The sequence below is a fragment of the Acidobacteriota bacterium genome (assembly GCA_009861545.1).
GTDB lineage: Bacteria > Acidobacteriota > Vicinamibacteria > Vicinamibacterales > UBA8438 > WTFV01.
On the sequence record VXME01000132.1, the window covers coordinates 1 to 57,671 of the forward strand.

The following is a 57,671-nucleotide window of genomic DNA, read 5'->3' on the forward strand; positions in this document are numbered from 1 at the left end:
GGTCCCGGTAACCTATTGAATCTATTGGAGTAATTCCTGGGACACTACTGGGTCGTACCGTCACGCCGTAAAGAACCTCAAGGACGCCCTGCGCCTCCACGGACCGGATTTCGCCGATGCTTTGCACAATAACCAGCGCTGGCTTGCCGACCGCATCGAAGGACCGAACATAGCGAACGTATTCAAGCGCACGTTCTACCAGATGATGCTCAAGTTCCAACTCGGGCTGCACCCGCGATCCGTCGGCACAGCGCTGGCGATTCCGCAGGCCGTCTGGGACAGTTGGCAACCTCACCTCGGCCGGCCTCGTCTCGTTCCGCAAGCGAACGGGACACACGCGTTGCCAGGTCCGGCGACGAGAGACAGGGACGTAAATGCCTGGATCTACATCTTCGATATAGACGCGGCTTCTGACGTGCAACCGAACCCCATCATCGTGAGGCGAGAGATCGCAACCAGCGCAGCATCCATTGCATACCACGCGCTGCAGGAAGTTCCGGCGCACGCGTTCTCGGAAGCCGGAGCCGCCGGCACGATCGTGAACGCGATCCACCGCCGACTGGCCGCGTGGTGGCCGGAGCTGGAATCGCCTCGCGAAGCTCCGTAGCCCAACGGTCGTTGCGCGAGACGACGAAATTGTCGAAGGAGAGACCATGCCGGGACCGCTTCCGATTGATGATGTCATCAGCAAGACACTCCGTGGAATCGCCAGGGCCCAAAAGGACTACGAATACTGGACGGACGGCTATTGGCTTCAAGAGGCGCCGGAATACATGACGACAGTGTACGTAGCCCGGGAAATCTGCAAGACAAGAGATCGTGGATACTACTTGACACTGGAGTCCAACGCCAGACAGACTCTGCGCGATGCGGGTGGAATCGGCAAGGGCAGAGTATCCCCGGAGTCACGCCTTGGCGGCAAGTTCGATATCGTGTTGTATTGGGCCGATGGTTATCCGAGAATCGTTATCGAGCTGAAGAAGCAGGTCACCAACTTCAAACAACTGAAACAAGACTCCTACAGAATATGCAACGCACTGAGGAATCCCTCGAATAGAGTCCAGCGCGGGCTGATAGCCTTCTATACGTCGTGTAAGGACAGGAGAGATGCCGGCCCGCGGAACCGCATAGTCGAGATACTGGACGGTGTAGAGCGTGACGTCGAGGAATATCTCAAGAACAGACGACCGGCCGTGAAGGTGAAGGCCTCCATGCATCGCAGAATTCGGGAAGCTGGAAACAGCGCCTGGGTGGCCGCGGTATTGGAGATGGAACGCGCGTGATGAGTCGACGTCGTGGCGCCGCGGGCGCGGACGAGCTGCGACAGTAAACAACTCATCGGCGTCGCGGGTCAGGACCGTTTCGGCCGGCGCCACCAGGACCGCATCCGTCTGGCCGCCTCCGGACCGGCCATCGCGGCGCCGCCCCAGAAAATGACTTCCGCGACGACGATCATGGCGGTCGCCACCGTGCCGCGCGCCGCGACACCAAGCGGCAGGAACGGCACGCCGAGCAAGAGGACCCAGAGGACGAGCGACGCGCTCATCAGCACCACGCCGACTACCGCCCATGGGCTCGCTCGCAGTGGAGCACGAACCGGAGCGCGCCCGGACGTGTCTGACGGCGACGCGGAGAGTGTCACGTAGCAGTGGATCCGTTCTCGTCTGCCGGCCGGCCGTCGCGGGCCGCAACCGCTACTGCCCAGTCGACTGCGCGCCGTTGCGGCCGACGGAGAAGCGACCGGTCGAGTGCCCCCGGAACGTCCCGTGCTCGAGCCACTCTTGTGACGCCGCGTGCATGAATCGGTACTGCGTCGTCTCCCAGACCGCGAAGTGCGTCGCGCAGGCCATCGTCACCAGCACCTTCGCGTCCGTCCCCGCGAGATCCTCGTAGAGCTGCTCGTCGGGTGCGAGCAGGCGGTCCTGCTCGCCGACCAGGATGAGCGTCGGCGCCTGCACCTTGCCCGCGTACTCGCGGTTCCAGCCCCACGAGCCCGCCGAGGTACGGACCCGCATCACGCCGTGCGGCGGGCCCCAGACCGCGCCGCGCTGGTCGTAGGCCATGACCGTCTGCCAGATGACCCGCTGAATGCCCGGGTCGATCTGGCCGTCGCAGGCGACGGTGGAACGCCAACGCCCGTTCTCCAGCGTGTCCCGCGTCTGGAGCCGCATCGGCACGTCGCCGGCCGGGATGGCCGCCGGGGGCTCCGACGGCCCCTCCCGCCGGTAGCCCGGGGCGAACAGGACGAGCTTGTCGATCTTGTCGGGATGGCGCGCGGCAAAGCCGCCGGTACGCGGACCGCCGGCGGACCAGCCGACCAGGCTGACCTTGTCGACGCCCCGCAGCTCGCGGATGTAGTCGACGACGCGGCCGATCTCGTCCCAGTCGGACTGGCTCGTGGCCAGCCCGTGCCGGTAGCTCGGCTCGCAGTCCCCGGCCAGCGGATTGGGCGTGACGATGGCGCGGTTCTCGGCCGCCATGTTGCACGGGTCGTCCATCATCGGACGCGGCGACAGGCCGTAGCCGGTCTGGTCCATCGAGAAGGTGTCGAACCCGGCCACCGCGAGATGCTCCATCCAGGAGTAGTCCTTGTAGGGCAGGTCGTAGTCCGGCACGGAGGGGATCGACCCGCCGTGGACGAAGAGCACGACCCGGCCGTCCGGCCGCTCGCCCGCCGCGATCCGGTCCGCGAGGTCGCGGCTCAGCTTCTCGTGCAGGAAGAGGCCGACCCGCTCGCCCTCGTTGGCCGGAACCGTCGAGGTGTGCGGCACGAAGCGGTCGACGGTGACGAACGCGTCGTCCGCCGCGTCGAGCCCCGTGACCGCCAACGCGAGCGCACCGAGAATCGCCGCCGCCGCACCGCCCACCCGCCGTGTCGATGTCATGGTTCCGAACATGGCTCACCCCTGTTGCTGACGCCGACGACTTCGGGTCGCAGGCGCCCGTCGGCCGGTCGACGCCGGGTCCGCCCGACCCCCGTTGCCGTGAAGGTCACCGCGCGCGACGCATCACCGCGCCGGCTGAATCGGTCCCGCCGCCGGGCGAGCCGTCTCGTCGACCTCGTAGCCTCTCGCCTTCCAGTCGTTCAGTGCGCAGAACTCGCCGGCGTCGTAACCGTTGGATCTGAAGAGCTCCGCAGCCCGGGAGCTCCGCCCACCGGCGTTTCAAAAGAAGACGAGCCGGATGTCCTTAGGAATATCCGGCATGCGGGCTTCGAGCTCACCCACCGGAATGTGGATCGAGCCGGGAATCGAGCCGCTCTCGACCTCGTAGTCCTCGCGGACGTCGATCAGCAGCACGTCGGCGCCGGCGTCGAGCTGGGCCTTCAGCTCGTCGACCTCGAGCCGCTCGGTCTGCGCGGCTGCCGGCGCGGCCAGCAGCAGGCCAAGCAGCGGAAGCCATGCGGCAACCAGTGCCCGTTTCACGAATCGCTCCGTTCTCATCGGTGGCACCTCGCTGTTGGAGATCGATAGTCGCTTGCCAGAATTCCGTCTGCTGTCGGCTCAATGATGCCTCATGCGGCGCATTCGCACCAGTCCGGCATGATCCTGCGCCTGCGAACCGACCATCGCCGACAACGAACCGACTCCGCCGGGCGCACATGCCACAGTATCCTCCCGTCTTGCCGCTACAGAAACTTGACGAGCCGGTAGCCCGTCGATCATGCTCGCGCGGCAGCATGCCTCTCGACACGACACTTGCCGACATCACGGTCCGGCTGCGCCAGAACGAGTTTCCGAACGAGCAGGCGATCTCTCAGGGAATCGTCCTCCGGATGCTCCAGGAGCTCGGCTGGAACACGTGGGACACGAGTGTGGTCTGGCCCGAATACAAGACCGGCGGCGGACGAGCCGACTTCGCGCTGTGCAGCCCGCCCTCGAAGCCCGCCATCTTTATCGAGGTCAAGCATGTGGGCAAGGCCGAGGGCGCCGTACGACAGGCGCTTCAGTACGCCTTCGAGTGCGGCGTGCCGTTCGTCGTCCTGACCGACGGCAGGACATGGAGTTTTTACCTCCCGGCCGAGCAGGGAGACTACGAAGATCGGCGCGTCTACAAGATCGACCTGTACGAACGATCTTCGAGCGAAGCCGCCGAGGCTTTCCGCCGCTATCTCTCCCGCTCGACCGTGGAATCCGGCAAGTCTCTCGAGGACGCGCGTACCGAGTACCGGAACCTCAACCGCCGTTCGCAGGCAAGGGCCGCCATCCCGGTTGCCTGGCAAGAACTGGTGGACAAGAGAGACGCCGGCCTCATCGAGATTCTGGTCGATACGGTGGAATCGAAGGTTGGGTTTCAACCCGACCCGAGCGACGTCGCGGGGTTCCTCGGCAACCTGCAAGCGTCCGCCCCGTCCCGCGTCCGGCTCGGGGACGCGCAGACTCGCGCTCGCTCTTCCGGATTGGCGCCATCAGGTCCAGCCAGCCTGGGCGCATCCACTTCACCGAGGCCTCCTGCAAGCACGGGCAAGGCTCCCTTACCCGCGCCCAATCCACCGGTATCTCCGGGACCCCAGAGGCTCTCTGTTCGCGGCAAGGAGCACGACTTCAGGAACGCGAAGGACGCGATGGTTATCGTCCTTCGCGAGTTGGCCAGGACGGACCCTTCTCTTCTCGAACGCTGCGCCGGGCATGCTGACGGTCAGGGCCGCAAGCGCCGGTACATTGCCCGGACACCGGAAGATCTCTATCCGGACCGCCCGGATCTCCAGGACCGCTACGAGAAATTGCCCGGCGGCTGGCTGGTCATGACGAACATGAGCAACGAGTACAAGCGGAAGGTGGTCGAACTCGCCGTCAAGCTCGCCGGGTTGCAGGTGGGCACGGACGTCGTGGTCCCGTTCTGAGTTCCACGAGGCCGAACTGCCCCTCCGAAGACTGGTAGAATGGCAGCCGGCCGCGTGACAGCCCGTCTGACCCGCCGCATCGGCGTCGCACTCATCGTCGCGTCCATCGCGATGACTCCCGCGGTTTCGGCTCAGGAACCGCGGACCCTCGCCGTAGCCCCGTTCACCAACATCAGCGCCGAGCCGTCCCGGAACTGGATCGGTGTGGGAATCGCCGAGACGGTCGGCACGGATCTGCGCGACGCCGACGGGATCGACGTGCTCAGCCGCGCGGTCGTCGACGGGGCGGTCGCCAGCCTGGGCCGCGCGGGTTCCGGCGCTTCGGCCGAGCGCGTCCTGCTGGAGGTGGTGCGCGAGCTCGGAGCCGACTACGTGCTGGCGGGAGCGTTCCAGCAGCTCGGCGATCGACTGCGGCTCACCGCGCGGCTGATCGACGTCCAGAGCGAGACGGCGGTCGAGGCGTTCAAGGTCGACGGACGACTGGGCGACCTCTTCGAATTGCAGGATCGACTGACCCGCGAGGTTCGCGGTGCGGTGAGACGGATGCTCGGCCGGGGAGCCGGAACCCGGATCGCCTCCGACGGCGCGGCTCGGGAGAGCAACGGCAGCGGCAACGGCAACGGCGAGGGCGAAGTCCCGCTGCAGGCGGGCAACGGCAACGGCGCCGGGCGCTACGCTCGATACGACGAAGACGGCCCGAACGGCGGACTCAACGCCTCGACGTCAGCCGGACCGCGGGGCCTCTCACCAGGGACGGTTTCTGCGGACGGCAGCGGCGGCGCCGGCGGTGAGCTGCTGCTGGGTGACGCGTATGCGGCACGATCCGGGTCGGTGCCCGCGCCAGCGGCGCAGGCCGGACCGGCAGCCGGCTTCGCGATTGGCGGCGGCCGGCGCAGCGTGCAGGCGCAACGGGCCACCGAGCCGCCCATCATCGACGGCCGGCTGGACGACGCAGCCTGGCGCGACGCGGTGCTCGTCACCGACTTCACCCAGACCAACCCGGTCGAGGGCGCGGCGCCGACCGAGCAGACCGAGGTGCGGATCGCCTACGACGCCGACCACCTCTACTTCGCCTTCTACGCACACTACACCGACCCGACCCAGATACGGGCGAACCGTGCCGACCGGGACCAGCTCCGGCGCGACGACTGGATCGCGGTGATGTTCGATCCGTTTCTCGACCAGCAGCGCGCGTATCGCTTCTCCGTCAACGCCTACGGGATCCAGGGGGACGCCATCCTCCGGGGCGGCCGGAGCATGCGCGGGCCGCCGGGGGGCGGCGGCGATTCGTCCTGGGACGCGCTGTTCGAGACCGGCGGCGCCATCGTCCACGACGGATGGACGGCCGAGATGGCGATCCCCTTCAAGAGCCTGCGCTATCCGTCCCGCGGCGCCGGCGAGCACCGCTGGGGCTTCCAGATCACCCGCACCCTGCAGACCAAGGACGAGACCCTGGTCTGGGCGCCGATGACGCGGGCCGTCGCGGGCGTCCTCACGCAGATGGGCACGCTGGGCGGCTTGCGCGGCCTGTCGGTGAGCAGGAACCTGGAGATTCTCCCGACCGCGACCGCCATTCAGCTCGGCCGCCTGACCGACACCGGCTACGTGGAGGACGACACCCAACCCGACCTCGGGTTCAACATGAAGTACGGCGTCACGTCGAACCTCACCGCCGACTTCACGCTCAATCCCGACTTCTCGCAGATCGAGGCGGACCGCCCGCAGATCGAGACGAACCAGCGGTACGCGCTGTTCTTCCCCGAGCTGCGGCCGTTCTTTCTCGAAGGGCAGGAGATCTTCCGCACGCCGGGCCGTTCGAATCTGGTCCACACCAAGACCATCGTCGACCCGCAGATCGGCGCCAAGCTCACCGGCAAGACCGGCAACACGACGCTCGGGGTGCTCGTCGCGAACGACGCGGCGCCCGGCAAGCTCGACGACGCAAGCGATTACGGCTTCGGCGAGACGGCGAACTTCGTCATCGGGCGCGCCCGCTACGATCTCTACTCGCAGTCGTACATCGGCGCGATCATGACCGACCGCGAGTTCCTCGACTCGTACAGCCGGGTGGCGGGGGTCGACGGGCGGTTCCGGCTGGGCCAGACCCACCGCGCGCAGTTCCTGGCGGTCACCTCGTCGCACCGCGACCTCGACGGCATCGCGGGGAGCGGACCGATGTTCAACGCCGAGATCCGGCGCGACAGCCGCCACCTGAGCTACAGCCTCGACTTCAACAGCATCGACCCGGACTTCCGCACCGACGCCGGCTTCGTCCGCCGCGTCGACATGCAGCAGCTCGACGCCGACGTCGAGTACCTGTGGTGGCCCGAGAGCTGGCTGATCAGCTGGGGACCGGAATTCCGCTACCGGCGGAACGTCGACCATGCCGGGACCCTGCAGGACGAGGACTTCCGCGCCGACATGAGCCTGCGGTTCGCGCGCAACATCTTCTTTCGCGCCGACGCGCAACGGGAAATGGAGCGCTTCCAGGGCATCGACTTCCACAAGACCCGCTTCTCGATGCGGAACGGCATCAACACGAGCCGGCGCTTCTCGCTGTTCTACGGCATGGACTGGGGCGAGCAGATCCGCTTCGTCGAGAACCCGTTCCTCGGCCGCATGTTCGACTACAACGTCAGCCTGACGCTGCTGCCCACCTCCCGTCTCAATTCGCAGTTCCGTCTCGACACGGCCCGCTTCGCCGACATGCACACCGGCGAGCTGGTCTTCGACGTGAAGATCCTGCGCACGTTCACGACCTACCAGTTCACCGACCGCCTCCTCGTGAGGAACATCCTGGAGCACAACACGGGCAACGGGAAGGTGGGGATCAACCTCCTGTTCACCTATCGCGTCAACGCAGGCACGGCCTTCTACATCGGCTACGACGACCGGTTGCAGGAGGGCATCTACCTGGACAGGGAGCGGTTCTACAACCACGACCTGCAGCGGCAGCAGCGCGCGTTCTTCACGAAGCTGCAGTACCTGTTCCGCTATTGACGGCCGACCGCGGCACCACCCCGCTCGCCCTCTTCGCGCATCCCCCTCGCTTGCCGGCCACGCGCTGCCACGCCCCGACGGTGCATCGCCGGGCGTGTTGTACGATGGCGGACGCATGGTCGATACCGCCCAGCGCTCGTCACTCGACCACGTGCTGCAGGCCGGGCTGGAAGACCGCGACCGGCGCGCCATCCGCCGCCGGCTGCACCCCCTCGACGGCGGCATCGGTCCGCGCGTGACCATCGACGGGCGTTCCGTCATCCAGCTCTGCTCGAACGACTACCTGGGGCTCGCGGCACACCCGGCGGTGAGACGCGCGGCGGCCGACGCGGCGCTGGAGCACGGTGCGGGAGCCGGGTCGGCGCGGCTGATAGTCGGGACATCGACCGCGCATGCCGCCCTCGAGCGCGACATCGCGGCGTTGAAGCAGACCGAGGCGGCCGTCGTGCTCTCCTCCGGGTATCACGCCAACACCGGCGTGCTGCCGATACTGGCCGGACCGGAAGACGTCATCTTCAGCGACGAGCTGAACCACGCCAGTCTCATCGACGGCTGCCGGCTCTCGCGCGCCGCCGTACGCATCTACAGGCACGCCGACGCCGGCCATCTCGAGCGGCTGCTGCGCGAGGCGGAGAGCTTCCGGCGGCGCCTAATGGTCAGCGAGACGGTCTTCGGCATGGACGGCGATCTGGCGCCGCTGGCCGATCTGGTCGCGATCGCGCAGCGCCACGACGCCTGGATCGTGGTGGACGAGGCGCATGCGACCGGCGTCTTCGGACGCAGCGGGGGCGGGCTCGTCTCCCAGCTCGGCCTGACGGACGCGGTCGACGTCCAGATCGGCACGCTGAGCAAGGCGCTCGGCTCGCTGGGGGGCTACGTGGCGGGTTCGGCGGCCCTCGTCGACTGGGTGATCAACGCCGCCCGCACGTTCATCTACACGACCGCCCTGCCCCCGGCTGCCGTGGCCGCGGCGCGGGCCGCCATCGCGGTGCTGGCCGCCGAGCCGGAACGCAGGGACCGCGTCTGGTCGCACGCTACGTGGCTGCGCGAGCGCCTGACGGAGATCGGTTTCCGGCTCGGGCCCAGCCGGTCGCCGATCCTGCCGGTCCTCGTCGGCCACGCGGACCGAGCGGTGCGGCTCAGCGAGGCGTTGCTGGCGCGCGGCGTGCTCGTGCCTGCCATCCGCCCGCCCACGGTACCCGACGGCACGGCCCGCCTGCGGGTCGCGCCGATGGCGACGCACACGGAGAACGACCTGGCCGCGGCGGTCGACGCCTTCGCGGCGGCAGGGCGCGAGACGGGCCACCTCCGATGAGCGACGCCGGCGCACCCGAATCGTCCCATGAGGCGCTGCGGCACCTGGATCACGCCTTCCTCTGGCACCCGTTCACGCCCATGCAGGCGTGGTTCGACGACGACCCGGTGGTTATCGTGCGCGGCGACGGCAACGAGCTGATCGACGACGGCGGGCGGCGCTATCTGGACGGGGTCTCGTCGCTCTGGTGCAACGTCCACGGCCACAACCACCCGGCGCTGAACGCCGCCATCACCGCGCAACTCGAACAGGTGGCGCACACGACGCTGCTCGGCCTCACCAACGTGCCGGCGGTGCGCCTCGCCGCGCGCCTGGTGGAGCTGGCCCCGCCCGGCCTGACACGGGTCTTCTACTCCGACAACGGGGCGACGGCCGAGGAGGCCGCCATGAAGATGGCGCTCCAGTACTGGCACCTGGAGGGGGCGCCCGGGAAGAACCGCTTCGCCTCGCTCGTGCAGGCGTACCACGGCGATACGCTGGGGGCGGTCGGGGTCGGCTACTCCGAGACCTTCCACCGGTTCTTCAAGCCGGTGCTGGCCGACGCGCTGCGCCTGACGCCGCCGCATGTGCGGCGCTGGCGCGACCGTCTCTCGCACGCCGACGCGCTGCGGCTGGCGATCGCCGAGGTCCGCGACGCCATCGCCCGCGAGGCTGACGCCCTGGCCGCCGTCGTCGTAGAGCCACTCATGCAGGGCGCGGCCGGCATGTGGCCGCATCCGCCGGACTACCTGCGCGCGCTCCGGGAGGCGACCACCGAGGCCGGCGTGCTCCTCATCTGTGACGAGGTGGCCACCGGCTTCGGACGCACGGGCACGATGTTCGCGTGCGAGCAGGCCGGCGTCGCCCCCGACCTGCTCTGCGCGGCCAAGGGCATCACCGGGGGCTACCTGCCCCTGGCTGCGACGCTGGCGACCGAACGCATCCACGACGCGTTCCTGGGACCGCCCGCCGCGGGCCGCACGTTCTACCACGGCCACACCTACACCGGGAACCCGCTCGGATGCGCGGCCGCCCTCGCCAACCTCGACCTCTTCGCCCGCGACCGGACGCTGGACCGGCTCGGTCCGAAGATCGCCCGCCTCGAACGACTTCTCGCGGACGAGGTGGCGCCGCTGCCGCCGGTGGCCGACGTCCGGCAGTGCGGGGTCATGGTCGGCATCGAGCTTGCGGCGGACCCCGCCGAACGCCGCCCCTACCCCCCCGCCGACCGGATGGGCGCCCGCGTGACGGTGGAGGCGCGCCGGCGCGGGGTCATCGTGCGCCCGCTCGGCGACGTCGTCGTGCTGATGCCGCCGCTGTCGATCACCGGCGCCGAGATCGACCGGCTCGTGACCGTCGTCCGGGACGCCATAGCCGCGGTCACCGGCACGTGATGGCCGGCCTCTTCATCACCGGCACCGATACCGGGGTCGGCAAGACGTTCGTCGCGCGCGGCATCGCCGCGGCGCTGCGTGCGCGGGGCCGGCGCGTCGGCGTGCTGAAGCCGATCGAGACGGGCTGCGGCGGCGCCATCGACCGGCAGCCGGCCGACGCCCTCGCGCTGCGGGCGGCGGCCGGCAGCAACCTCCCCCTCGAACGCATCTGCCCCTATCGGCTCGACGCCCCGCTCGCCCCCGACGCGGCGGCGCGCCTGGAGGACGTGCGCATCGATCCCGCCGTGATCGCCGCGGCGTTCGGCGTTCTGGAGCAGGACCACGACGTCACCCTCGTCGAGGGCGCCGGCGGCCTGCTCGTCCCCATCCTGGACCGTTACACGATGGCCGATCTGGCCCGCGACCTCGACCTGCCGCTGCTCGTCGTCGTCGACTCGAAGCTCGGCGCCATCAACCACACCCTGCTGACGCTGGAAGCGGCGGCAGCCCGCAAGCTAACGGTGCGAGGCTACGTGCTCAACCATGCCTCGGCAGCGGACGAGGCGGCGGCCACCAATGCCTCCGTGCTGGCTCGCTGCACGGACGTGGCCTGCCTGGGCTCGATCAACTGGGCACCCTCCGCCGAACGGGACCCGGGCACGGTCGTCGCGCCGGCCATCGACTGGAACCTGCTCTTCACCGGCAAAGACGAGCATCGCCGGCCGACTGGAGCGTAACCGGGAGGCGCGCCAGCCCTGGCGGCAGGCGGCCCATGCCGGGCGGCGCTACGCACGCGCCGCGGCGGGCGTTTCTCCGTGCAGGCCGAGGCGCTCCAGAAAGGCGGCGTCCGCGTCCGGCTGGGGGTTGGGAGTGGTCAGGAGACGGTCGCCGAGGAAGATGGAGTTCGCTCCGGCCAGGAGGCAGAAAGCCTGGGTGACCTCCGCCATCTGCAAGCGTCCTGCACTGAGTCGCACCTTCGAGCCCGGCATCAGGATCCGAGCTGTGGCGATCATCCGCACGACGTCGTCCCAGGGAACCGGAGGACGGTCGGCGAGCGGCGTACCGTCCACGGCTACGAGCGTGTTGATCGGCACGCTCTCCGGCTGCGGGCGCTGCCGGGCGAGCTCGAACAGGAGATCGATGCGGTCGTCGTGACTCTCGCCCATCCCGAGAATGCCGCCGCAGCAGACCTTGATGCCGGCGTCCCGGACGTGGCGCAGCGTCTCGAGGCGGTCGTCGTAGTTCCGCGTGGTGACGATCGACTCGTAGAAGTCGCGCCCGCTGTCGAGATTGTGGTTGTAGTAGTCGAGCCCGGCTTCCCGCAGACGCTCGGCCTGCCCGCGATCGAGCATCCCGAGGGTGGCGCAACTCTCCAGACCTTGCGCCTTGATCGCGCCGACCATGGCGATGACCCGGTCGAACGCCGGGCCGTCGGTCGCCTGCCGCCACGCCGCGCCGATACAGAAGCGGTCCGCGCCGCCCGCCCGCGCCCGCGCCGCGGCGGTCGCGACCTCCGACACGCTCATCAGTCGGGTCGCTTCGACACCCGCGTCGTAGTGGGCCGACTGCGGGCAGTACGCGCAGTCCTCCGGGCAACCGCCGGTCTTCACGCTCAGCAGTGACGCGCACTGCACGGCCGCCGGATCATGGTGGCGCCGGTGCACGCCGGCCGCCTCATGGACGAGGTCGAGCAACCCGCGGCCATAGAGGGAGGCGACGTGGTCCCGGGTCAACGAGTCGTTTTCCATGGCTGCCGCGACGAGGGATCGGGCGTTCGACCGCATCCGGCCGACCGACTGCGAATTATAGTCGCCTTCACGCCGAAGATCCGTCGCGTCTGCCCCGCCCGCCGGTCGCCCTATAATTGAAGGTCATGTTCGACGGTCTGAGTCACGAAGCCCTGGCGGCGCGCGAGCGCGCGCTGTCCGCGGAGTTCGAGTCGCTGAAGCGCGCCGGTCTCGCGTTCGATCTGACGCGCGGCAAGCCGAGCCGCGAGCAGGTGGCGCTCTCGGACGGCCTGGAGGACGTTCTCCGGGGAGACTACCGCCTCGCCGACGGAACGGACGCCCGCAACTACGGCGGCCTGCTCGGCATCCCGGAGGCCAGGCGCCTCGGCGCCGAGCTGCTCGGCGTGCGGCCGGAGGAGACCATAGCCGGGGGGAACGCCAGCCTCACGTTCATGCACCAGTACCTGCTGCACGCCTGGCTGAACGGGCCGCTCGGCCCCGAGACGGCCTGGCGGCGCGAGCCCGGCCCGCTGAAGTTCCTCTGCGTCGTGCCGGGCTACGACCGGCATTTCACGATCACCGAGAGCCTCGGCTTCGAGCTGGTCAACGTGCCGATCACCGGCAGCGGGCCCGACATGGACCGTGTCGAAGCGCTCGTCGCGGACGACCCGCGCATCAAGGGCATCTGGTGCGTGCCGAAGTACTCGAATCCGACCGGAGACGTCTACTCGGACGAGGTGGTCGAGCGTTTTGCGCACCTGGCGCGGCGGGCCGGCCCGAACTTCCGCATCCTGTGGGACAACGCGTACGCCGTGCACGATTTCGACGACGATCCCCCCGTGCTGGCGAACCTGATGGAACGCTGCCGCGCGGCGGGCACCGCGGACAGCGTGGTCCTGTTCGCGTCCACCTCGAAGATCACCCGCGCGGGAGCGGGCATCGCGTTCATGGCGGCCTCGGCCGCCAACCTCGCGTCGTTCAGCAGATTCCTCGGGGTGCAGACGATCGGCCCCGACAAGATCAACCAGCTCCGCCACGTCCGCTTCCTGCGGGACGGCGAAGGCATCCGCGCGCACATGCGGCGGCAGGCGGCCATCGTCCGGCCGAAGTTCGAGCGGGTGCTCCACCACCTGCAGGCAGGGCTCGCGGCCGACGGCCTGGCATCGTGGAGCCGGCCGCGCGGCGGGTACTTCCTCTCCGTCGACGCGCCGGAGGGACTGGCCGCCGAGATCGTCAGGCTGGCCGGCGAGGCGGGGGTGAAGCTGACCCCGGCCGGGGCGACCTTCCCGCACGGGCGGGACCCGCGCGACTCCAACATCCGACTCGCGCCGACCTACCCGTCGCTCGACGAGATCGACCAGGCCATGCCGGTGTTCGTCACCGCGGTGGCGCTGGCCGCGGCGCGGCGGCAACTCCAGCAGGGCGCGGTCCACGCCTGACGGCCGGATCGCGCAGAGCAGCCAATGAACGTCATGCGAAGCCGGGTTCCTGCGCGACTGTCCACGCTCGCCGTTCTCATCGGCGGGGCCGTCCCGGCGCTCGCGGCCGGCCAGGCCGCAGTGACCTATGACGACGTGGCGCCGCTGCTGAGCGAGAACTGCGTCCGCTGCCACCGTCCGGGCGGCCTGGGCCCGTTCAGCCTGGCCACCTACGACGAGGCGCGGGCGCGCGCCGAGCGGATCGCGGAGATGGTCGTCGCGCGTCGGATGCCCCCCTGGCAGCCGGCGCAGGCCTATGCGGCGAGCGCCTTCGAGGGCGAACCGCAACTCACCGGCGCCGACGGCGACCTTCTCCGGCGCTGGGCCGCAGCCGGCGCCCCGGCCGGCAGCGGGCGCGGCGCGGCGCCGCCCGCGCCCGGCGTCGAGTGGCCGCTCGGAGAGCCGGACCTCGTCGTTTCGATGCCCGCTGCCTACACCGTGGCGGCTGGCAACGGCGTCGAGTACCGCAACTTCGCCCTGCCGGTGGAGATCGCCGCGCCCCGCTGGGTGCGCGCCGTGGATGTCCGAACGGACCCGGCGGCGCAGGCCGTCCTGCAGCGCGCCCAGGTGACGCTGGACGACACCGCAACCGGGAGCCGGCTTCAGGAGGAGCAGGAGGCTCCGGGCTATCCCGGCCTCGCCCCCGACCACGGGCGTTTCCCGCCCGGCGACTTCCTGGTCTGGGCCGGCGGGCGCCGGACCGCTCCGGCCGCGGCAAACTTGGCGTGGCAGCTCGATCCGGGCACCGACCTCCTGCTGCAGCTCGGCCTCCGGTCGCGCGGACAGCCGGTCGACGTACGGGCCTCCATCGGACTGTACTTCGCGGACGATCCGCCGGCGCGGCGAGCCCTCGGCGTGATACTCGACGCGCCGGCGCTCGACATCCCGGCCGGCGAGCCTGCGCACGTCGTCGAGGACCGCTACATCCTGCCTGTCGCGGTCGACGTGACCGGCGTCTACGCCTACATGCACCGTCTGGGCAGGGCGGTCGAAGTCATGGCCGAGGCTCCCGGAGAACCCGCTCGGGGCCTGCTGCGCATCGACGACTGGCGCTTCGACTGGCAGGACGGCTACCGCTACGCGGAGCCGATCCGCCTGCCCGCGGGGACCCTGTTGCGAGCCCAGTTCAGCTTCGACAATTCGGGCGCGCATCCGCACGCCCCGGCGATCCCGCCGGTCCGCGTGCGGTACACCCCGGACGACAACTCCGTGCGAGCCGAGGCCTTCCTGCAGGCCGTGCCCGTCAGTCCCGACGACGAAGCGGAGCTGGTCCGGACGCTGAGCCTGAAGCAGGCCCGCAACGACCTGCTCGGCCTGCAGGCGATGCTGCGGGTGGATCCGGACGACTACCGGAGCCATACCGACCTGGCGGCCCGTTACCTGACCCTGGGCCAGAGAGATCTGGCCCGGCAGCACCTGGACCGGGCGCTGGCCCTGGCCCCGGAGCACGCGACGGCGCACTACAACCTGGGCTCGCTGCTGGTAGTGGAAGGCGATACGGCAGGCGCCATCGACGCGTTCCGCGAGGCGGTGGCCCAACGGCCGCGGTACGCCGCCGCGCACAACAACCTGGGCGCCCTGCTCGCCGCCACCGGCTCGTTGGACGACGCGATCGTCTACTACCGCCTCGCGCTGCAGTTCGGAACGCGCGATGCCAGCGCCCACTACAACCTGGCGAACGCGCTGCTCTCGACGGGGGAGACCGAGGAGGCGATAACCCATTTCCGCGAGGCGCTCACCCTCACGCCCGACGACGCGGACGTGCACACCAATCTCGCGCGCGCCCTCGTCGCCACCGACGATCTCGCCGGCGGGGTCACCCACTACCGGCGTGCCCTCGACCTGAACCCGCGGATTCCCCTGGCGCTGGTCGGTCTGTCCTGGCTGCGGGCGGCGGCGCCCGACGCGGCGATCCGCTCGTCGTCCGAGGCTCTCTCGCTGGCCCAGCAGGCGGTCGCGCTGATCGGCGGCGACCACCCGGAGGTCCTCGACACGCTGGCCGTGGCCTACGCCGCGGTGGGCCGCTTCGACGACGCGCTGTCGACGGCGCGCCGCGCCGCCGAAGCGGCCCGCGGCACCGCCTTCGCCCGGCTCGTACCGGCCATCGAGGGGCGCATCCGCCTCTTCCTCACCTTCCGGCCCTACCGCATGCCGGTCCCGGAACCCTGATCGCCCCTGGCCGACCGACACGCCGCCCGGACGAAGGCCTCGACCGCCGGGAACCCGGACTCCACGGGCACCGCATCCGGCAGCCCGGGCACGTCACCGCGGTTTGCCAGCCACGCGATGCACGGGCGTCCGTAACGGACCGCCAGACGAGCCTCGCTCGCCGTGCCCACCGAGCCGGGCAGGACGATGACGACGTCCGACGTGAGCACGTTCAGGTGGTTCCGCGAGGCCGCGCCGGCGCCGTGCGCGCCGACCTCGGGCAGATGCGTGCGAACGGCGATCTCCACCCACGGATTCGGATACCCCGGCCGCGCGGCGCCGGCGCTGTCGCCCCCCGCGGCAGGCAGAATGCCGATGGCGAGGCCGCGGCGCTCCTCCACGCCGACGAATGCCTCGGTGACCGCGGCCATCACGCCCGCTCCGCCGCCCGTCAGCAGGTGATACCCGGCCCGCGCGATCCACTCGCCGACGCGGCGGGCGCGCTGCACGTGCGGCTCGCGGCCGGACCCCATCACCCCGACGACCGGCCGCCGCTGCAGGAGCTCCATCGGCGCCCACTATAATGTCCTCATGCGGAGCCAGCGGCCGCGCGAGGCGCCAACCCCGTTCCCGCTCGTCCTGCTCGCGACCTGTCTGACCGCCGCGTGCGGCGCCGGAGGCGCGTCCTCCGATGCAGCATCGGGGATGGAGACCGTGCAGCTCGTCGTCGAGCACCGGTCCGAGTGGCGGCAGCTCTGGATCGAGGGTACGACCGACCTGCCCGACGGGGCGTTCGTCGACTTTCAGGTGGCGCACGAGATGAGCGACACCACGCCTGCGGACGAATGGCCGGCCACCAACCTGATCGAGTCCGGGCGGGCATCGGTGGCGGAGGGCCACTTCTGGACGCGGATCAACACGTTCAACTGGCCCCGCGGCAGCGTACGCATCGTGGTGCAGTTCCCCCTGCCCCCGCAGCCAGCGGACGTCGAGGCGCGCTACGGCGCGTTCGGCGAGCGCCTCGCCGGCGACAACGTCGTCACCGTGGCGGGCGCGAAGGTGGTCGAAGTCGAGCACGTCTTCGACCACCGCCGGTAACCGACTCCATCGGGTCACCGGCGAGACGCCGGATGTGGTAGCGTGTCTGACGGCGTTCGAAACGACGCCGGCCGGCGGGGCGTGGCGCAGTCCGGTAGCGCGCCTGCTTTGGGAGCAGGAGGTCCCGAGTTCGAACCTCGGCGCCCCGACCATTCGCATCGACCGCGCAGACACCCGACCCGGTTCCCGCACAACGGCAGGGGCCTCTGCGGCGCGCTCCAATGACTCCGTCCCCGAGCCGATCACCGCTGCTGGTCTTTCTCGTGCTGGGGGTCGGCGTGCTCGCCGTCGAGCGCTGGCTGGCGGACGGGAACAGCGAGGAGCGTGTCGTCACGGTCACCGGCGAGCAGGTGGACGCGCTCCGCGCCCGTTGGGACGCGCAGTGGGGCCGGCCGCCGACCGATCGGGAACTGCAGGGCCTGCTCGACGAGGCGGTCCGGGAAGAGATTCTCTATCGCGAGGCGCTGCGGCTGAGGCTCGACCGCGACGACCCGATCGTGCGCCGCCGGCTCGCCGAGAAGATGACCTTCATGCTGGAAGACAATGCGCAACTGCCGGCACCCGGCGCCCGCGAGGTGGAAGCCTACTTCGCAGCGCACGCCGAGCGGTACCGCGAGCCGCAGCGGACGACCTTCCGGCACGTCTATCTGAGCGGCGACCGGCGGGCGGACCCGCAGCGCGACGCGGCGGATCTGCTTCGCGTGGTGCGCGACGGAGCGGACGGCTGGAGACGGGCCGGCGACCCGTTTTCGCTGCTGAGAGAGTACACGGACCGGACCGACCGGGAGATAGCGGAACTGTTCGGGGCAGACTTCGCGGCGGCGCTCGACGGCCTTCCGGCCGGGGAGTGGCACGGGCCGCTCGATTCCGCGCTGGGTTCGCACCTGGTCCAGGTGCTGAACAGGAGGACGCCGCGGCGTCCGGCGCTCGACGACGTGCGGGAGCGGGTCGTCCCGGATCTGGTGGCGGCGCAGCGTCGGGATCAGAATCGGGCCGCGTTGCGGGCGCTGCGGGAACGCTACGACCTCCGGACGCCCGCCGCGGAGCGACCGTAGGGACATGTCCGCTTCGACATGGGCGACCGCGAAGCCGCGGGCCGCACACCGCGCCGGGCGCCGGCTGCCGTTTGTTCTCCTGGCATCGCTCGCCCTTCCCGCAGCTCTCGGCGCCCACGAAGTGCGGCCCGCCTACCTCGAGGTGACGGAGGTATCCGCCGGACGCTTCGAGGTGCTCTGGAAGCAGCCGATCCTGCCGGACGACGACCCCGGACTCGTCCTCCGGCTGCCGATCGCGCCACGATTCCCCGCGCACTGCCGGGAGACCGGCCGCGCGCTCCCCGACCTGACGGCGGCTGCCCTCATCGAGCGCTGGACGCTGACCTGCGGCGAGATGGGGCTCGCGGGCGCGGAGATCTCCATCGACGGCCTGCCGCGCACCCTTACCGACGTCCTGCTCCGGGCGCGCCTGCTGGACGGGACGTCCGTCGACCACCTTCTCCGCTCGGAGGCGCCGCGCGTGGTCCTGTCCGCGGAGTCGACCGGCGGGGCATCGGTACCCACCTACCTGGTGCTCGGCATCGAGCACCTGCTGTTCGGATTCGACCACATCCTGTTCGTCGTGGGCCTGTTGTTCTTCGTACGCCGGCCGCTGCAACTCGTGCAGGTCGTGACGGCGTTCACCGCGGCGCACAGCGTCACTCTGGCGCTGTCGTCGCTGGGGGTCGTCAGGCTTTCGCAACGGCCGGTCGAGGCCGTGATCGCGCTCAGCATCCTGTTCCTGGCCGTCGAGCTGGCCCGCGGCGCGCGGCGAGAACGGTCGGCGATGGCGCGCTCGCCATGGGCGATCGCCTTCGGTTTCGGTCTGCTGCACGGCTTCGGGTTCGCCGGCGCGCTGGCCGAGATCGGGCTCCCCGAGTCGGCCCGCGCGACGGCCCTGCTGTTGTTCAACGTGGGAGTCGAGATCGGACAGCTCGCCATCGTCGGGGCGCTGCTAGCGCTGCTGCAAACGGTTAGAATCTGGCGGGTCCCGGTGCCCGCGTTCGCCGCGCAGATGCCGATCTACGTCATGGGCACGGTTTCCGCCTACTGGTTCGTCGAACGGGTGCTGTCGATGGTGTCGGCCGCGCCGTGATCGCCGCACCTGCTCGGACCGCGTTGGAGGTGTCATGCCGCGTCACGACCACCGTTCAGGAGTTTCTCTCGCACCCCGTCGACGGATTGCCGCACGACTCGGCGCCGTCGCGCTGCTGGGGCTGACGCTTGCGGGCTGCGGCGGCGACGAGGGTCGCGTCGCCGCCGCGGCGCCGCGGAACGCCGCCGCATCCGCCAGTCCCGCCGAGTCGGCCGGCGCCGCCGCGACGGTTCCCGACCCGCTGCGCAACGTCTACTTCGGCGACCTCCACACGCACACCAACTTCTCCTACGACGCGTTCCTAAACGGCACGCGGGCCACCCCGGACGACGCCTACCGCTACGCGCAGGGCGAGCCGCTGACCCACGCGGCCGGATTCGAGATCCAGCTCGACAGGCCGCTGGACTTCTTCGCGGTCACCGACCACGCCAGCTTCCTGGGCATGCTGCCGGCGATGCTGGATCCCGGGCAGGAGGCGTCGCGGCACCCGGACGCCGAGCTGGCGCGGCGCATCGCCGCCGGCGAGCTGACCGGCGCCGAGCGGGGCGCGGCGTACGCGGACATCCGGGCCCACACCCTGGGAACGCGCGACGGCCTGCTCGACCTCGACGTGGTGCGCTCCGCCTGGCGCGAGACCATCGCAGCGGCCGAGCGCCACAACGATCCGGGCCGTTTCACCACCTTCATCGCCTACGAGTTCACCGGCAGCCCCGAGAACCAGAACCTGCACCGCAACGTGATCTTCCGCGGCAGCGCGGCGCCCGAGGTGCCGTTCAGCCGTCTCGACTCGTTCAATCCGGAGGCGCTGTGGGCGTGGATGGACCGCAACCGCGAGGCGGGAATGGAGGCCCTGGCCATCCCGCACAACTCGAACGGCTCCAACGGCCTGATGTTCCGGCTGGCGACCTACGCCGGCGAGCCGCTCGACGCCGCCTACGCCGAGACGCGCACGCGCAACGAGCCGCTGGTGGAGATCACCCAGACCAAGGGCACCTCCGACACCCATCCGGCCCTCTCCCCCAACGACGAGTGGGCGGACTTCGAGATCTGGTCCTACCGCATCGGCGGCGGCACCACACCGAGCCAGCCGTCCGGCAGCTACGTGCGCGAGGCCTACCTGAACGGCCTGCGCCTGGAGGAGGAACGCGGGATCAACCCGTTCCGCTTCGGGCTCGTCGGGGCCACCGACAACCATGCCGGCTCGGGCGCGCCGAGCGAGTCCGACTACTTCACCGCCGGCGGCCGCCCGCAGCGGGGCGCCTCGATACCGTTCGACCCGCCGCGGCCGGACGGCAGCCTCTACAGCGCCTCGCCGCTCGGGGCGATCCGCGGCGCGTCGGGCCTGACCGGAGTGTGGGCGGAGGAGAACACGCGCGAGTCGATATACGACGCCTTCCGGCGCAAGGAGACGTTCGCCACCACCGGGCCGCGCATGCGGCTGCGGTTCTTCGCCGGCTACGACTATGCGGACGACCTCGCGGACGACCCGGACCTCGTTGCGGCGGCCTATGCCGGCGGCGTCGCCATGGGCGGCGAGCTGGCCGCACCGGGCCGGCGCGTCCCGAGGTTCCTGGTCTGGGCGAGCCGCGATCCGGAAAGCAACCCGCTGGCCCGGCTCCAGGTCATCAAGGGCTGGCTCGAGGACGGCGAGACGCACGAACGGGTCTACGATGTCGCCTGCTCGGACGGCGCGTCGGTGGACCCGGAGACGCACCGCTGCCCCGACAACGGCGCCACCGTGGACCTCGGCACCTGTATCGCGAGCGATGACGCCGGCGACGCCGAGCTGCGCACGCTGTGGGCCGATCCCGACTTCGATCCGGCGCAACGCGCCATCTACTACGTGCGGGCGCTCGAGAACCCCTCCTGCCGCTGGTCCACCTGGGAGGCGGTCCGCGCCGGCGTGGAGCCGCGTCCCGATCTCCCGGCCACCATCCAGGAGCGGGCCTGGTCGTCGCCGATCTGGGTCACGCCCTGACCGTCACGGCCCAACCCATCGGAACCTGGCGGCGCCGCGAGGCGGCGCCAGCCGCGCGTACGCAGCACGCGGCCGGCGGGGTGATCGCCGGCATGCTCGCCCTGGCGATTGCCGGCGCCGTGTGGCCGGCGGTGCCGGACGTGTCGGCGGCGATGCTCGCGTGGGTGGCGCTGGCGCTGCTCTGGCCGGGGATCGGCCGCCGGCAGCAGCTTCAGGCGCTGGTGTTCATCGCCGTGGGTCTGGCCGCCCTGCTCTGGGGCGCCAGCCGCGGGGCGCCGCTGCGTCTCGACAGCCTCCTGGGCCAGAACCAGCCGATCCTGTCGATGCTGGCCTCGATCACCCTGCTGCGGCTGCTGAACCGCCCGCCGCGCACGAACGATCCCGAGTTGCCGCGCGGCGTGGGCGCCTACCTGCAGAGCATGTTCGGCATTCACGCGTTCGGGTCGGTCATCAACATCTCGGCCGTGATCATCATGTGCGACAGGCTGACGCGCATGCGGCCGCTGGGGTTCGAACAGGCGCAGCTCTTCAGCCGGGCGTTCAGCGCGGTCGCCTTCTATTCCCCGTTCATCGGCGGCGTCGCCCTGGCCCTGTCCTACACGCCCGGGTCGAGCCCGCTGGTGATGATGCTGTTCGGCCTGCCGCTGGCCGCGGCCGCCTTCCTGCTGCTGTACTGGTTCGCGCGCAGGGGCCGGGCCGAAGATGTGGAGGGCTTCCGGGGGTACCCGCTGCATCCGCAGGATCTGAAGGTGCCGCTGGCGCTCGGCGCCGGGGTCCTCGTCGCCTCCGTGGCGATGCCCGGCTACTCGGTGCTGACCCTGATCACCATGGTCACGCCCGCGGTGGTCGTGGGAGTCCTGCTCAAGCGCCGCGGCGTACGCGGTCTGCGGCCGGCGCTCGCGGAGTACGTGCGGGAGCGCGCGCCGCAGATGGGCGGCGAGCTGGCGCTGTTTCTCGGCGCCGGCATGCTGGCGGCGGGGGTGGTCGCCGCCGCGGGAGCGGGCGACTGGACGATCCTTCCGCGCCTGGACGCCTTCCACGCGAGCCTGCTGGTGCTGGCCTGCATCGTGACCTCGCTGATCTGCATCCACCCGGCGGTGCTGGTCGGGGTCACGGTGGCGCTTGTGGAGACCATCGAGGTGGACCCGACGCTGCTCGCCACGGCCTTCGCGATGAGCTGGGGCCTCGGGTGCGCCGTCAACCCGCTGTCGGGCGTCAACGTGGTGCTCGCCACCCGCTACGGCGCCGACAACTGGCGCATCGCGCGCAGCAACGTGCCCTTCAGCGCCGCCCTGTTCGTCGTGGCGGTGGGACTGCTCTACCTGTACGAGTTCACGCGGCTGTAGATCAGAAGAACGCGCGCGCATGCCACGAATCGGACGCCGGCACCTCCCACCGTCCGGCCCGCACGTCGCCCAGGCTGGTCAGCGTGTTGTTGAACACGGTGGTGCCGGGACCGACCTCGCCCGCCTCGGCCAGCTCCGCGAACGCATCCCGCGGCACCCGGGCGATCTCCTCACCTTGCCGGAACAGCACGGGGGCATGGTCGACGAGTTCCACCCCGATCTCCTGCTGCAGCGCCTTCATCTGCCGGACGAGGGCATCGACGGAGCAACCGGAGGGGCCGGCCGCGCGCTGGTCCACCGCGACGAAGAGGAACTGGTCGTACTCCAGGGCACGACCCGCGGTCAGCGGCATCCCGTGCGCCCCCCACTGATCGATGAAGGCATCGACCTCGGACAGCAACCGTGCCCGTTCCGGCCCGCTCAGCCTTCGCTCCGCCGAGAAGATCCAGACTCGTGCATCCTCGGGCAACTCATCGAACGCAATCCGCGGCATCCGCTCCTCCTCCCCTCAGGGCTCTCATTAGAATACAGCCCGTGACCACCCGCACCCACGACGCGGCATCGCCGGCCGGCGCTGCGGTCCAACCCGCCGTACAGGCTGCCGTGGCCGCCCATACGATCCCAGCGACGACGCACGGCCGCTATCTCGTCGCGCCGGCCGACGGGCCGGGGCCGGCGCCGCTGCTGGTCGGGTTCCACGGCTACGGCGAGCACGCCGAGCGTCATCTGGCCGAGCTCGACCGTATTCCCGGGGCCGCGCGGTGGACGCGGGCGGCGGTGCAGGCTCTCCACCGGCACTACAGCGACAGCCGCCGGCACGTCGTCGGAAGCTGGATGACGCGCCAGGACCGCGAGCTGGCCATCGCCGACAACATCGCCTACGTCCGCGACGTGGTCGGCGCCGTGCGGAGGACGCGCGAAACGACCGGTACGCTCGTCTACTGCGGCTTCTCGCAGGGCGCCGCCATGGCCTACCGCGCCGGACTGCGCGCCGGACACGCCTGCCGCGGCATCATCGCGCTGGCGGGCGACGTACCGCCGGACCTGCGGGCGGACCCCGACCTCGCGTGGCCGCCGGTCCTCATCGGCCGGGGCCGCCTGGACGCGTGGTACACCCAGGAGAAAATGGACGTCGACCTCGCCTTCCTGGAGAGCGCCGGCGCGCCGGTCACGCCGCTCGTCTTCGACGGCGGCCACGAGTGGACGGACGACTTCCGTGCGGAGGCGGGGCGATTCCTGGGAGGACTCGCGTGATGGCCGCGCCCTTCACCGTCACTCTCGCGGCCGGCGAGTCGGTCAGCGCGCTCGACTACCCCGCCGACGCGCGGCCGGCGGCGGCCGGCACGACCGTTGTACCCGAGACGACGCTCGTCCTCGCCCACGGCGCCGGCGCGCCGCAGACCCACCCGTTCATGACCGCCTTCGCGCGGGGCCTGTCGAGCCGCGGTATCGGCGTGGTCACCTTCAACTTCCTCTACAAGGAGCGGGGGCGCCGCGCCCCGGACCCGCCCGCCCGCCTCGAAGCGTGCTACCGGTCCGTTATCGCGGCGGTGCGCGAACGCGAGTCGGTCGCCGGCCGCCGCCTCCTGGTCGGCGGAAAATCCATGGGCGGGCGCATCGCGTCGCAGGTGGTCGCCGCCGACACGCGCGACGGGGTCTCGTCCGGCGTCGATGGTCTGGTCCTGCTCGGCTATCCGCTGCATCCGCCGGGCCGGCCGGAGAAGTTACGCGATGCGCACCTGCCGGCGATCACCGCGCCGATGCTGTTCGTGCAGGGTAGCCGGGACACGTTCGGCACCCCCGACGAGCTCCGCCCGGTGCTCGCCGCCTGCCCCGCCGCGGAGCTGTTCGTCGTCGACGGCGGGGATCATTCCTTCAAGGTTCGCGGAAAGAACGCGCCGGCGGAAGCGGAAGTACACGCGCGCGTCCAGGACGCGATCGGCGACTGGATCGGCCGGCATCTCAGTTCCAGCGGCAAGTGAGACCGAGAGCGCGGACAAGACCCAATTTGCCTTGACTTCGCACCGGGTCAGGCGCAGCATGGCTTCCGGGTGCTGAACGGCCGCGCGGTGCGGTTGTCCAGACCGAGAACGCGAACATCGTCAGGTAGACGTCGGTCGTCGTCGAGCCCGTAACCGGAAAGCGAGTTGCCGGGCAGATGCATGGCGTCGTCGTTCGCGAGCCTTCGTGCGGACTTGCCCGCTCCCGGCAGGCGGCTGCCCGCCACCTGCACCCCGCCCGCATCGTTAGGATCCGGCCGCCCTCGTGCGGTCGCCCTTCGCATCTCTCGTTCTGCTCCCGTAAACCGGCAAGGAGGCGTAGCGATGACTCGTAGCCCCTTGGACATGTCCCTGACGAGCCGCGCGACCCCGCGCGCCCGCCACGACCTGACTGTCCTGTCGAGAAGCCCCCGTTCGAGCGACGCCCGCCGCATCGCGTCGGCGATCATCGGCGCGGTGCTGATCCTGCCCGTCGCCGCTGCGGCGCAGCAGTCCTCTGGCATCGCCGGCTCGGTGACCGACGACACCGGCGGCCTGCTGCCCGGCGTGACCGTCGAAGTCGCCAGCCCGGCCCTGATCGAGGGCTCCCGCACCGTCTTCACGGACGGCCAGGGCAACTACAACGCCATCAACCTGATACCGGGGGAGTACTCGGTCACCTTCACGCTGCCGGGGTTCTCCACGGTCATCCGGGAGGGCGTCGTGCTGACGGCGGGGTTCACCGCCAACATCGACGCCGAGATGGCGGTGGGCGGCATCGAGGAGACGATCACGGTCACCGGGGCGAGCCCGCTGGTCGACATCCAGAACACCGTCGCCCAGCAATCGCTGACGACCGAGCAGCTCGAGACCCTGCCGACCGGGTTGAAGGCCGTGGCGTCGTCGCTCATCTCGCTCGTCCCCGGGGTGACCGGCACCGCCGACGTCGGCGGGACGTCGGGTCTCTACCGGGCCAACGGCCAGAGCGGCGCGCTGTTCTTCCATGGCAAGAGCGACTCCGAGATGCTGTTCGACGGGATGGGCATCGCCGACCCGAACGGGGTGTCGATCATCTACATGGTGAACACGGCGTTCTCGTCGGAAACGGTCCTGGAAACGAGCGGCGGCAATGCCGAAAGCAAGGCGACGCTGGTGATGAACCTGATTCCCGAAGAGGGCGGGAACCAGTTCTCGGGCATGTTCGACGCGCGCTATTCCAATGACAGCCTGCAGGCCGACAACCTGGATCAGGGACTGATGGACCAGGGTGTGACCTTCACCAACGAGATGCTGAAGTTCTACAACGTCGACGCGACCCTCGGCGGCCCGATCGCCGAGGACCGGGTGTGGTTCTTCGCGGCGTCCCGCGCCGCCCGCAACAAGAACACCGTGCCCGGCCCGTTCTTCAACACCAGCATCGGGAGCCCGACGTTCGAATACACGCCCGACGAGAGTCGGAAGGCGTACCGCACGGAGTGGATGCGGAGCGTCGGCGGACGGATCACGTGGCAGGCCTCGGAGAGAAACAAGATCGGCGTCTTTGCCGACTTCCAGTCGTTCTTCAATCGGGGCCGGGGCGAGTTCTACTCGCCGGAAGCCTTCGTCCACCAGTACAACCTCTCGCCCGAGCAGTTGTACCAGACCACCTGGACGTCGCCGGTGTCGAGCCGGCTGCTGCTCGAGGCCGGCTTCTCGAACATGCGCGGCCGGTGGCCCTACCCGTCGCCCGGAGACGGCGAGTTCGCGTCGGCGCCGGACGCAGTCCACCTCCGGGAGCTGACCACCGGTTTTCGGTGGAACGCCCGGCAGTACTACTCCGACCACATCAAGAAACACCGCTACTCCGAGCGGGGCTCGCTCTCCTACGTCACGGGGTCGCATGCCTTCAAGGCCGGCTTCCAGTTGGAGCACGGCATCTCCGAGTTCCAGCAGGAGATCCACGGCGACGTGTGGTACCACCTCCGGAACGGGCTGCCGAGCCGGATAACCCAGCATGCGACATACGCCGACGACCCCCGCAAGGAGCACCTGACCCCCCTGGGCATCTTCGTCCAGGACCAGTGGACGCTGCCCCGCATGACGCTCAACCTCGGCGTGCGCTTCGACCGCTTCAACGGCCGCGTGCCGGCCCAGAGCTTCCGCGCCACCCGGTTCGTTCCGGCGCGCGAATACGCCGAGATCGCGGACGCCGTCCGGTTCACGGACATCAATCCGCGGATCGGCGTCGCGTACGATCTGGCCGGCAGTGGCCGGACCGCCCTGAAGTTCGCCCTCGGGCGCTACGTGGAGACGGCGTTGAGCGGTCTGGTCACGAACCTCAACCCGCTCGTGACCTCGGTGAACAGCGTGACGCGCACCTGGAACGACGACAATCTCAACTTCGTGCCGGATTGCGCTCTGACCAACTTCGGCCAGAACGGCGAGTGCGGGCCCATCAGCGACCTCAACTTCGGTCTGGACCGGCCCGGCGCGACCATCTACGACGACTCGATCACCCAGGGCTTCGGCAACCGGAACTACACCTGGGACATGTCGGCGGAAGTGGTGCACGAGCTGGCCGCCGGCGTCTCGCTGACCGCCGGCTACTATCGCAACTGGGCCGGCAACTGGCGGGCCCGGGACAACATCCTCGTGGGTCCGGAGGACTTCGATCCCTACTGCGTCACCGCGCCGATGCATCCGCAACTGCCGGGCGGCGGGGGCTACGAGATCTGCGGTCTCTACGACGTGAAGCCCGAGAAGTTCGGGCAGAACCAGACGGTGGCGACCGAGGCGGGGCAGTTCATCTCGGGAGCCGCCGGGGTCACCTGCGGCGAGCAGCGCACGTCGTCCGGCCGCGCCCCGTTCGCCGGCAGGAACTGCGGCACGTCGGACTTCTTCGGCGTCAACATCGACACGCGGTTCCTCAACGGCGCGCAGCTCGGCGGGGGCTTCGACACCGGTCGGACGGTCATCAACACCTGCTTCACGATCGATTCGCCGCAGGCCCTGCTGAACTGCGACACCCGGATCCCGTTCAGCGCGCACCACAACTTCAAGATGTTCGGCAGCTACCCCCTGCCCTACGACATCTCGTTCAGCGGCTCGTTCCGGACCGTGGCCGGGAGACCGATCGACGCGGACTGGCGCGTGCCCAACGACCTGATCGCGCCGTCGCTCGGGCGGAACCTGGCGGCGTGCGGCACGCGGACGGAGTGCACCTCGACGGCGGCCGTGCCGCTGATCGCGCCGTATACGCAGTTCCTGGACCGGCGCAACGTGCTCGACCTGCGGTTCTCGAAGGCCGTGGACGCCGGCGGGGCCCGGGTGACGTTCAATCTCGACATCTACAACATGTTCAACGGCAACCAGGTACTGGGGGTCAACGAGCGGTTCGGTTCCCGCTGGCTCGTGCCGGCGTCGCTGCAGAACAACGAGGTGGATTCGATCCTTGCGGGCCGGTTGATTCACGTCGGCGGCTCGCTGGAATTCTAGGGAGAGAGTACGCCACCATCGTCCGCATGCGCATCAGGCTTCCGGGGGCTCGTGGCGACACCCGCGCAGGGTCTCACCACGGGCTCCTTCTTCTCCGGCGCCTGATAGCCTCCGCGGCCCGCGATGGCAAGACTCACGCTGAGTTTCGCCACCGGCTCCTGGCCGCGTTCGTGGCGGTGGCGCTGCTTCCGGGCTGCGGTGCCGAGACGCCGGACGCGGGTGCGTCCGGCGCGTCCGAGGGAAGCGAGCTTCGCACGATCGCGGGCGATGCCGGGCGTCCCCGGCCGGAGAACGGGTCCGATTGGTTCACGGACCGCGCCGAAGAGACCGGCCTCGACTTCGTGCACTTCAACGGCATGTCGGGGGAGTTCTACTTTCCCGAGATCATGCCGCCCGGCGTCGGGGTGCTGGACATCGACAACGACGGCGACCTCGACGTCTACCTCGTGCAAGGACAGTTGCTCGGCACGGGAACGGTCGACGAGGCCCTGTTCCCGCCGCCGGGATCGCTCCCGCTCACCGGCCGCCTGTACCGCAACGATCTGACGGTGCAGCCGGACGGGACCCGCACGCTGCGGTTCACCGACATTACGGAAGCAAGCGGGATAGATGCGCGCGGGTACGGGATGGGGCTGGCCACCGGCGATGTCGACAACGACGGCCGGGTCGACCTCTACCTCACGAATCTCGGCCCGAACCAGCTCTTTCGCAACAATGGCGACGGAACGTTCAGCGACGTGTCACGACAGAGTGGCCTCGACGACCCGGGATGGGGCATCTCGGCGTCGTTCGTGGACTACGACCGCGACGGATGGCTGGATCTCTACGTGGGCAACTACGTGGACTACAGCACCGAAACGGAAAGGGAATGCCCCAGCGAAACGGGCCGGCTCGGCTATTGTGTGCCACAGGTGTACCGAGCGCAGCCCGACAGGCTCTATCGGAACCGGGGCGACGGCAGCTTCGTCGACGTCACGGCCACCGCCCTGGCGACGAGCACATTCGGGCCCGCCCTCGGCGTGTCGACCGCCGACTTCAACGGCGACGCGTGGCTGGACATCTACGTCGCCAACGACGGCGAGGCGAACCAGTTGTGGATGAACCGGCGGGACGGAACGCTCGTCGACACGGGACCGCTGTCGGGCACGGCCCTGAACGGCAACGGCAACGCCGAGGGAAGCATGGGCGTGGACGCCGGCGACTTCGACAATGACGGGGACGAAGACCTGTTCATGACCCACCTGACCACCGAGACGAACACGCTCTATGTCAACGACGGCACCGGACTGTTCGAGGACCGGAGCGCGCTTTCGGGTCTCGGGCCGCCGAGCCTCCGGTTGACCGGCTTCGGGACCGCCTGGCTCGACTTCGACAACGACGGTTGGCTCGACGTCCTGACCGTCAACGGCAGAGTGAGCCGAACGGAGGAGCGCGCCAACGAACCGTTCCCGTACGATCAGCCGAAGCAACTGTTCCGCAATCTCGGCGACGGCCGGTTCGAGGAGGTCACCGGCCGGGCCGGCGCGACGTTCGCGACCTCCGAGGTGGGGCGCGGGGCCGCCTTCGGCGACGTGGACAACGACGGCGACATGGACGTGCTGGTCGGCAACGACAGCGGACGGGTCCGCCTGCTCGTCAACCAGGTGGAGCGCGCGCACCACTGGCTGGGGCTGCGGCTGGTCGGGGGCGCCGAGGCCCCGCGCGACATGTTGGGCGCCGGAGTCGAGGTCGCGACGAGCGACGGAAGGACCTTGTGGCGGCGGGCGCGCGCCGACGGCAGCTACGGGTCGGCCAACGACCCGCGCGTGCACGTGGGGCTGGGCGATGCGACGGCGGTCTCGCGCATCCGCGTGCACTGGCCCGGCGGGCGGGTGGAGGTGTGGACGGACGTTCCTCTCGATCGCTGGACGACGCTGACGGAAGGGACCGGGCGGTGAGGCGACATGGCTCTCGGCGGCACCCGGCGTTCCGCCACGGGCTGCTGGCGGGGGCGCTGGCCGCCGCGGTGGCCGGCTGCACGGCCGACCCGCGGGCGCCGGACGGGTCCGGGACAACGCCGCCCGACGTACCCGGCGCCGAGGCGTTGCGGCCCACCCCGCTGCCCGATCTCTCGGACATGACGCCCGCCGTGCGGGAGCAGATCCGCGAGCGCTACGCGGCACTGACGGCGGCCATCGAAGGCGCGGACGAGGCCGGCGCGTTGAGCGAAGCGTACGGCGCGATGGGCACCGTGCTGATGGCGGCACGCTACGTCGACGCGCCCGAGCCCTTCTACCGCAACGCGCAGGCGCTGGCGCCGGACGACAGGCGCTGGCCGTACTATCTCGGACACCTCTACACGACCCGCGGCGCCTTCGCCGAGGCCGCGTCGGCCCTCGAGCGGGCCCTCGCGCTACGGCCGGACGACGTCCCGACACTGATCTCGCTCGGCGAGGTCCACCTGGAGCAGGGCCGGCCCGCGGCGGCCGAACCGCTGTTGGCGCAGGCGCTGGCGCTACGGCCCGACTCGGTCTGGGCGCGGGTCGGCCTGGGACGGGCGGCCGTGATGCGACAGGACTACCTGCAGGCCGTGGAGCATCTGGAGGCAGCCCTGGCGGTGGATCCGGGGGCCGCCGACATCCACTATCCGCTCGCGATGGCCTATCGCGGCCTGGGCGAGCTGGAGAGGGCCGAAGGGCACCTGCGGCAGCGGGACAGCGGCCAGGTCCGCCGGCCCGACCCGTTGATGCAGGCCATGCGGGACTCTCTGCAAAGTCCGAGCGCCTACGAGCGCGAGGGGATTCAGGCGCTCGCCGGCGGAGACTGGGAAGCCGCGGCGGCGGCCTTCCGCCGGGGCATCGAGCTGGCGCCCGAGAACCCGTCGCTGCGGCACCGGCTGGGAACGGCGTTGTTCATGGCGGGCGACGAGCGCGGGGGCCGGACACAGTTCGAAGCGGCCCTGCGGGCAGCGCCGGAGTATGCCCAGGCGCACTACAGCCTCGGGCTGCTCCTGGAGGGAAACGGCCGTTTCGAGGAGGCGCTCCACCGGTTCTCGACCGCGGTGCGGCACGAGCCGAGCTACGTCGAGGCCCGCGTCCGGCTGGCTCGTCTCCTGCGGCGGATGGGGCGGCCGAACGAAGCGCTCGCCGAGTACGACCAGGTCATCGCCGCCGATGCTCGAGATCCCGAGGCCCGGTTCGGATACGCGATGACGCTCGTCCTCCTCGGACGCTACCAGGAGGCTCGGGACCGACTGGAGGCAGGGATCACGAGCCATCCCGACCAGGTGATGTTCCGCAAGGCGCTCGCCCGCCTGCTGGCCGCCGCGCCCGACGCGCGCGCCCGCGACGGGCAGCGGGCGCTGGTGCTGGTGCAGGAGCTGCTCGCGCAGGAGCGGAGCTTCGATCTGGGCGAAGCCATGGCGATGGCGCTCGCCGAGGTCGGACGCTACGCCGAAGCGGCGTCGTGGCAGCGGGAGGTCATCTCGATGGCCGCGCAGGCGGGACGCAACGACCTGGTGCAGTTGATGGGCGGAAATCTCCGGCTGTACGAGCGCGGCGAGCCGTCCCGCACTCCCTGGCGCGACGACGAGATGCCGTGAACGCGAACCATCTGCGGGACCGGACACAAGCCTGCGTTGGGGAAGTCGCTCGACGGCATAGAATGGCGTCATTGGTGCGCAATCACCCGAGGAGGCTGCCCGAACCGTGTTCCTCAAACGCATCCGCATCGACAACGTACGCGCCATCGCGGGTTTGGAGGTCGACTTCAACAGCGAGGACGGCGGCGCGCGGAAATGGACGCTGCTACTCGGCGAGAACGGTACGGGCAAGAGCACGATCCTGCGCTGCATCGCCCTTCTCCTCTGCGGGCGCGATGCTCTGCCGGAGTTGTTGGGGCGGGATCCGTCGAGCTGGATTCGCTCCGGGCGAACGAACGCCCGCATCGAAGGCACCATTGCAACCGCCCAGGGAGACGATCGCGTACACCTGGAGCTGCATCGGGACGAGACGATCTCCAAGACGATCGATCGAAACGCCGAACCGCTAGCCCCACTAGAAGATGCTCTCGCGCACACCGGGCGAAGCTATTTCCTCACCGGCTATGGGGCATCGCGTCGCCTCGGCCGTCCCGGCATACCTGGAGACGAGCAACGATCAGGCCGGGCTGCCAGGGTCCGCACCTTGTTCGACGCCGACGCAGCGCTCCGGCCGCTTGCATCGTGGGCTATGGACCTGCACTACGTCCGGGGTGAGAGCTTTCTTTCGCTGATACGATCGGCGCTTGCCGAGCTTCTTCCCGACGCTAGATTCAAGGACATCGACAAGACGCGCAAGACCCTGGTCTTCGATACGGCAGACGGACCCGTGTCGCTCGATGACCTGAGCGACGGCTACCAGAACGTGGCGGCCTGGGTAGGAGATCTGCTCTACCGGACCACCGGGACGTTCGACGACTATTCGAATCCCCTGGCAACGCGGGGACTCCTGTTGATTGATGAGATCGACCTGCACCTGCACGTCAAGTGGCAACGGCGACTGCGACGTTTCATCGACAACAAGCTGCCCAATTTCCAGATCGTGGCGACCACGCATTCTCCCATGACCGCCCAGCAGGCCGGTCGAGGTGAAGTCCATGTCCTTGCTCGCCCGACACCCGCAGCCGCACCCGAGATCCGAGGCTACGACACATCTCCCGACCGGCTCGCGCTTCATCAGCTCATCGAGCCGTTCTTCGGCATCGATACGGTCGATTCTGCCCGGATTACCGGTCTCAAGGACGAATACCGGGCTCTCAAGGGCAAGAGACGTCGCTCTGCCGATGAAAATCGACGGCTGGAAGTTCTGCGCGAACAGCTCGCCGACGCGCCGCCGGCGTGGAACGGCGGCGAGGGAACCAAGGCGCAAACCGAGGCGCTCAGGTCAATTCAAGCCCTGATCGAGAACGCCGCGGTCCGCGCCTCGGGGACTTCCGACGACAAGACACCGAAGACGAAGCCCTTACGCTCCCAGGTCGGGCGCAAGGTCGTGGTCAAGTAGCAGACCACGAACCCTCCGAAGCGGATTCCCAGACGCCGGACGCCGTGATCAAACTGACGAGAACCGCAGAGCCGCCCGCAGGGTTTGCCGGCGAACAGCGGATCGAGAAGAATCTGGCGCTCATCAGGCTGCGGCAGGACGGGAAGAAGCCCTCGAACAAGGTCTGGAAACAGGCGAAGACGCACCTGAAGGCAGAGAGCCACGGCAAGTGCGCCTACTGCGAGTCTGACACCAGCACCGTCGCCTACGGCGACGTCGAACACTTTCGTCCCCAGAGCGTCTATTGGTGGTTGGCGTACTGCTACGACAATTTCTCCTACAGTTGCCAGCTCTGCAACCAGATGTACAAGATAGCCACCTTCAGGGTTGCCAGGGAGGCCCGTCGCTGGCGAGGTCCGGCAATGCCCGCTCCAACCGAAGAGATCGCCGCGCAGGAACATGCCAGATTGATGACTCCCGATCCACGGGACCGAGCTACCGGAGGCATGCCGTTCGATGAGTTCCTACGGTCAGCAATCAAGGAGAAGCCGTTTCTGGTCGATCCCTACGTCGAAGACCCGGAAGAGCTCTACGGCTGGGAAGCGGACCCCGTCCTCAAGGAAGTTCGCGTCACCGCACGCACGAACCGGATCCGTGCAATTCGAGCCATTCGAGCGGCGGAGGACGATCTCGGCCTCAACCGGGAAGAGTTGCGCCGTCGCCGATGGCAGAATTACGAGGTGCTCAAGACGCTTGCGGACGTCATCAAGACACTCCCGCCAGATCATGCGACAGAAGCGAAGGAAGTGGCCGCGGCCGCGATCCGAGCCATGATGGCACCGGAGCGCGAGTACGCGGCCATGGCGCGCTACTTTGTCCGAGTCGAGTGGCGACTGGACGTCACCACCGCGGAGGAACAGGTGGAAACGCCCGTGCGGTAACGATGAGTCTCGGCTGGTCGGTCTACGGCTTCGACGTGGACGCCGGACGGCCGCCGAACCCATCGGGGTCGCCACAAACCGCCGCTGCACGCCGGACGAGCGCTTTTGGCTGAACGCGCAACACACCATCACACCACGGAGAGCGCGGGAGGAAGCCGATGCCACCGACTAGCACGTCTTCGACCAGAACGCGGGTGACCATCTCGGTACCGACCGACATCGCGCAGTACCTCCGATCGACCCCCAACCCAGCGCCCTGGTCTGCGAGGCGATCAGGACTTACCAGGCCCACGATCTGGCCCGTCGCCTCGAGGAGTACCGGGCAGATTGCGCGGAGGCGGAGCGGATCAACCGGGAATGGGAAAGCGCCGATACCGGTGTCTGGATGAGCTCGGCGCTCGAACGGGAGATCGTCGTGAACGTGCGGCTCGATCCTGCGGAAGGACGGGAAGATCCGCAGGGCACGACCGGCTATCGTGGAGTAGAGCGCAACGGCCCAGAACCTCGTCGCTCTACCGCGGCCGGCTGAAACCCCGCTATCATCGATCTGCACGCGAGCATTTCAGATGCCGGACAAGAACGCGACGAACGCCGGGATCGGATTCTGGGGCTTCGGCAGCGCACTGGCGATCACGATCTCGTGGTCACTGCACATGTCCGTCCTGTGGGCAACCGTCCACGGCGTCCTGTCGTGGTTCTACGTCATCTATTTCGTGGCTACCCGTTAGCGTCCCGAACCGTCCGCGCGTGACACGGTATCATCCCGCCATGGCAGGCGGGCTCGCCAGGTGAAGCGCCGGCCCAACAGGCGGCAGCGCAGCACTGGCGCGGCTCCAGGGCGCCGAGAGTGGATCGGCGGCGTTTTCGCGCCCCCGTTCTACGTTGTCGATCGCGAAGAACCCCGCCGTCCCAAGGTGGTGCTCTGGCTCGAGCTACCCGAGGGGCTCGTCGTCGGCCAAGCCGCGGTCATGCCCGAGGACCTCGACGGCGCCGTCGGCCGCGTACTGCGCACGGCGTTGACGGTCCCTCTCGTCGGTGCGCCGCGTCGGCCGGACGCCATCCGCGTAGACGACCCCGTCTCCGCCGACGAAGTACGCGCTGCGATCGACGGAACCATCCCCGTCACGGTCGCTCCCGTACCCGAGTTGGACGAGGTGTTCAATCACCTGGTCGAGTCGATGCCGCCGGGCGACGCCGACGAGAGCTACCTCGCCGACAGCCGGGTCTCGCCCGCCGCGGTCGAACGTCTGTTCACGGCCGCGCGCGGATTGTTCGCGACGGCGCCCTGGTCGATCGCCGCCGACGTGCAGGTGCTACGGATGGACGTTCCGGCGCTGGACGTCGAGGGCGCCTGCCTGTCGATCCTCGGTCAGGCGACCGGCAGGCACGGTGTCCTGATCTTCCCGTCGCTCGATGGCTTCGAGGCGTTCATGGACGCAGCCGGCGACCTCGAGGACGGTCAGATCGACCTCGGTTCCGGCTGGCTGGCGCTCATGTACGAACGGGCCGCGGATCTGCCGCCGGCGATGCGGCGCGAGGCGATGACGCACGGCTGGCCGGTGGAGAGCCCGGACGCCTATCCGGTGGTCGAGCGCCGCGACCCGGACGGCGTGCTGCGCCCGCTCGTCGAGCGCGACGTCGAGATAGCCGCCGCCTGCGCCCGATCGCTCGGCGCGTTCATCCTCAAGTACGCGGCGACGTTCTCCTCGGACACGTTCACGCCGGTGTGCGAGTCGTATTTCGACGAGGACGACCAGGAGGTACGGTTCACCGTACCCTATGAAGCGTACGCCGACGTCGACCTGTCGGACCCGGTGGACGACCTGCGTGCGGACATGGAGTTCGACGTCGCACTCGCCCCCGAACCGGCGCCGGTAGCGCCCTTCAGACCACGGGTCGCCCGCAACGCCCCCTGTCCGTGCGGCAGCGGACGCAAGTACAAGAAATGCTGCCTGCCGGACGACGAGGCCCAACATGCAGATCGACAGCGCGCCCCGGCGATACACGAGTCGGACGAACGACTGGTGGCCCGCCTCACCCGCTTCGCGATGCGGGAATTCGGCGCCGCCTGGGCATCTTTCAGGGAAGATTTCCGGAGCCTGCGCGAAGCCGTGCCGCTGGCCGCACCCTGGTCGGTCTACAACTTCGAGGTGGACGGCCGGACGGCCGTCGAGGCGTACCTCGAACGCCATGGCCACCGCTGCACGGCGGACGAGCGCGCCTGGCTGAACGCGCAACGCGCCGCCTGGCTGTCGGTGTGGGAAGTGGTTGCGGTCGATCCGGGCAAGACGGTGAAGCTACGCGATCTCCTGTCCGACGTGCAGCGCACCGTGCAGGAAAAACGCGGCTCGCGGACCCTGGTCCCCCGTGACACGATCCTCGCCCGTGTCGTGGACCACGAGGGGATCTCGCTCCTCTGCGGCATGCATCCGCGTCCTCTGTCTCCGGTCGGCGCGGCCGAGGTCGTGCGGTACACCGGACGCCGACTGCAGCGCCGGGGAACGGTCCCCATCGACCGCCTGCGGGATCCCGCTGTTGGCAGCTACCTGATTCGCCACTGGGAGGATGCCGTGGACGTGGCGGACGCGCAACGCGCCGCGCCGCCGCAGTTCTGCAACCAGGACGGTGACCCGTTGCTGCCCACGACGGATCACTTCGACGTGACGCCCGGCGCCGCCGCGGCAGTCGAGGCCCGCGTGGCCGCGCTCGACGGCGCCGAGCGGGGCGAGACCATCGAGGACCGAACGGAGTACGCGTTCCTGCGACCGCACGACCCGCCGCATCCTGACGGGGAGCAGGCCGTCATCGGCCACGTACGCGTCGAACCGACGGTGCTCCGACTCGAAACCAACTCGGTGACCAGGGCGGACGCCCTGCGCGCGCGGATCGAGACCGCGTGCGGTACCCGGATACGCCATCGCGCGCGCGAACACACCGATCCACAGGCACTGCTGAAGGACCGCGAGGAACGGCCGCCTCCCCCTGCCCCCGGCTCGCCCGAGGCCAGGGCCGTAGCGGAATTCAAGAGGCGCCACTACGCGCGCTGGCTCGACCAGCCGCTACCCGCCCTGCAAGGACGGACGCCGCGCGATGCGGCGCGAACCGCGGCCGGACGCGCCGAACTCGAACTGGTGTTCAAGCAGATGGAGCACATGGAGAACCATGCCCCCGGCGATGCGCCCTTCGATTTCTCCCCGCTTCGCCGTGAGTTGCGGCTCGACATCACGTGACGCCTCAGATTCCCAGATCGACGGACAACCGATTCGCCGCCACAGCCCGAACCCTGCCCGCCAACCGGTAGGAGTCGCCGCCGGCGTGGACGACGATCGCCTCGGAGAGATCCAGGTCGGCGAGCGCCGAGCGCATCGAGCGCGTGACCTTCGGCGCGGTCGTGCGCTTGATTTCGATCCCGATCCGCCGGCGTCCGCGGGAAATCAGCAGATCCAGCTCCGCGCCGGTATGCGCGGCCCAGAAGTGGACCTGCTCGTCCGGCAGGCTCAGCCGGTCGATGATCGTCTCCAGCACGAATCCCTCCCACGACGCGCCGGACTTGGGATGTGCATTCAGGGACCGCATGTCGCCGATGCCGAGCAGTGCATGCAGCACTCCCGTATCGCGAAGGTAGATCTTCGGGGCTCGGACCTGCCGCTTGGCGATGTTTGCGTGCCATGGTTGCAGTTGACGCACCACCAGCGCGCCGGTCAGAAGATCGAGATAGCGCCGCACCGCGCCATCCGAGACGCCGAACGACCGCGCGAACTCCGACGAGTTCCAGATCTGCCCGTGCCAGTGGGCCAGCATCGTCCAGAAACGACGCAGCGTCGGTCCCGGCACGCGCACGCCGAGCGCCGGCAGGTCGCGCTCGAGGAACGTCCGCACGAAGTTCTCGAGCCAGAGGAATGCCGCGGCGTGCGAGCGCGCGAGCCATGCTCCGGGAAAGCCGCCTCGCAGCCAGCGCCGATCTAGCCCCCCGGCCCCGATCTCGTCCAAACTCAGCCCGCCGAGGCTGCGGTAATGGATGCGCCCGGCGAGCGATTCCGACGACTGCCGGATCAGGTCGGGCGACGCGCTGCCGAGTACGAGGAAACGGGCCGGCCGCGGCCGGCGGTCCGCCAGCACGCGCAGGACCGTGAACAGATCGGGGCGGCGTTGCACCTCGTCGATCACGACCAGGCCACGCAGACCTTCCAGGACGAGAAGCGGGTCGTCGAGCAATCGGTTGAGATCCGCGGGATGCTCCAGATCGAGGTGATGCGTCGGACCCGCATGCGCCTCGGTCACCTGCCGCGCCAGCGTCGTCTTGCCGATCTGACGCGGCCCCAGGATGGCGACGACGGGGAACGCCCGGAGCCGTTGCCGGATGGTGCGCACATGGCCGACCCGTTCGATCATGGCGTGAAGCTACCATGAAATCTCGATGGTAAACATCGAGATTTCATGGCAGTGGCGCGCTGTCTCGGAGACAGCCACGCGAGCCGCTACGCCGGAAGTCGGGGTCTCGGCCACGGTCGAACGCCCATTTGCAGGCTCGACCGCTTCCGAACACCACCGGCGTCTTGATTTCGACCCTCGCCCCCGGAGTCCGCCGGTGCTATCGTCTACTGCGACCAAACGGAAAGCGAGCCATGGGAGAGATACACGCCGACGTCACACTCGAAAACCCCGGTGACCGCGCCGTCGTCGAGCGCGGACACGGCCAGGAATCCGACATCCGTCGTTCGACCATCGACGCCATCGTCGATACGGGGGCCGTCACGCTGGTTCTGCCACAGAACGTGGTGGAACGCCTGGGCCTGGGCCAACGGGGTACCGCGTTCGTCACGTACGCCGACGAGCGCCGGGAGGAACGGACGCTGGCCGGGCCGGTGACAGTTCAGATCGGCAACCGTTCCATGAGCATGGACTGTGTCGTCGGCCCGCCCCTGAGCGAACCCTTGATCGGCCAGGTCGTCCTCGAAACCCTCGATCTGATCGCCGATTGCACGAATCGGACGCTCGCTCCGCGATACCCCGACTATCCGCTGCTCAAGCTGAAGTAGGCGGCCGAATGGCGCGACAGGACCATAACCCGTACGACGTGCTGGGCCTGGAGTCGAATGCTACGCGCGTTGAGATAAGAGCTGCATACCTGCGTCTCGCAAAGAAACATCATCCGGACAAGAACCCGGGAGACAAGACATCCGAGTGGATATTCAAGGAGATTCGTTGGGCATATGAGACGCTCTGGGCCTCAAGCGATACCGGGACGACACGCGACGGCGAATCACGACGTGAACGTGCCGCACAAACCCGCGCTCGACGTGAACGCGAAGCCCGGGCAGAGGAACGTGAGCGTCGAGTACGAACGGAGTACGGCCGTCAGCAGGATCGAGATGAACAGCAGGCGCATGAACGGGATGAGCCTGAACGTCGAAAGCGTGAGGAGTGGCAAGAGCACAACCGTCGTCAGAAACATAGCGAGTCGACCGTATCGGAGCTTCCTCTGCCCCAAGCGTTGGCCTACGTCCTTGGGTTTCCGTCAGCAGTCGTCGGTTTCGGCATTCTCGGAGGAGTCGATAGCACACCGGACACGCATCTTGGCGTATGGCTATTGTTTGCCGGGATGGCGGCAGCGGGGGTGAGGTCCGCATCCAAAGACTGGTTATTCTGGACTGGCGTGATCATCCTCGTGGCAACTGTGGTGTTCCTTCTCCCAGCAAGTTAGGCCAGTAGTCTGGAGTACGAGTGGGGAATCCGGATCCGCAACGCGCGCTAGTCGACTGTTGCTTTTACTCTCGCGTGCCCGACGTCAATGAGCTCCAGTGCTTGACAAGAACGCTCGACGGTGGGGCAGTCTACGGCGGTCCAGTCACTCCAAACGCTGCCCAAGGCGACGGATGGCGTCGAGGCCGTCCTGGTATGTCGGAGTCTCGTTCTCCGTGCCGTAGCACATAGCGTGGACGAAGCGCTCGTAATCTGCCGCGTGTCGCTGCTCGGTCAGTACATTGAGCGCAGTAGCGAGACGTTCGACGGGGGTCAGCGTGTCGAGGTGCGGACCCGGGCCGCCTCGCGTGGCGTCGGCTTCCAGCAATCGACGTAGCAACGCGGGGAACGCCTGGTGCGCCGTTGCGAGAGGTTCAAGTGCCGCCAGATCGTGCACATGTCGAATCAGCGTGCGATCGTTGCGGGTACGCTGATCCAATACGCGCCAGGTAAGGGCGCTGATCTTGTCGGCCGCGGTCTCTGCCGGCGCAACACAGTTGATCTGTGGGACCTCGGGCTGTTCCTGTCGCGCCTCGGCGACGAAGCTCCGCAGCGAACGTTCCTCCGGTGCAAGGGCCGGACGGGCAAGCGTTACCTCGAGCTGCAGCCTCGGACGCAAGGCAGGTGCCACAGTGAAGCGCGTGGGATAGGCGACCTGACATCGGAAGAAGTGGTGGTCATTCCCGACCTCCACGTCGTCATCTTCAAGCGTCCAGTCGTCATCGGCGCGGATCGCCTCGAGAATCGCTCTCCGGTAGTTCCGGCGAGCGGGCCGTGTGATCCCGACGTCTGGAAGAAGAACTTTGAAGTCGAGGTCCTCGGAGAAACGCTGGATGAGGTCGTAGCCCTTGGAAAGGCTGGTGCCGCCGGAGAAGACAAGCATGAGATTGTCCTGCCTGACATTGGTAATCGTCGCAACCAGCCGGATCGCGTACCAGTCCTTCTCCACCAAGGACGGATCGACACCGAGATCCGTGGCAATCGCCTCGATCAGCTCAGGCTCCGGTGGCACGCTCGAAGACGGCGTACTTGCCGCCGTAGCCGATCTTGCGCGAGAAGCGCCCCTTGACGGCAATCACACGCCCGGTCGGCACCTGGGTCGTGGTTCCCGCGTTGTAGGCGCGAGCGAAACTCGATGGCGCAGCTTCGACGTTGAGACGTGACAGAACCTCGACCGCAAGCGCGGGGAGCGGCTTCGCAGGAACGGTCTTGCCGGAGAGCGGCGACAGAACCGCCCGGGCGTAAACGCCGTAGCCGATCCGGATGATCTGCCCCTTGGCGGTCAGCTTCCGCAGGCCCCGGCCGATCTGATCGTACCCACCGAGATCCTTGAAATCGTCGCGCAGGAAGACGCTCGCTTTCTTGCGCGCGATCCGCTCCGCCATACGGCGCTCCAGCGGTTTCCTGGCCGTGCTCATGGTCGTCGGTCCCCTGCGAAAATACAACACTCAGCCCATACAAAAATACGACACTTCAGGACGGCCGGTCAACGGCGGAAACCCCTCGATTCCGCGATTCCGACAGGGACGTGCGCCCCGTTCCGACCGACCGTTCGTGATGGCCGAAAGAACGCTACCCCTACACGTCCTCCTTCAGCGTCACCGCGTCGAGGAACGGCATCATCGCCCGCAGCTCCTCCCCCACCTTCTCGATCCGGTGCGCCTGCTCCTGCCGCCGCTGCGCCATGAACCAGGGCCGCCCCGCCTTGTCCTCGTCGATCCATTTGCGGGCGTAGGTGCCGTCCTGGATCTCCTGCAGGACCTGCTGCATCGCCGCGCGGGTCTCGTCGGTGACGATGCGCGGGCCACCGGTGTAGTCGCCGTGCTCGGCGGTGTCGCTGACCGAGTAGCGCATGTAGTTGAGGCCTCCGCGGTAGAACAGGTCGACGATCAGCTTCAACTCGTGCATGCACTCGAAGTAGGCGACCTCCGGCTGGTAGCCCGCCTTGACCAGCGTCTCGAAACCGGCCTTGACCAGCGCGCTGACGCCGCCGCAGAGCACGGTCTGCTCGCCGAACAGATCGGTCTCGGTCTCCTCGGCGAACGTGGTCTCGATGACACCGGCGCGGGTCAGGCCGAGCGCCTTGGCGTAGGAAAGGGCGTGCTCCTTCGCATGGCCGGTAGCGTCCTGCTCGACCGCGATGAGGGCCGGCGTGCCGCCGCCTTCGAGGAAGACCTCGCGGACCCGATGACCAGGGGCCTTCGGCGCGATCAGGGTGACGTCGACGTCGGCCGGCGGCTGGATGGTCTTGAAGCGGATGTTGAACCCGTGGGCGAACATCAGCATCTTGCCGGCGCCGAGGTGCGGCGCGATCTGCGCGGCGTAGATCCCGGCCTGCGTCGTGTCGGGAGTCAGGATCATGACGACGTCGGCCCAGGCCGCGGCATCGCCGCCGGCCACGACCGTCAGGCCCTCGGCCTCCGCCTTCGCCTTCGAGCGGCTGCCGGCATGCAGGGCCACCCGCACCTCGACGCCGCTGTCCTTCAGGTTCAGCGCATGGGCGTGCCCCTGCGAACCGTAGCCGAAGATCGCGACCTTCCGGCCCTGGATGTGCGAGAGGTCCGCGGAGTCGTCGTAGTAGATCGTTGCCATCTGCTCAAATCCTCGCGATGTTGCTGGTGAATCGGCGGGTGCCGGCCCGGCGTCGTCGGCGCCGTCTCCGCGGCACGGATGCCGAGCCGGCGTCATCGGCCCGGCGCGCCCTCGCCGCGCAGACTCTCGGCTGACGATCAGCCGCCGCCCGCCCGGGACCGGGGTCCCCTGTCGGGAAACCGGTGCATGCGAGTCGAACGCGAAACGCGACAGTCTACACCGAGTACGACACGTTCGGGTCGTCCGCGTCGGCTGCGTCGGCCGCCGTGGTCGGAGAGAACGGTTCCTGCCGCTCCTCCGGATCGATCATCACGCTGCGGGCGCCGCGCGTCATGCCGACGCGGCCCGTCCGGACCAGCTCGATGATGCCGTAGGGGCGGAGCACTTCGAGCAGGCCGTCGATCTTGTCCTCGGTGCCGGTCGTCTCGATGACCACCGAGTCGGGCGCCACGTCGACCACCCGCGCCCGGAAGACGTCGACGAGCTGCATGACGTGGGTCCGCGTGTCGGCGTTCGCCCCGACCTTGATCATCGCCAGCTCGCGGAAAATCGTGGGGCCGGTGGTGATGTCGTGAACCCGCAGCACGTTGACCAGCTTGTAGAGATTGGCCTCCAGCCGCCGGGCGCCGATGGCGTCGGTACGGACCACGATGGTCATGCGCGAGGCGCCCGGGATCTCGGCGTGGCCGACGGTCAGCGACTCGATGTTGAAGGCGCGCCGGCGAAACAGCGACGCGACCCGGTTGAGCACGCCCGGCTTGTCCTCCACGTAGACCACGAAGGTGTGCCGCTTGCTACTCGTCATCGGCGGTCTCCACGATCGGCGCCGGGCTCGGGCGCCGGATCATGTTGTGCAGGTCGGCGCCGGCCGGCACCATCGGGTAGACCGTGTCCTCCTGCTCCACCTGGAAATCGATGACCACGGTCCGCTCGTCGGCCCGCGCCCGCTCCACCGTCGGCTCGACCTCACCGCGGGTCTTCACCGTCGCGCCGCCGAGGCCGAAGCACTCGGCCAGCTTCGCGAAGTCGGGGCTCAGCAGCGGCGTCGCCGCGTAGCGCCGCTCGTAGAAGAACTCCTGCCACTGGCGGACCATGCCCAGATAGCCGTTGTTGATGATCGCGACGTTGATCTTGATCTTCTCCTGCGCGATCGTCGCCAGCTCGGCCATCGTCATCTGGAACCCGCCGTCGCCGGCCACCACCCACACCTCGGCGTCGGGCCGCGCCAGCTTCGCGCCGACGGCGGCCGGCAGGGCGAAGCCCATCGTCCCGAGGCCGCCCGACGTGATCAGTGTTCGCGGGTCCCGGTGGTGGTAGTACTGCGCCTCCCACATCTGGTGCTGGCCTACGTCGGTGACGACGATGGCCCGCCCGCCGGTCATGCGCCAGATGTCGTTGATGACGTGCGCCGCGTAGAGGTGCCCGCTGTCGGGCAGGTTCTGGATGTCGCGCACCGCGACGTCGCCCTTCATGTCGTTGATCGTGGCGAGCCACGAGGCGCGGTCGCCCGCCTCGACGAGCGGGGCCAGGTCGTCCAGAACGGCCGACAGGTCGCCGGCGAGGGCCACGTCCACCTTGACGTTCTTGTTGAACTCGGCCGGATCGATGTCGATGTGGATCTTGCGCGCGTTCGGGGCGTAGGTCCGCACGTTGCCGGTGACCCGGTCGTCGAAGCGCATGCCGAGGGCCAGCAGCAGGTCCGCCTCCTGGATGGCGGCGTTGACCCACGCCTCGCCGTGCATCCCCATCATGCCCATGTTCAGCGGGTGCTCGGCCGGCACCCCGCCGATGCCGAGCAAGGTCATGGCGATCGGGATGTCGGCGCGCTCGGCCAGCTCGCGGACCTGGTTCATCGCACCCGAGAGCAGCACGCCGTGGCCGGCGAAGATGATCGGCCGCTTGGCGCTGTTCAGCAGCTCGGCGGCGCGCCGGTACTCCGCTTCCGAGGCGCGCAGGTCGGGCCGGTAGCCGGGCAGCTTGACGTCCCGCGGATGCCAGTCGCCCTCGGTCGATCCCTGCTGCGCGTCCTTGGTGATGTCGACGAGCACCGGCCCCGGCCGGCCGGAGCGGGCGACGTACATCGCCTCGTGGATCACCGGCGCGATCTCGTCGACGTGCGACACCAGGTAGTTGTGCTTGGTGATCGGCAGGGTGACGCCGGTGACGTCGGTCTCCTGGAACGCGTCCGACCCGATCAGCTTGCTGCCCACCTGACCTGTGATGCACAGCAGCGGCGACGAATCGAGCATCGCCGTCGCGATGCCGGTCACCATGTTCGTGGCGCCGGGCCCGGAGGTGGCGACCGCCACGCCCACTTCCCCGCTCGCGCGCGCGTAGCCGTCGGCCATGTGCGTGGCGCCCTGCTCGTGGCGCACCAGCACGTGGCGGATCGGGTACTCCAGCATCGCATCGTAGGCGGGCAGAATAGCCCCCCCCGGATAGCCGAAGACGGTGCTGACGCCCTCGCGCACCAGCGCTTCCCAGATGATCTGCGCGCCCGTTCTCATCGAAGCCATCGCCTGTTCCTGCTTCCTGTTCCCGATCCCTCGTCTCCAAGCGCGGGCTGCGCTCGCTTCCGCCGCCGCACGCGTCACCGACGGCCGCCCTCAGCTCGTCACCGCACCCGTCGCAGCCGACGAAACCAGCCGCGCGTACTTGGCCATCACGCCACTCTCGAAGCGCGGCTCCGGCGCCCGCCACACGGCCAGACGCGCCTGCAGCTCTTCGTCGCCCACCTCGAGCTGCAACCTCCGGTTGCGCTCGTCGAACAGAATCGTGTCGCCGTCACGCACCACGGCTATCGGGCCTCCGCGCGCCGCCTCCGGAGCCACGTGCCCGGCCATCATGCCGCGGGTGGCGCCCGAGAACCGGCCGTCGGTCAGCAGGGCCACCGACTCGCCCAGCCCCGCGCCGACGATGGCGGCGGTCACCCCCAGCATCTCCCGCATGCCCGGCCCGCCGCTCGGCCCCTCGTAGCGAATCACCACGACGTCGCCGGGTCGAATCCGCCCCTGCTCGACCGCCTCGAAGGCGTCTTCCTCGCAGTCGAACACCCGAGCCGGTCCGCGATGCGTCGCCGGGTCGTGGCCCGCCACCTTCACCACGCACCCGTCCGGGGCCAGGTTCCCCTTGAGGATGACGAGGCCGCCTGTCGGTGTTATCGGCGCGGATACGGGCCGCACCACCTCCTGGCCCGCCGTTTCCGCCGCCGCATCCGCGACCTCGCCGATGGTCTGCCCCGTCACCGTGACGCAGTCGCGGTTGAGCAGGCCGGCCTCGCTCAGCCGCCTGGCCACCAGACCGATTCCGCCGGCCCGGTAGAGGTCGGTGGCGACGAAACGTCCGCCCGGCTTCAGGTCCGCCAGCAGCGGCGTGCGCTCGCTGACGCGGTCGAAGTCCTCGATCTTCAGGTCGACGCCCGCCTCGTGGGCTATCGCCAGCAGGTGCAGGACCGCGTTGGTCGAGCCGCCGGTGGACGCAACCGCGGCGATGGCGTTGTCGAGCGCCTCCCGCGTGACGATCCGCCGCGGCCGGAGATCCTCCTTCACCAGGTCCATCACGAGCGCGCCGGCGCGGCGGGACACGTCGCCCTTCTCCGCCTCCATGGCCGGCACCCCGTTCGCGCTCATCGGCGACACGCCGAGCAGCTCGCAGACCGTCGACATCGTGTTGGCGGTGAACTGCCCGCCGCAGGCCCCGGGCCCCGGACAGGCGACGTCCTCGAGCGCGCAGAGCTGCTCGTCGGTCATCTTGCCCGCCGCGTGAGTGCCGACCGCCTCGAACACGTCCTGGATCGTGACATCGCGTCCCTCCCACCGTCCCGGCGCGATCGAGCCGCCGTAGAGCACCAGACCGGGAATGTCGAGCCGCACCAGCGCCATCACCCCGCCGGGAATCGTCTTGTCGCAGCCGACCAGGATCACGATGCCGTCGAACAGGTTGCCGCGCGCGACCAGCTCGATGGAATCGGCCACCACCTCGCGGCTGACGAGCGAGGCCTTCATCCCCTCGCTGCCCATCGTGATGCCGTCGGAGATCGACACCGTGTTGAACTCCATCGGCGTCCCGCCGGCGGCCCGGATGCCCGCCTTCACCTCCTCGGCGAGATCGCGCAGGTGGTAGTTGCACGGCCCGATCTCGATCCAGGTGTTGGCGACCCCGATGATCGGCCGGGCCAGGTCGGCGTCGGTGAAACCGACCGCCTTCAGCATGGCGCGGGCCGGCGCCCGGCTCGGTCCTTCGGTAATCGCGGCGCTCTTGCGTGTGCTCATAGCAAAAAGGCCATCACCCGGTGTCGGATGATGGCCCCTCGTGGTCTCTCTGTTGATGGTGTCGGGAACATCATCCGTTAGCGGCCGGCGCAATCGCGCCGGCCACGATAACGATGACGATGGCGATGTCGAGGAACTCCCGTGTCGTGTGCATGGGTCGAAGGGCCGCCCCGGCGGCTGCACCATTCTACCGCGCCTCCAGGCCTGGCAGTCAAGTTTATGATCTTTACACTTTCATAATCCACACGCATCACCACCGCCGCCGGATCGAAGCGCTGCGCCGGGTGCGTTCGCGACGCTGGCGGACTCGGGAGTCCGCGCCGCGGATATAGTGGTGCCTGCGCTATCATCAGTCAGGCACCGAGCGCCCCGGCAGGCGCACCGAAGGAGGTAGAGAAGCATGCAAGAGCGAGCAGTACCCCACGGGGCAGAAACCGGCCTGCGCCTGCTCGCGGTGGCGGCCGTAGCCACGATGGTCGGCTGTTCCCCACCGCCCCCGAACCCGACCGCAAGCGTCAGCGACGTGCAGGTGGAGATCGCGACGAATCCGGAGACGGGCAACCCGATGGGTCGCCGGATCACCGGATCGCTCCAGCTTGCGGATCCGGGCACGCCGGCTGCCAGCGATCCGTTCCCGCGGATCCAGGCGTTGGTCTGGCGTGGCGAGACCGCCTCACGACGCACCTGCGAGCACACGTTCCCCGACGGAATCGCAACGGGCGAGACGCACGAGTTCGAGATCATCTGCAGCGCGCCCGGCAACGATCTGTCGTTCGTGGTCCGATCGGGGGGCGATCGAGACAGGACGTACCCGTGCGACGGTTGTGAACGAAGACCGATACTCTGACCTGAGCCGAACCGTCGCTCAAGTGTTTCCCGCTCGAATGATCCGCGCTTGGGGCGGTGGCGCGACCAGCTTCAGAAGCTGATCACGAGCGCGGTCCGAAGGATCGCGTCGAGGCCGGCCTTGCGGATCCGACCCGTGCCGAGGTCGAGCACGGCGCCGCCCGCCGCGGCCGTCTCGAACACTTCGTCGCCGCTGCCCGGCGTGCCGTCGGGGTCGTTCAGCATGACGTGCGCACGGATGGCGGCATCCTCCAGAGCCGGCCGATGCTCATACAGATGCTGGAGGCTGATCCGCAACGACAAGTGATCGTTCATGGCGACGCCGGCCGCGTTGGTGACGTTCAGGGAGTAGTCGGAGGCCGACAGAAGATTCACGTTCAGCGCCAGGTCGCTGTCCAACTCCAGTGCGGCGCCGAGCCGGTGATGATAGTCGCTGTCCAGACGGAAGCCTCCGAACCGGTCGTCCTTCGCGGCGTCCGGTTCGAGTTCCTCCCGCGCGGTGTAGCTGATCCCGTAGCCGGTGGAGAACGACAGGTCGTCCGTGTCGGCCCAGACGTTGCCGACGCCGCCGAAGGCGATGTAGCGGTTGCGAATGCCGGCGTCGTTGTTGCGATCCCAACTCGTGCCCGTATTCCAGAAGAACCGGTCGCTGATGTTCACCTCCAGACGTCCCTCGACGAAGTACTGCTCGACGTCCGGCGGGCCGTCCGCCCGGGCGACAGCCGTCTCGAACTCGTCCGGGAGCTCGCCGGGCACGAAGCGCAGCCCCGGCTCGACGACGAGAATCCGGTCGCCGCCCGTCCGCGCGCGAATGCCGTCCACGCGCAACCGGGCCCGCGCCGCGGTCCAGTTGCGGCGCAGGGTGTTCTTGAATCCGAACGTCTGGGTATCGGCGTTCCCACCGGCCCGGACGACACTCAGCTCCGTTGCGTTCGACCAGCCGGCGTCTTCCTCGGCCGTGTCGGGTTCCTGTGCGCCGCCGCCGGCCACCATCGTCGCCAGCCAGGCCAGCAGCAGCGGTACCGTCCGCCAATCCGTTCGCATTCGGGTCTTCCTCCACGGGGTTGCTGAAGCTGCGGAAACTGGACGCTGGCGACGGGCCAGCTCCAAGCGTCGGTGATCGTAGACCGAACGGCCGAAGGACCGGTCTGCCGACCGCACCAGACTGAAACTCGAACCGTTCCTGTCCCCTCCGGGCGCGTGCTGAGGGCTGCGAAGCGCCCTCGCAAGCTCGCGTAGAGTGGCTGCAGGCCCACGGCGGACCCGCACGGATGCCGGCTTCATCCGGCGCGCCACCAGCGGCACAGAGCGTAGAATCCGGCATGAGCGGCCACGAGTGCTACCACTGCAAGCAGTGGGTCGAAGAAGGCGAGGAGCACGACTGCTGGACGACGACCGAAGCGGCGTTGACCGCCGACCTCTCCGAGGAACTGCAGGAGGCCTGGGAACGGCTGCGCGAGACCGCAACCGAGTTCGGCGCCCAACGGATCTACGCGTCGCACAAGTCGATCATGTTCGCGAGGAGGTCCTGCTACTTCTTCGTCCGACCGAAGCGGACGTTCCTCGAGGTGTGCGTCTTCCTCTGCCGCGTCGTCGAGGCCCCGCAGGTGCGCCGTGTGGACCGGGTGTCGAAATCCAAGCTGCGGCACACGATTCCCATCCGCCACCGGGACGAGGTGGAGCCGCCCATTACCGACTGGCTGGCAGAGGCTTACGAGCTCTCCGGCGCGTAGCCGGAATTCGTCGCCAGCAGCTCCGACGCCGCCGTGCGGCGCGGCCACCCGGCGCTGGAGCGAAGCATGTCGGGCTCGGTCGCCGCCGCGGACGCGCCGGCCGCGACGTCCTCCAGCGCCCGGACCCCGATGGTCTCGGTCCATGATGCGGGGTACGACGTCAGCACGGCCCCGAAACGGCGAGCGGGACTTGCCCACGAAGTGATTGCATGCAATCATCAGGAGAATGATCGCGCAGGAAGTTCTATGGCAAGCATCACGATTCGCAACCTGTCAGCAGAATCGAAGGCGCGGCTGCGGCGATGCGCCGAACAGCGCGGTTGGAGCCTCGAAGCCCTAGTGCGCTCGATCCTCGACCAAGCCGCCGAGGAAGCTTCGTCCGCGGGCAGGTTCCCGCACGACCTCATCGCTCTGGTCGACCCCGGCGAGGACATCGAGCCATTCATCCGAGAGCACAGACAGCAGCAGGAGCCGGCAGAACTCGCGTGATCCTGGTCGACACCAACGTCCTGTCGGAACTGACAAAGTCGACGCCGGAGCCACGCGTGATCGCGTGGCTGGAAGTCAACGAGCCGGCACTCGGGCTGCCGACCATCGCCCTGGCAGAACTACGGTACGGGATCGCACGCCTGCCCGACGGCCGCCGACAATCAAGCCTGCTGCACTTCTGGCAAGCGACCTGCATGCAGTTCCGCGGCAGGGTCTTCTCATTCGACGAACGCGCCGCCGAGCGGTACGGGGACGTGGCCGCAGCCGCGGAACGCGCCGGCCGACGGCTCAACATCCAGGACGGGCAGATCGCAGCGATCGCACTGGTCCACGGAATGCGCGTCGCGACGCGCAACGTCGGCGACTTCGAGCCGACAGGGGTCGCGATCGTGAATCCGTGGGACTAGAGCGGTGCTCAACGACCGCGACTCAGGGACGGGAACGCCCGGCGGGACTGCTGTACGCTTGAGGCTGATGCAAGGTGCTACGCGGGGCAGCCCGGCGCGCCGGTCGCGCACCGTTCAAGGTGTATCGAATCCGGGATGCTATCGCGACAGGACGGCGGACGTGGCGGACGCTCCTGATCTGCACGGCCGCACGGATCCGGAGAAGACGACGATCTCTACGCCCGCCGCAACTGGAGAACACGTCGAGGCGATCGAGCGACTTCGGCGCGCCGAGGCGACATCGGACGCGATTCCGTACCGGAACGGCTGGCAGAACCGGCCGGCAGTGAAACGACGTTTCGCGTAAGCTATTGATTCTAAAGGATGCGCCCGTAGCTCAGCAGGATAGAGCATCGGTCTTCTAAACCGAGGGTCGCTGGTTCGAATCCAGCCGGGCGCGCCACCTCTCGCGGCCTGTTTCTGTAGTAAAAACGCCCTGTTTTCGCGCTTTTTTGGAGCCCGTAGCGCGATCTGCCGCAGGGTCAGAACAGGTCAGAAAGTGCCGCAAAAAGGCCCCTGATAACTCCAAAAGTTAGCAGAAAAGTTAGCAGGCAGAGGTCGGCGGCAGACCTGCGCCGTCTGAGCCAGCGTCATCGCCGGCTAGGAACGTACGATCACGTCGGAGATCGGCCGTCAACGCGGTCGCCGTTCTCGCCCTCCAGCCGTCCGACGCGTGTTCATCCGAGCCCGCATCCCGGGTCCCGGCAGTCGCCGTCGACTCCGTGCCGACTCGGCGAGCTGCATGCCTCCGTCGCGTCGTGATTGCAACGCAATCGTCGTCTGGGGTTAGGGATCTCCGGGGCTCACTCGGCGAGTGCCAGGGGTTCATCCGCGGGCCGGTTGGTGGCGGCTGCGCCCGTGTGGATCCTTCTGGCTCATTGTCCTTGTTGAAGGAGCGGGAGACCTGGGTGTTCGGTCGGGGAAGCGGTGTCCCGCCGTGGCGGTTGCCGTCGTCGCCGCCGCGGTCCTGGCCCCGGTGGTCTCTGGCGGGTTTACACGCCCGGGCGTGCGCTTTGCGACTACCGGTCGACGCTTCCCGACCGGGCTTGGGAAGCCCTCGGGCGCGTTGCGACTCCCGGTCCAGTCCGGCCGCCTCGCCGGCGCTTGCGGCGTCTTGCGGGTGGACGACGTGCCGCGCTGCGGTTCGGTCTACGCCGCGGGCGGCCTCTCGCTGACTGCTGTCGGTCCTGTCCGCGTGTCGACCCCTCGTCGCGTGTGTCGGTCCGGCGCTGTTCGACGCGTTCGGTTCGTGGCTCTACGCTCGGGCTTGTCCGGCGTCTCCCGACCCTCCGTTGCGTGTCGCTTCGTCCTCGATCCAGCTGATGAACCGACCTTGCCTGTTGAACAGCCATTCGTTCGCTTCGAGGCTGTCGTCGACCGCCTCGTCCGAGCATTCGGCCTCGTACTCGCTCTCGAGCTGCCGGTACAGCCACCGCGCCAGGTCGCGCAGCGTCTCGGCGGCCGATTCGGCGGTTCCTTCGGTCGGTTCGCGGCCGTCGGCGTCGTCCCGCTCGATGCTGATCGTCATCGAGTGCTCGTGGTAGTAGAGCCCCTGGTGCCCGATGTCGGCCCGCAAGCGATAGAAGTTCGGACGTTGCGCTGCGGTCAGGGCGTCGGCGATCACGTGCAGTTGCGCGTCCGTGGCCGCGTGCTTGCGGATCCGCTGGCTGCACCCGCCGGCGTACTCCCACTCTCCCTCGAAGCACGCACCGTCCCCTTGGTGGCAGAACCCGCTGAACCAGATGCACGGTCGCTCGACGGCGCTCCCCCTGCGCCCCGCGACGCGTTGCTGGTGCTTTTTCAGCGTGATGCCCAGGATCGTGCAAATCTGCTCGAAGTCGTCGAACACCGCCTCGTGCCACGTCCCGCTCGTGTTGAGGACCTCGTCGATGTACCAGCGCCGGGCGCGGTCCTTGGCCTTTCCTTCGAGCTCGCCGATCCCGTACGCCGTCGTGTGGATGACTCGCGGCATCTTCTCCTCGCGCCGTTCTCGATCACGGCTCCCGGGCGACCATCTCTGCGGTCGCTTTGGTGTTTACTCATCCCCGCCCTGCGCGGGGCAGTTGCTGGTCGTCGAGCTGGCCCCAGCTCGGAGAGCGGCCGATCCCCGAGCGGGCGGGGGAGCCGAAAAGCCCCTGGGTGAAGGCGGTCTCCACCGTGGTCCATTCCCGTGCACGGGCCGGCTGCCTCGTTGGAAACCCGTCAGGCGGCCCGTGCGCGCTGGACCATCACCACGGGTGCGGGGCCGCTGTGCGGTTCCTTCGGCCTCGCCTCGGACGATCCACGGCGCATCCCCACAGGTGTGGGTTGGGTTGCCGAAGCAGCGCTACCCGCAGCGTGCGTGCTGGCCCTCCCCGCACGTTGCGGGGGTCTCGCAGCCTCTTGAGGCGCTCGCAGACCCGCTTCGGTTCATCCCGCTGGTTGTTGCCGGGCGTTGCCTGCTGCCGCCTTGCGCGCTTCCCCGGCGTGCGGGGCGGGCTCGCTGTGCGAGCTTGTGGCGGCGTGCTTTGCACGGACCATCAGCCGTTGGCGTCGGCGGTGGGGATCGGGTACCCGCGCTCGCTGCGCACGTCGAGCAGGTACTTGCGCGCTGCGGTCCGGCGCGCTTCCGGCGGGGCGTCCGTCCCGAGGCCGTCGGCGGCCAGTGCCGCGTGCAGGGTGATGCGGTTCACCCACCTGTTGTTTCCCCTGCACACGTAGTCGGGTTCGATGCCGTACTTCTCCCAGTGCGGCTCCATCTCGGTGAACGACTGGAAATCGTTCCTGCAGTCGCCGGAGAAGTCCGGGCGGTGGCGGTCGCCGCACCCGCTGCATCCCTCGTCGAGCTCGGCGTCCGCCTCGGTCGCGCATCCCTCGATGATGCGTTCGCGGGCGGCGCGCGCGTCCGGCTCGAGCTCGTCCGGCTCGTAGTCGAGCAGGTAGATCGGCAGGCGTTCCTCGGGGTCGAGCCGCTTGCCGCCGCTCCGGAAGTGCAAGTCGTCGCTGCCCTGGCCGCGGATCTGTTCGATCATCGTGTTGTCCTCGCTAACGTCGTGGTGCGTACTGCACCGCGGGGTCGTGGTGGCTGCCCTTGGGTACGGTGGCGTTGACCATCGGGAAGCCGCACTGCGGGCAGCACGGCAGGTGCACGCATTCGTCCTCGCCTGCCGCGCTCTGCTCGCATTCGCTTCGATCGGTGGTCCGTCTGGGCGGACGTCCCGGGCGCCTTCGCGGCGGTGCTGTTGTTTCGCTTCGATCCCCGCTGGTCGGGGCGTCGTCTGTCGGCGGACGCCGACGGGGATGGTGTTCGGGTCGACGCGGTCCCGTTTACCTGGCCTGCGTTTCCGGGGTTCCGGCGCTCGCGTCCACCGCTTCGTAGCGTGTGGAGCGTCCCTCGCGCAGCGATCGGACGCGGCCCCGCTCGCGCAGTCACTTCAGGTTCGCGTCGATGCCGCCGGGCGTGGCGCCGTCGGGCTGCAGCCGCGCGATGATGGCGTTCCGGCCGCACGGTCCCTCGTGCTCGATCATCCGCAGGATGCGCGCGGTCAGCGTGCCCCCGGCGGCTTTGCGCTCGGCCGCGATGGCCTCCCACGCCCGCTTGTAGTCGGCCTCGACGACGCCGCGGCCGGTGCGCCGTATCAGCCCTGCTGCGCACAGCTCCGCGACCGCGTTGTCGATCGACGTGCGCCTGGTGCCCAGCGGCTCGAACGCGGCCAGCGTCTCCGCGCGCGTGCGGCCGTCGCCCTCGGCGATGAACCCGAGGACGCGGGTCGCCATCGGCGCGTCGCCGTCCCTGCGCGCGTAGTCCTGCAGGGCCATCTGCTCGCCGACCAAGCGCACGACCTCGATCGTGTTGCGGCCGTCGGCGATCGCCGTCGAGCTTGGTTTCGAGCTCGTTCAGCTCGGCCACCTTGGGCTGGTCGCCGGCCGCCGCCGCCGCCTTCGTGTCGCGTTGCAGGTCCGCGAGAAGCCTCTCGCCGTTCTCGACGTCCTTCTTGAGCCCTTCGATGATGTCTCTCGCGGCAGCCTCGGGGTCGGGTCGTTGCCTGTCGCTCTGCGGTCTCTCTGGGACCGTCGGTCGTGCTCTGCCGCTGGCCGGGTTGCGCTCAGCGCCGGGGTGGCGCGCCGATCTCGATCTCGACGGCGCGGCCGCCGGTTTCGCGGTTGTAGATGCTGTCGTGCCAGTAGGCCGCCGGGTCGGTGTGCGCCCGCACGGCCGTTTCGGCGCACAGCGCCTCGGCCTCTTCCCTGGTCGTCGGGCGCGCGACGCACGTGTCGCCGACGACGACCTCCCAGTCGCCTGCCTCGGTCGGTCGCGCTGCCGGCTGGCCCGGGTCGAACTTGTCGCCCGCCTCGAAGCGGATGACGATGCGGTTGTCGCTTGCCTCAAGCGTGCCCACGTAGCCGTCGCGCGAGAGCAGCGGCCAGCTCGTCGGGGGCCGTGTGGTGGCGATCGTGGCAGCGCAGTCCGCCAGCCCCAGCGCCGCGAGCTCGCGGGCTGTTGCCGTGGCCTTCGGTGTTCGTGGGGTGCGTGGCTCCGGTGCGTCCCCGAGCACCGCCTCGGCCGCCGGCAGCCAGTTCTCCGCGTCGGTGTCGCACGAGTCCGCCCACTCGATCGCGCGCAGCGTCTCGCTGCAGGCCGCTAGGTGGACCGCCAGCCGGCGCCGCAGCAGCGGGTGGTTGCCGCCATTGATTATCGACTTGTCGAACTCCTCGATCGCGGCGTTGATCCGCGTGTACGCGTAGTCCATCGATCCGCCGCCCATCGGTTTCCTCCTGGGTTGCTTGTGTGTCCGCGGTGCCGTTCTTCGAGGTTTCGCGGTTTTGGCCGCGACGGCTGGTTCCGGAACCCCCGGGCGGCTCGTTCCGGGAGGGGTAGCGCGGCCGCCGTGGAGCTGTGGCGGCGCGCGTGTCTCTTGCAGCTGCGGCTCGCGATGAGGCGCGTCGGGTCCGGCGCTTGGCGGGTCAGTGGGCGGCAGCGCGAAGATCGGCGGCCTTCTCGATCCGGTGGGCACCGACGTCGAAGAAGTGCCGCCACCGCCGTTGCCACCTGGTGACGTTCGTGCGTTGGGCGGGATCGCGCCCCAGCGCCGTCACCAGCTCGTCGTGGCAGACCGCGTCGAGCACGCGGTATACCGGGGGCTCGGTCGCCTCGATGTCGAGCCTGCGGGTCTGCAGTTCCATGAGCGTCTCTGGCGTCAGCGCCGGTGCGGCTCGCAGGATGTCCTTCTCGAGGCCGATGAAACTCACCGCGAGCGTGTCGTGGTGCCGTGCCGCGCGCGCTGGACCGGAAACGATTCTGGCGACCGCGACCACCGCGGTGAGCGCCCCGGCGACCAGCGGCCGCCACGTCCAGGCGGCGGACGGTTGCGCGAGCAGGCTGACGACGGTTGCCACGCCCAGGAACGCGATTCCGAGGGTGCTGACTTGGTGGACCCGATTAAAGAAGCCTTCGCGGTGGCGGTGGTATCGGACGGAACGGCGTGCTGCGAACAGCAGTTCGTCGCAATCGGTCTGGAGCTGATCCATTGTTGTTCTCCCACCGACAGCACCTTGAGCTCGGGGCGGGCGTCGGCTATGACCGAAGGCTAGTGCTCCGTTGTCACTTTTCCGCACCTGCGGGGCGACGTTCCGGACCTGGAGTCGCAGCACGAATCGGAACGGGCCATCCCCACGCTGGCGGGGGAACGCCTGCTGTGCATTTGACCTTGTCAACCGTGCCGGACCATTCCCGCCCGTGCGGGATCGCCAGCAACAAGCTCTACAGCTTGATCCAGGACGGGGGTTCATCCCCACTGTCACGGGTCACCGGACGCTCTGTCGAGTCGCGAACGGTCAGGCATGGGACGCCCAGCCAGGTCGTCTCTTCCTGCACGCCGCCGGATTCGGCCACCTCCACCGCGGCCGCCAGATCGAGCTCCGCGAAGAAGAAGATCGCAGACATCGCGGCGTCATGGAACTGGCCGGTGTGCACCAGCATCTGCTGTGCGCGGCCCCAGAGGTCGCACATGACGGGGGCCGCCTTGACGAAGTTCGGGCGGGCGCCGACCACGTGGCAGGATCCTCACGACTCCGGCCCGTATCCCGATTCCCGGAGTCCGTGACCGGGGGAGAAGGCAACTCCCGGCCATGGCACCGGCCTCAGGGCCAGAGGCCGCCGAGGCTGAAGGTGACGGCGTCGAAGGGACGGATGCAGACTGGATCGGCGTCCTTCGCGCTCGCAATCAGCACCCACTGCCCTTCGCGCAGTTCCAGCGCCTCCAGCGTCCGGTCCGCCGGGTCCACCAGCCACAGGTGCTCGACCCCTTCGCGGGCGTAGATCGGACGCTTGCCGTGCAGGTCGAGCTTGCGCGTCGAGGGGGAGAGCACCTCGCATACCCAGTCCGGCGCCAGGTTGAAGTACGCCGTTTCGGGATAGTCGGGCATCCGCTCTCGGCGCCACCCCGCCAAGTCCGGCACCAGGATGTCCTCGTCGAGATGCAGTTCCGGCTCGTCGATGATCCACCACCCGCCCGGACCGTCGCGGCCCTTGCCGAAGGGGCCGACCAGTTCATCGCCCAGATACGAGCTCGCCAGCGCATGGGGCGCGGCCGGCCGCGGCTGGGTGTAGAGCTTCCCATCGACGATCTCGGCCACCCGATGCGCCGGGGCGTCGAGCACGTCCTGGTAGGTGGCCCGGGGAGGCGCTTCGGGCTCGCCGCGCCGCGCCGCCGCACCGGCGCCGCTCATCGCCCTCTCCTGTGCGCCGGCCGGGATGTCTTCGTTTCCATTGTTCTATGATCTCACGGCGTCCAATCGGCAAGTTCGTTTCGTACCCGACCAGCAACCCACGCTCGGCCGCCGAGCGCTGGATGGAGGTTGGTTCAGCTACTCGTCGGGGTCGCGGGCACGCCGCGGCGCCGACGAGCAGCATCGCAATCGACGTCACGCAGGCCGTACCCCGGCGAGAAGCCGAGGTCCGCGACCATGGCTACGGCCCGGAACACGTAGCGGTCCGCGTAATCCGTCCGGCAGTGCACACGTAGCCGGGTGGCGCCCGGTCCGCGCAGCATGGGGGTCTGGGCGACGATCTCCTAGGCGCCGACCGTCACCGTCTGACCTATCCGCGCGCCCTCCAGCAGGAATTCGAATCGCAAGGCCGGTGGGGCCAATCGCCGCATCGCACACCTGGACGTCCAGAGCGAGATGGAAGAGGCCGCGCCGCCAAAGGGCAGCTTCCCCTTCGAGTACGTACGGCACGAAGTGGGCGGCGCTCGACCGGTAGGCATTTCGCAGGTGCGGACTCGCGGCGTGGACATAGGAACTGGGGTCCCGAATCGAGTCGACGCGGTCTATCGAGACTTCGACACCGAGCTGGTCGACGTGCGCCGCAGGGCCATCCGGCCTACCGACGCGTATGCCAGCGGATGCACCGGCTCATCGCCGAAGAGGCCGGCCACGCTGCCCTTGCGGCCGCGATGACTTTCGTGGATCATTCGGCAGTCAAACTTGAGCGTTTGGAGTCCGAGCGCTCCATCGACCGGAAGCGCGCAACGAGAAGTGCCGCAGAATACTGAGGACTGGCAGAATCCGGGATCTGGCTCCAAGAACGGAACCAGAGATCATCAAACCCTGCCTCACGCTGGTGCTCAAAGACCGGCGGCGGGCACGGCAACGACGGGCGGGGCACCGTAGTGTGTGCGAAACTGTAACACGGTAGGCGGCCAACGAGGTTATTGCCTTGGTCTCCGGACCGTCGCTGGTGCGGACTCGGAGGATTCTGTACCG

General features: G+C 68.9%; 47 protein-coding genes, 2 tRNA genes and 2 pseudogenes (1 of these 51 running past the window's edge). 28 read left to right on the forward strand and 23 right to left on the reverse strand.

Annotated elements, in window-relative coordinates; translation table 11 throughout:
- Positions 1-653 precede the first annotated feature (653 nt).
- Entirely contained in the window at positions 654-1,283 is a 630-nt protein-coding gene (locus F4X11_20520) for a hypothetical protein (GenBank protein MYN67380.1), read from the forward strand.
- A gap of 68 nt (positions 1,284-1,351) precedes the next feature.
- On the opposite strand, the gene F4X11_20525 is transcribed toward F4X11_20520, so the two are convergent.
- From F4X11_20525 to F4X11_20535, 3 genes are all read right to left on the reverse strand, one after another.
- Positions 1,352-1,555, reverse strand: coding sequence for a transporter suffix domain-containing protein (locus F4X11_20525; protein MYN67381.1), 204 nt, complete (start codon positions 1,553-1,555; stop codon positions 1,352-1,354).
- 139 nt (positions 1,556-1,694) lie between these two features.
- On the reverse strand, positions 1,695-2,897 hold the full coding sequence (locus F4X11_20530) for an alpha/beta hydrolase (GenBank protein ID MYN67382.1): 1,203 nt from the start codon (positions 2,895-2,897) through the stop codon (positions 1,695-1,697).
- 267 nt (positions 2,898-3,164) lie between these two features.
- The gene (locus F4X11_20535; GenBank protein MYN67383.1) at positions 3,165-3,443 is read right to left on the reverse strand and encodes a rhodanese-like domain-containing protein; all 279 of its coding nucleotides are present in this window, start codon (positions 3,441-3,443) and stop codon (positions 3,165-3,167) included.
- Positions 3,444-3,679: 236 nt separating this feature from the next.
- Here F4X11_20535 and F4X11_20540 point away from each other — a divergent pair, with 236 nt between their 5' ends.
- The 5 genes from F4X11_20540 to bioD all read left to right on the forward strand — a co-directional run bounded on the left by F4X11_20540 (position 3,680) and on the right by bioD (position 11,247).
- On the forward strand, positions 3,680-4,843 hold the full coding sequence (locus F4X11_20540) for a hypothetical protein (GenBank protein ID MYN67384.1): 1,164 nt from the start codon (positions 3,680-3,682) through the stop codon (positions 4,841-4,843).
- 54 nt (positions 4,844-4,897) lie between these two features.
- Entirely contained in the window at positions 4,898-7,843 is a 2,946-nt protein-coding gene (locus tag F4X11_20545; protein ID MYN67385.1) for a hypothetical protein, read from the forward strand.
- Between the two features lie 115 nt (positions 7,844-7,958).
- Positions 7,959-9,158, forward strand: coding sequence for an 8-amino-7-oxononanoate synthase (gene bioF / locus F4X11_20550; protein MYN67386.1), 1,200 nt, complete (start codon positions 7,959-7,961; stop codon positions 9,156-9,158).
- Positions 9,155-10,531: an adenosylmethionine--8-amino-7-oxononanoate transaminase gene (bioA, locus tag F4X11_20555; GenBank protein ID MYN67387.1), complete on the forward strand. Its 1,377-nt coding sequence runs from the start codon at positions 9,155-9,157 to the stop codon at positions 10,529-10,531. The genes bioF and bioA overlap by 4 nt, the downstream gene beginning before the upstream one ends.
- Positions 10,528-11,247 (forward strand): dethiobiotin synthase, encoded by a 720-nt coding sequence (bioD, locus tag F4X11_20560; protein ID MYN67388.1) that lies wholly within the window; start codon positions 10,528-10,530, stop codon positions 11,245-11,247. The genes bioA and bioD overlap by 4 nt, the downstream gene beginning before the upstream one ends.
- A gap of 48 nt (positions 11,248-11,295) precedes the next feature.
- On the opposite strand, the gene bioB is transcribed toward bioD, so the two are convergent.
- On the reverse strand, positions 11,296-12,258 hold the full coding sequence (bioB, locus tag F4X11_20565) for a biotin synthase BioB (protein ID MYN67389.1): 963 nt from the start codon (positions 12,256-12,258) through the stop codon (positions 11,296-11,298).
- Positions 12,259-12,383: 125 nt separating this feature from the next.
- Here bioB and F4X11_20570 point away from each other — a divergent pair, with 125 nt between their 5' ends.
- A complete protein-coding gene (locus tag F4X11_20570) occupies positions 12,384-13,676 on the forward strand; it encodes an aminotransferase class I/II-fold pyridoxal phosphate-dependent enzyme (protein ID MYN67390.1) in 1,293 nt (430 codons plus the stop codon).
- 24 nt (positions 13,677-13,700) lie between these two features.
- Positions 13,701-15,884 (forward strand): tetratricopeptide repeat protein, encoded by a 2,184-nt coding sequence (locus F4X11_20575; protein MYN67391.1) that lies wholly within the window; start codon positions 13,701-13,703, stop codon positions 15,882-15,884.
- On the opposite strand, the gene F4X11_20580 is transcribed toward F4X11_20575, so the two are convergent.
- Positions 15,857-16,432: a molybdenum cofactor carrier protein gene (locus F4X11_20580; GenBank protein ID MYN67392.1), complete on the reverse strand. Its 576-nt coding sequence runs from the start codon at positions 16,430-16,432 to the stop codon at positions 15,857-15,859. The two genes, F4X11_20575 and F4X11_20580, sit on opposite strands and share 28 nt — an antisense overlap.
- Positions 16,433-16,454: 22 nt before the next feature.
- On the opposite strand from F4X11_20580, the gene F4X11_20585 reads away from it, so the two are divergent.
- The 6 genes from F4X11_20585 to F4X11_20610 all read left to right on the forward strand — a co-directional run bounded on the left by F4X11_20585 (position 16,455) and on the right by F4X11_20610 (position 22,415).
- Complete coding sequence (locus F4X11_20585; GenBank protein MYN67393.1) at positions 16,455-16,961, forward strand: hypothetical protein; 507 nt, start codon at positions 16,455-16,457, stop codon at positions 16,959-16,961.
- A gap of 75 nt (positions 16,962-17,036) precedes the next feature.
- A tRNA-Pro gene (locus F4X11_20590) sits at positions 17,037-17,113 on the forward strand.
- Positions 17,114-17,182: 69 nt separating this feature from the next.
- Positions 17,183-18,016 carry a hypothetical protein gene (locus F4X11_20595; GenBank protein MYN67394.1) on the forward strand — a complete coding sequence of 278 codons (834 nt, stop codon included), beginning with the start codon at positions 17,183-17,185 and terminating at the stop codon, positions 18,014-18,016.
- A 4-nt stretch (positions 18,017-18,020) separates the two neighbouring features.
- Positions 18,021-19,091 carry a HupE/UreJ family protein gene (locus F4X11_20600; protein MYN67395.1) on the forward strand — a complete coding sequence of 357 codons (1,071 nt, stop codon included), beginning with the start codon at positions 18,021-18,023 and terminating at the stop codon, positions 19,089-19,091.
- A gap of 34 nt (positions 19,092-19,125) precedes the next feature.
- Positions 19,126-21,069, forward strand: a complete 1,944-nt coding sequence (locus tag F4X11_20605; protein MYN67396.1) for a DUF3604 domain-containing protein — start codon at positions 19,126-19,128, stop codon at positions 21,067-21,069.
- A 92-nt stretch (positions 21,070-21,161) separates the two neighbouring features.
- Entirely contained in the window at positions 21,162-22,415 is a 1,254-nt protein-coding gene (locus F4X11_20610; protein ID MYN67397.1) for a hypothetical protein, read from the forward strand.
- A gap of 1 nt (position 22,416) precedes the next feature.
- On the opposite strand, the gene F4X11_20615 is transcribed toward F4X11_20610, so the two are convergent.
- The gene (locus F4X11_20615; protein ID MYN67398.1) at positions 22,417-22,908 is read right to left on the reverse strand and encodes an ABC transporter ATPase; all 492 of its coding nucleotides are present in this window, start codon (positions 22,906-22,908) and stop codon (positions 22,417-22,419) included.
- Positions 22,909-22,949: 41 nt separating this feature from the next.
- Here F4X11_20615 and F4X11_20620 point away from each other — a divergent pair, with 41 nt between their 5' ends.
- From F4X11_20620 to F4X11_20655, 8 genes and pseudogenes are all read left to right on the forward strand, one after another.
- Entirely contained in the window at positions 22,950-23,669 is a 720-nt protein-coding gene (locus F4X11_20620; protein ID MYN67399.1) for a phospholipase, read from the forward strand.
- Positions 23,669-24,322: pseudogene (locus F4X11_20625) on the forward strand (alpha/beta hydrolase fold domain-containing protein). The gene F4X11_20620 and the pseudogene F4X11_20625 overlap by 1 nt, the downstream one beginning before the upstream one ends.
- 240 nt (positions 24,323-24,562) lie before the next feature.
- Complete coding sequence (locus F4X11_20630) at positions 24,563-27,868, forward strand: TonB-dependent receptor (GenBank protein ID MYN67400.1); 3,306 nt, start codon at positions 24,563-24,565, stop codon at positions 27,866-27,868.
- Between the two features lie 26 nt (positions 27,869-27,894).
- Positions 27,895-29,805 (forward strand): CRTAC1 family protein, encoded by a 1,911-nt coding sequence (locus F4X11_20635; GenBank protein ID MYN67401.1) that lies wholly within the window; start codon positions 27,895-27,897, stop codon positions 29,803-29,805.
- Positions 29,802-31,448, forward strand: coding sequence for a tetratricopeptide repeat protein (locus F4X11_20640; protein ID MYN67402.1), 1,647 nt, complete (start codon positions 29,802-29,804; stop codon positions 31,446-31,448). The genes F4X11_20635 and F4X11_20640 overlap by 4 nt, the downstream gene beginning before the upstream one ends.
- 70 nt (positions 31,449-31,518) lie before the next feature.
- Positions 31,519-32,886: an AAA family ATPase gene (locus tag F4X11_20645; protein ID MYN67403.1), complete on the forward strand. Its 1,368-nt coding sequence runs from the start codon at positions 31,519-31,521 to the stop codon at positions 32,884-32,886.
- Between the two features lie 44 nt (positions 32,887-32,930).
- Positions 32,931-33,806 carry a hypothetical protein gene (locus F4X11_20650; GenBank protein MYN67404.1) on the forward strand — a complete coding sequence of 292 codons (876 nt, stop codon included), beginning with the start codon at positions 32,931-32,933 and terminating at the stop codon, positions 33,804-33,806.
- A 914-nt stretch (positions 33,807-34,720) separates the two neighbouring features.
- Positions 34,721-37,036 carry a DUF2384 domain-containing protein gene (locus F4X11_20655; GenBank protein MYN67405.1) on the forward strand — a complete coding sequence of 772 codons (2,316 nt, stop codon included), beginning with the start codon at positions 34,721-34,723 and terminating at the stop codon, positions 37,034-37,036.
- Between the two features lie 4 nt (positions 37,037-37,040).
- On the opposite strand, the gene F4X11_20660 is transcribed toward F4X11_20655, so the two are convergent.
- Positions 37,041-38,198: an ATP-binding protein gene (locus tag F4X11_20660; GenBank protein MYN67406.1), complete on the reverse strand. Its 1,158-nt coding sequence runs from the start codon at positions 38,196-38,198 to the stop codon at positions 37,041-37,043.
- 233 nt (positions 38,199-38,431) lie between these two features.
- Between F4X11_20660 and F4X11_20665 the strand changes: the two genes are divergently transcribed.
- A complete protein-coding gene (locus tag F4X11_20665; GenBank protein ID MYN67407.1) occupies positions 38,432-38,845 on the forward strand; it encodes a clan AA aspartic protease in 414 nt (137 codons plus the stop codon).
- Between the two features lie 8 nt (positions 38,846-38,853).
- Positions 38,854-39,510, forward strand: a complete 657-nt coding sequence (locus tag F4X11_20670) for a J domain-containing protein (GenBank protein MYN67408.1) — start codon at positions 38,854-38,856, stop codon at positions 39,508-39,510.
- 144 nt (positions 39,511-39,654) lie between these two features.
- On the opposite strand, the gene F4X11_20675 is transcribed toward F4X11_20670, so the two are convergent.
- The 6 genes from F4X11_20675 to ilvD all read right to left on the reverse strand — a co-directional run bounded on the left by F4X11_20675 (position 39,655) and on the right by ilvD (position 46,411).
- On the reverse strand, positions 39,655-40,560 hold the full coding sequence (locus F4X11_20675; GenBank protein MYN67409.1) for a nucleotidyl transferase AbiEii/AbiGii toxin family protein: 906 nt from the start codon (positions 40,558-40,560) through the stop codon (positions 39,655-39,657).
- Positions 40,544-40,966, reverse strand: a complete 423-nt coding sequence (locus tag F4X11_20680; protein MYN67410.1) for a hypothetical protein — start codon at positions 40,964-40,966, stop codon at positions 40,544-40,546. The genes F4X11_20675 and F4X11_20680 overlap by 17 nt, the downstream gene beginning before the upstream one ends.
- A 160-nt stretch (positions 40,967-41,126) precedes the next feature.
- Positions 41,127-42,140, reverse strand: a complete 1,014-nt coding sequence (gene ilvC / locus F4X11_20685) for a ketol-acid reductoisomerase (GenBank protein MYN67411.1) — start codon at positions 42,138-42,140, stop codon at positions 41,127-41,129.
- A 214-nt stretch (positions 42,141-42,354) separates the two neighbouring features.
- On the reverse strand, positions 42,355-42,945 hold the full coding sequence (gene ilvN / locus F4X11_20690; protein MYN67412.1) for an acetolactate synthase small subunit: 591 nt from the start codon (positions 42,943-42,945) through the stop codon (positions 42,355-42,357).
- Entirely contained in the window at positions 42,935-44,656 is a 1,722-nt protein-coding gene (gene ilvB / locus F4X11_20695; GenBank protein MYN67413.1) for a biosynthetic-type acetolactate synthase large subunit, read from the reverse strand. The genes ilvN and ilvB overlap by 11 nt, the downstream gene beginning before the upstream one ends.
- A 90-nt stretch (positions 44,657-44,746) precedes the next feature.
- Positions 44,747-46,411 carry a dihydroxy-acid dehydratase gene (gene ilvD / locus F4X11_20700; protein MYN67414.1) on the reverse strand — a complete coding sequence of 555 codons (1,665 nt, stop codon included), beginning with the start codon at positions 46,409-46,411 and terminating at the stop codon, positions 44,747-44,749.
- Between the two features lie 400 nt (positions 46,412-46,811).
- On the opposite strand from ilvD, the gene F4X11_20705 reads away from it, so the two are divergent.
- On the forward strand, positions 46,812-47,258 hold the full coding sequence (locus F4X11_20705; GenBank protein MYN67415.1) for a hypothetical protein: 447 nt from the start codon (positions 46,812-46,814) through the stop codon (positions 47,256-47,258).
- A gap of 71 nt (positions 47,259-47,329) precedes the next feature.
- Here the strand turns inward: F4X11_20705 and F4X11_20710 are convergent, their stop codons facing one another.
- On the reverse strand, positions 47,330-48,541 hold the full coding sequence (locus F4X11_20710) for a DUF481 domain-containing protein (protein ID MYN67416.1): 1,212 nt from the start codon (positions 48,539-48,541) through the stop codon (positions 47,330-47,332).
- Between the two features lie 38 nt (positions 48,542-48,579).
- Between F4X11_20710 and F4X11_20715 the strand changes: the two genes are divergently transcribed.
- The gene (locus F4X11_20715; GenBank protein ID MYN67417.1) at positions 48,580-48,990 is read left to right on the forward strand and encodes a hypothetical protein; all 411 of its coding nucleotides are present in this window, start codon (positions 48,580-48,582) and stop codon (positions 48,988-48,990) included.
- Here F4X11_20715 and F4X11_20720 read toward each other — a convergent pair.
- Positions 48,969-49,157: a hypothetical protein gene (locus F4X11_20720; GenBank protein MYN67418.1), complete on the reverse strand. Its 189-nt coding sequence runs from the start codon at positions 49,155-49,157 to the stop codon at positions 48,969-48,971. The two genes, F4X11_20715 and F4X11_20720, sit on opposite strands and share 22 nt — an antisense overlap.
- A gap of 135 nt (positions 49,158-49,292) precedes the next feature.
- On the opposite strand from F4X11_20720, the gene F4X11_20725 reads away from it, so the two are divergent.
- Both F4X11_20725 and F4X11_20730 read left to right on the forward strand, forming a co-directional pair.
- Positions 49,293-49,886 carry a type II toxin-antitoxin system VapC family toxin gene (locus F4X11_20725; GenBank protein ID MYN67419.1) on the forward strand — a complete coding sequence of 198 codons (594 nt, stop codon included), beginning with the start codon at positions 49,293-49,295 and terminating at the stop codon, positions 49,884-49,886.
- A gap of 365 nt (positions 49,887-50,251) precedes the next feature.
- Positions 50,252-50,328 (forward strand) — tRNA-Arg (locus F4X11_20730).
- Between the two features lie 924 nt (positions 50,329-51,252).
- Here the strand turns inward: F4X11_20730 and F4X11_20735 are convergent.
- The 8 genes and pseudogenes from F4X11_20735 to F4X11_20770 all read right to left on the reverse strand — a co-directional run.
- Positions 51,253-51,897 (reverse strand): annotated as a pseudogene (locus tag F4X11_20735) (antitoxin of toxin-antitoxin stability system).
- 547 nt (positions 51,898-52,444) lie between these two features.
- Positions 52,445-52,936 (reverse strand): hypothetical protein, encoded by a 492-nt coding sequence (locus F4X11_20740; protein MYN67420.1) that lies wholly within the window; start codon positions 52,934-52,936, stop codon positions 52,445-52,447.
- Positions 52,937-53,333: 397 nt separating this feature from the next.
- Positions 53,334-53,744, reverse strand: coding sequence for a hypothetical protein (locus F4X11_20745; GenBank protein ID MYN67421.1), 411 nt, complete (start codon positions 53,742-53,744; stop codon positions 53,334-53,336).
- A gap of 266 nt (positions 53,745-54,010) precedes the next feature.
- Positions 54,011-54,670 carry a hypothetical protein gene (locus tag F4X11_20750; GenBank protein MYN67422.1) on the reverse strand — a complete coding sequence of 220 codons (660 nt, stop codon included), beginning with the start codon at positions 54,668-54,670 and terminating at the stop codon, positions 54,011-54,013.
- 199 nt (positions 54,671-54,869) lie between these two features.
- On the reverse strand, positions 54,870-55,433 hold the full coding sequence (locus tag F4X11_20755; GenBank protein MYN67423.1) for a hypothetical protein: 564 nt from the start codon (positions 55,431-55,433) through the stop codon (positions 54,870-54,872).
- A 232-nt stretch (positions 55,434-55,665) separates the two neighbouring features.
- On the reverse strand, positions 55,666-55,914 hold the full coding sequence (locus F4X11_20760) for a hypothetical protein (GenBank protein ID MYN67424.1): 249 nt from the start codon (positions 55,912-55,914) through the stop codon (positions 55,666-55,668).
- 131 nt (positions 55,915-56,045) lie between these two features.
- Positions 56,046-56,633 (reverse strand): Uma2 family endonuclease, encoded by a 588-nt coding sequence (locus F4X11_20765; protein ID MYN67425.1) that lies wholly within the window; start codon positions 56,631-56,633, stop codon positions 56,046-56,048.
- Between the two features lie 983 nt (positions 56,634-57,616).
- Positions 57,617-57,671: part of a site-specific integrase coding region (locus F4X11_20770; GenBank protein ID MYN67426.1), annotated on the reverse strand (this coding region is incomplete at its 5' end). The annotated region continues 417 nt past the right edge of the window; the window shows 55 of its 472 annotated nt.

Bases quoted from the DNA above. Each gene is read 5' to 3' on its own strand.
- bioA (MYN67387.1), top strand. From the start codon at position 9,155: ATGAGCGACGCCGGCGCACCCGAATCGTCCCATGAGGCGCTGCGGCAC.
- F4X11_20665 (MYN67407.1), top strand. From the start codon at position 38,432: ATGGGAGAGATACACGCCGACGTCACACTCGAAAACCCCGGTGACCGC.
- bioF (MYN67386.1), top strand. From the start codon at position 7,959: ATGGTCGATACCGCCCAGCGCTCGTCACTCGACCACGTGCTGCAGGCC.
- F4X11_20535 (MYN67383.1), bottom strand. From the start codon at position 3,443: ATGAGAACGGAGCGATTCGTGAAACGGGCACTGGTTGCCGCATGGCTT.
- F4X11_20570 (MYN67390.1), top strand. From the start codon at position 12,384: ATGTTCGACGGTCTGAGTCACGAAGCCCTGGCGGCGCGCGAGCGCGCG.
- F4X11_20740 (MYN67420.1), bottom strand. From the start codon at position 52,936: ATGATCGAACAGATCCGCGGCCAGGGCAGCGACGACTTGCACTTCCGG.
- F4X11_20580 (MYN67392.1), bottom strand. From the start codon at position 16,432: ATGGAGCTCCTGCAGCGGCGGCCGGTCGTCGGGGTGATGGGGTCCGGC.
- F4X11_20765 (MYN67425.1), bottom strand. From the start codon at position 56,633: ATGAGCGGCGCCGGTGCGGCGGCGCGGCGCGGCGAGCCCGAAGCGCCT.
- F4X11_20615 (MYN67398.1), bottom strand. From the start codon at position 22,908: ATGCCGCGGATTGCGTTCGATGAGTTGCCCGAGGATGCACGAGTCTGG.
- ilvN (MYN67412.1), bottom strand. From the start codon at position 42,945: ATGACGAGTAGCAAGCGGCACACCTTCGTGGTCTACGTGGAGGACAAG.
- F4X11_20595 (MYN67394.1), top strand. From the start codon at position 17,183: ATGACTCCGTCCCCGAGCCGATCACCGCTGCTGGTCTTTCTCGTGCTG.
- F4X11_20755 (MYN67423.1), bottom strand. From the start codon at position 55,433: ATGGATCAGCTCCAGACCGATTGCGACGAACTGCTGTTCGCAGCACGC.
- F4X11_20600 (MYN67395.1), top strand. From the start codon at position 18,021: ATGTCCGCTTCGACATGGGCGACCGCGAAGCCGCGGGCCGCACACCGC.
- F4X11_20635 (MYN67401.1), top strand. From the start codon at position 27,895: ATGCGCATCAGGCTTCCGGGGGCTCGTGGCGACACCCGCGCAGGGTCT.
- F4X11_20710 (MYN67416.1), bottom strand. From the start codon at position 48,541: ATGAAGCCGGCATCCGTGCGGGTCCGCCGTGGGCCTGCAGCCACTCTA.
- F4X11_20680 (MYN67410.1), bottom strand. From the start codon at position 40,966: ATGAGCACGGCCAGGAAACCGCTGGAGCGCCGTATGGCGGAGCGGATC.
- F4X11_20760 (MYN67424.1), bottom strand. From the start codon at position 55,914: ATGTGCGACCTCTGGGGCCGCGCACAGCAGATGCTGGTGCACACCGGC.
- F4X11_20670 (MYN67408.1), top strand. From the start codon at position 38,854: ATGGCGCGACAGGACCATAACCCGTACGACGTGCTGGGCCTGGAGTCG.
- bioB (MYN67389.1), bottom strand. From the start codon at position 12,258: ATGGAAAACGACTCGTTGACCCGGGACCACGTCGCCTCCCTCTATGGC.
- F4X11_20520 (MYN67380.1), top strand. From the start codon at position 654: ATGCCGGGACCGCTTCCGATTGATGATGTCATCAGCAAGACACTCCGT.
- F4X11_20725 (MYN67419.1), top strand. From the start codon at position 49,293: ATGCGCCGAACAGCGCGGTTGGAGCCTCGAAGCCCTAGTGCGCTCGAT.
- F4X11_20715 (MYN67417.1), top strand. From the start codon at position 48,580: ATGAGCGGCCACGAGTGCTACCACTGCAAGCAGTGGGTCGAAGAAGGC.
- ilvB (MYN67413.1), bottom strand. From the start codon at position 44,656: ATGGCTTCGATGAGAACGGGCGCGCAGATCATCTGGGAAGCGCTGGTG.
- F4X11_20605 (MYN67396.1), top strand. From the start codon at position 19,126: ATGCCGCGTCACGACCACCGTTCAGGAGTTTCTCTCGCACCCCGTCGA.
- F4X11_20585 (MYN67393.1), top strand. From the start codon at position 16,455: ATGCGGAGCCAGCGGCCGCGCGAGGCGCCAACCCCGTTCCCGCTCGTC.
- F4X11_20610 (MYN67397.1), top strand. From the start codon at position 21,162: ATGCTCGCCCTGGCGATTGCCGGCGCCGTGTGGCCGGCGGTGCCGGAC.
- F4X11_20540 (MYN67384.1), top strand. From the start codon at position 3,680: ATGCCTCTCGACACGACACTTGCCGACATCACGGTCCGGCTGCGCCAG.
- ilvC (MYN67411.1), bottom strand. From the start codon at position 42,140: ATGGCAACGATCTACTACGACGACTCCGCGGACCTCTCGCACATCCAG.
- ilvD (MYN67414.1), bottom strand. From the start codon at position 46,411: ATGAGCACACGCAAGAGCGCCGCGATTACCGAAGGACCGAGCCGGGCG.
- F4X11_20660 (MYN67406.1), bottom strand. From the start codon at position 38,198: ATGATCGAACGGGTCGGCCATGTGCGCACCATCCGGCAACGGCTCCGG.
- F4X11_20575 (MYN67391.1), top strand. From the start codon at position 13,701: ATGAACGTCATGCGAAGCCGGGTTCCTGCGCGACTGTCCACGCTCGCC.
- F4X11_20530 (MYN67382.1), bottom strand. From the start codon at position 2,897: ATGTTCGGAACCATGACATCGACACGGCGGGTGGGCGGTGCGGCGGCG.
- F4X11_20705 (MYN67415.1), top strand. From the start codon at position 46,812: ATGCAAGAGCGAGCAGTACCCCACGGGGCAGAAACCGGCCTGCGCCTG.
- F4X11_20750 (MYN67422.1), bottom strand. From the start codon at position 54,670: ATGGGCGGCGGATCGATGGACTACGCGTACACGCGGATCAACGCCGCG.